Source organism: Nitrospirota bacterium (assembly GCA_035873375.1).
In the GTDB taxonomy this organism is placed as follows: Bacteria; Nitrospirota; Thermodesulfovibrionia; order Thermodesulfovibrionales; family JdFR-85; genus BMS3Bbin07.
Genome location: JAYWMQ010000006.1, coordinates 57,672 through 115,342, shown reverse-complemented (window position 1 = coordinate 115,342; position 57,671 = coordinate 57,672). Strand labels below are relative to the sequence as shown.

54 protein-coding genes (2 of these 54 cut by a window edge) are annotated in these 57,671 nt (G+C 45.8%); 27 read left to right on the top strand and 27 right to left on the bottom strand.

Annotated features, from left to right (window positions below; translation table 11 throughout):
* Both era and VST71_01780 read right to left on the bottom strand, forming a co-directional pair.
* Positions 1–60 carry the beginning of a GTPase Era gene (era, locus tag VST71_01785; GenBank protein ID MEC4684450.1) on the bottom strand. 840 nt of this gene lie to the left of the window's left edge, so 60 of the gene's 900 nt are visible here — the first part of the coding sequence; its start codon is at positions 58–60; its stop codon lies off the left edge, out of view.
* Positions 44–1,234, bottom strand: a complete 1,191-nt coding sequence (locus VST71_01780; GenBank protein MEC4684449.1) for a pyridoxal phosphate-dependent aminotransferase — start codon at positions 1,232–1,234, stop codon at positions 44–46. Before VST71_01780 ends, era begins: the two co-directional genes overlap by 17 nt.
* A gap of 276 nt (positions 1,235–1,510) precedes the next feature.
* Between VST71_01780 and VST71_01775 the strand changes: the two genes are divergently transcribed.
* The 3 genes from VST71_01775 to VST71_01765 are packed head-to-tail and all read left to right on the top strand — an operon-like array spanning position 1,511 to position 8,851.
* On the top strand, positions 1,511–5,590 hold the full coding sequence (locus VST71_01775; GenBank protein ID MEC4684448.1) for a translocation/assembly module TamB domain-containing protein: 4,080 nt from the start codon (positions 1,511–1,513) through the stop codon (positions 5,588–5,590).
* A complete protein-coding gene (gene bamA, locus VST71_01770) occupies positions 5,587–8,292 on the top strand; it encodes an outer membrane protein assembly factor BamA (GenBank protein ID MEC4684447.1) in 2,706 nt (901 codons plus the stop codon). The genes VST71_01775 and bamA overlap by 4 nt, the downstream gene beginning before the upstream one ends.
* The gene (locus VST71_01765; protein ID MEC4684446.1) at positions 8,276–8,851 is read left to right on the top strand and encodes a hypothetical protein; all 576 of its coding nucleotides are present in this window, start codon (positions 8,276–8,278) and stop codon (positions 8,849–8,851) included. Before bamA ends, VST71_01765 begins: the two co-directional genes overlap by 17 nt.
* Here VST71_01765 and VST71_01760 read toward each other — a convergent pair.
* From VST71_01760 to VST71_01725, 8 genes are all read right to left on the bottom strand, one after another.
* On the bottom strand, positions 8,838–9,326 hold the full coding sequence (locus tag VST71_01760) for an N-acetyltransferase (GenBank protein ID MEC4684445.1): 489 nt from the start codon (positions 9,324–9,326) through the stop codon (positions 8,838–8,840). The two genes, VST71_01765 and VST71_01760, sit on opposite strands and share 14 nt — an antisense overlap.
* Positions 9,316–9,870 (bottom strand): 2-oxoacid:acceptor oxidoreductase family protein, encoded by a 555-nt coding sequence (locus tag VST71_01755; protein ID MEC4684444.1) that lies wholly within the window; start codon positions 9,868–9,870, stop codon positions 9,316–9,318. The genes VST71_01760 and VST71_01755 overlap by 11 nt, the downstream gene beginning before the upstream one ends.
* On the bottom strand, positions 9,855–10,619 hold the full coding sequence (locus tag VST71_01750) for a thiamine pyrophosphate-dependent enzyme (GenBank protein MEC4684443.1): 765 nt from the start codon (positions 10,617–10,619) through the stop codon (positions 9,855–9,857). The genes VST71_01755 and VST71_01750 overlap by 16 nt, the downstream gene beginning before the upstream one ends.
* 41 nt (positions 10,620–10,660) lie before the next feature.
* Positions 10,661–12,028: a diguanylate cyclase gene (locus VST71_01745; protein MEC4684442.1), complete on the bottom strand. Its 1,368-nt coding sequence runs from the start codon at positions 12,026–12,028 to the stop codon at positions 10,661–10,663.
* 286 nt (positions 12,029–12,314) lie between these two features.
* On the bottom strand, positions 12,315–13,574 hold the full coding sequence (gene leuC / locus VST71_01740) for a 3-isopropylmalate dehydratase large subunit (protein ID MEC4684441.1): 1,260 nt from the start codon (positions 13,572–13,574) through the stop codon (positions 12,315–12,317).
* A gap of 166 nt (positions 13,575–13,740) precedes the next feature.
* Positions 13,741–15,315, bottom strand: a complete 1,575-nt coding sequence (locus VST71_01735; GenBank protein ID MEC4684440.1) for a 2-isopropylmalate synthase — start codon at positions 15,313–15,315, stop codon at positions 13,741–13,743.
* Positions 15,308–16,045, bottom strand: a complete 738-nt coding sequence (gene pssA / locus VST71_01730) for a CDP-diacylglycerol--serine O-phosphatidyltransferase (GenBank protein ID MEC4684439.1) — start codon at positions 16,043–16,045, stop codon at positions 15,308–15,310. The genes VST71_01735 and pssA overlap by 8 nt, the downstream gene beginning before the upstream one ends.
* 54 nt (positions 16,046–16,099) lie before the next feature.
* Positions 16,100–16,726 carry a phosphatidylserine decarboxylase family protein gene (locus VST71_01725; GenBank protein MEC4684438.1) on the bottom strand — a complete coding sequence of 209 codons (627 nt, stop codon included), beginning with the start codon at positions 16,724–16,726 and terminating at the stop codon, positions 16,100–16,102.
* Between the two features lie 136 nt (positions 16,727–16,862).
* Between VST71_01725 and VST71_01720 the strand changes: the two genes are divergently transcribed.
* Entirely contained in the window at positions 16,863–17,744 is an 882-nt protein-coding gene (locus VST71_01720; protein ID MEC4684437.1) for an aldo/keto reductase, read from the top strand.
* A gap of 119 nt (positions 17,745–17,863) precedes the next feature.
* Here VST71_01720 and VST71_01715 read toward each other — a convergent pair whose 3' ends face one another.
* The 3 genes from VST71_01715 to VST71_01705 all read right to left on the bottom strand — a co-directional run bounded on the left by VST71_01715 (position 17,864) and on the right by VST71_01705 (position 21,362).
* Positions 17,864–18,670, bottom strand: coding sequence for an ABC transporter permease (locus tag VST71_01715; protein MEC4684436.1), 807 nt, complete (start codon positions 18,668–18,670; stop codon positions 17,864–17,866).
* Complete coding sequence (locus VST71_01710) at positions 18,654–19,637, bottom strand: ABC transporter permease (protein ID MEC4684435.1); 984 nt, start codon at positions 19,635–19,637, stop codon at positions 18,654–18,656. Before VST71_01710 ends, VST71_01715 begins: the two co-directional genes overlap by 17 nt.
* A 141-nt stretch (positions 19,638–19,778) precedes the next feature.
* Positions 19,779–21,362 carry an ABC transporter substrate-binding protein gene (locus VST71_01705; GenBank protein ID MEC4684434.1) on the bottom strand — a complete coding sequence of 528 codons (1,584 nt, stop codon included), beginning with the start codon at positions 21,360–21,362 and terminating at the stop codon, positions 19,779–19,781.
* 523 nt (positions 21,363–21,885) lie between these two features.
* Here VST71_01705 and VST71_01700 point away from each other — a divergent pair.
* From VST71_01700 to VST71_01650, 11 genes are all read left to right on the top strand, one after another.
* Positions 21,886–23,793, top strand: a complete 1,908-nt coding sequence (locus VST71_01700) for an LTA synthase family protein (protein MEC4684433.1) — start codon at positions 21,886–21,888, stop codon at positions 23,791–23,793.
* A gap of 29 nt (positions 23,794–23,822) precedes the next feature.
* On the top strand, positions 23,823–23,999 hold the full coding sequence (locus tag VST71_01695) for a hypothetical protein (protein MEC4684432.1): 177 nt from the start codon (positions 23,823–23,825) through the stop codon (positions 23,997–23,999).
* 125 nt (positions 24,000–24,124) lie between these two features.
* Entirely contained in the window at positions 24,125–24,349 is a 225-nt protein-coding gene (locus tag VST71_01690) for a type II toxin-antitoxin system HicB family antitoxin (GenBank protein ID MEC4684431.1), read from the top strand.
* The gene (locus VST71_01685; protein ID MEC4684430.1) at positions 24,346–24,477 is read left to right on the top strand and encodes a hypothetical protein; all 132 of its coding nucleotides are present in this window, start codon (positions 24,346–24,348) and stop codon (positions 24,475–24,477) included. Before VST71_01690 ends, VST71_01685 begins: the two co-directional genes overlap by 4 nt.
* 31 nt (positions 24,478–24,508) lie before the next feature.
* Positions 24,509–25,498 carry a hypothetical protein gene (locus VST71_01680; GenBank protein MEC4684429.1) on the top strand — a complete coding sequence of 330 codons (990 nt, stop codon included), beginning with the start codon at positions 24,509–24,511 and terminating at the stop codon, positions 25,496–25,498.
* A 207-nt stretch (positions 25,499–25,705) separates the two neighbouring features.
* Entirely contained in the window at positions 25,706–25,972 is a 267-nt protein-coding gene (locus tag VST71_01675) for a BTAD domain-containing putative transcriptional regulator (GenBank protein MEC4684428.1), read from the top strand.
* A 465-nt stretch (positions 25,973–26,437) separates the two neighbouring features.
* A complete protein-coding gene (locus VST71_01670) occupies positions 26,438–26,959 on the top strand; it encodes an AfsA-related hotdog domain-containing protein (protein MEC4684427.1) in 522 nt (173 codons plus the stop codon).
* A 13-nt stretch (positions 26,960–26,972) separates the two neighbouring features.
* A complete protein-coding gene (locus VST71_01665) occupies positions 26,973–28,823 on the top strand; it encodes a hypothetical protein (GenBank protein MEC4684426.1) in 1,851 nt (616 codons plus the stop codon).
* A 1-nt stretch (position 28,824) separates the two neighbouring features.
* Positions 28,825–29,793 (top strand): NAD-dependent epimerase/dehydratase family protein, encoded by a 969-nt coding sequence (locus VST71_01660; GenBank protein MEC4684425.1) that lies wholly within the window; start codon positions 28,825–28,827, stop codon positions 29,791–29,793.
* Entirely contained in the window at positions 29,790–30,536 is a 747-nt protein-coding gene (locus VST71_01655) for an MBL fold metallo-hydrolase (GenBank protein MEC4684424.1), read from the top strand. Before VST71_01660 ends, VST71_01655 begins: the two co-directional genes overlap by 4 nt.
* 42 nt (positions 30,537–30,578) lie before the next feature.
* Positions 30,579–31,274, top strand: coding sequence for an HAD-IB family hydrolase (locus tag VST71_01650; protein ID MEC4684423.1), 696 nt, complete (start codon positions 30,579–30,581; stop codon positions 31,272–31,274).
* 32 nt (positions 31,275–31,306) lie between these two features.
* Here the strand turns inward: VST71_01650 and VST71_01645 are convergent, their stop codons facing one another.
* Both VST71_01645 and VST71_01640 read right to left on the bottom strand, forming a co-directional pair.
* Positions 31,307–33,298, bottom strand: a complete 1,992-nt coding sequence (locus tag VST71_01645) for a PAS domain S-box protein (protein MEC4684422.1) — start codon at positions 33,296–33,298, stop codon at positions 31,307–31,309.
* Between the two features lie 313 nt (positions 33,299–33,611).
* Entirely contained in the window at positions 33,612–36,047 is a 2,436-nt protein-coding gene (locus VST71_01640) for an RCC1 repeat-containing protein (GenBank protein MEC4684421.1), read from the bottom strand.
* Positions 36,048–36,276: 229 nt separating this feature from the next.
* Between VST71_01640 and VST71_01635 the strand changes: the two genes are divergently transcribed.
* Positions 36,277–36,411: a hypothetical protein gene (locus VST71_01635; protein ID MEC4684420.1), complete on the top strand. Its 135-nt coding sequence runs from the start codon at positions 36,277–36,279 to the stop codon at positions 36,409–36,411.
* Here the strand turns inward: VST71_01635 and VST71_01630 are convergent.
* The 8 genes from VST71_01630 to def form a co-directional block, all read right to left on the bottom strand.
* Positions 36,366–39,260 (bottom strand): RCC1 repeat-containing protein, encoded by a 2,895-nt coding sequence (locus VST71_01630; GenBank protein MEC4684419.1) that lies wholly within the window; start codon positions 39,258–39,260, stop codon positions 36,366–36,368. The genes VST71_01635 and VST71_01630 overlap by 46 nt on opposite strands.
* 223 nt (positions 39,261–39,483) lie before the next feature.
* Positions 39,484–40,164 carry an HAD family hydrolase gene (locus tag VST71_01625; protein ID MEC4684418.1) on the bottom strand — a complete coding sequence of 227 codons (681 nt, stop codon included), beginning with the start codon at positions 40,162–40,164 and terminating at the stop codon, positions 39,484–39,486.
* Positions 40,161–41,000 (bottom strand): ABC transporter permease, encoded by an 840-nt coding sequence (locus VST71_01620; protein MEC4684417.1) that lies wholly within the window; start codon positions 40,998–41,000, stop codon positions 40,161–40,163. The genes VST71_01625 and VST71_01620 overlap by 4 nt, the downstream gene beginning before the upstream one ends.
* A 3-nt stretch (positions 41,001–41,003) precedes the next feature.
* Positions 41,004–41,978, bottom strand: a complete 975-nt coding sequence (locus VST71_01615; protein MEC4684416.1) for an ABC transporter permease — start codon at positions 41,976–41,978, stop codon at positions 41,004–41,006.
* Positions 41,979–41,995: 17 nt separating this feature from the next.
* Entirely contained in the window at positions 41,996–42,412 is a 417-nt protein-coding gene (locus VST71_01610; GenBank protein ID MEC4684415.1) for an OsmC family protein, read from the bottom strand.
* 134 nt (positions 42,413–42,546) lie between these two features.
* Positions 42,547–43,071: a DUF116 domain-containing protein gene (locus VST71_01605; GenBank protein ID MEC4684414.1), complete on the bottom strand. Its 525-nt coding sequence runs from the start codon at positions 43,069–43,071 to the stop codon at positions 42,547–42,549.
* On the bottom strand, positions 43,049–43,990 hold the full coding sequence (gene fmt, locus VST71_01600; protein ID MEC4684413.1) for a methionyl-tRNA formyltransferase: 942 nt from the start codon (positions 43,988–43,990) through the stop codon (positions 43,049–43,051). The genes VST71_01605 and fmt overlap by 23 nt, the downstream gene beginning before the upstream one ends.
* Before the next feature lie 177 nt (positions 43,991–44,167).
* Entirely contained in the window at positions 44,168–44,677 is a 510-nt protein-coding gene (gene def, locus VST71_01595; GenBank protein ID MEC4684412.1) for a peptide deformylase, read from the bottom strand.
* Positions 44,678–44,759: 82 nt separating this feature from the next.
* Here def and trmFO point away from each other — a divergent pair, with 82 nt between their 5' ends.
* The 10 genes from trmFO (at position 44,760) to VST71_01545 (ending at position 53,632) form a co-directional block, all read left to right on the top strand.
* Positions 44,760–46,064: a methylenetetrahydrofolate--tRNA-(uracil(54)-C(5))-methyltransferase (FADH(2)-oxidizing) TrmFO gene (trmFO, locus tag VST71_01590; protein ID MEC4684411.1), complete on the top strand. Its 1,305-nt coding sequence runs from the start codon at positions 44,760–44,762 to the stop codon at positions 46,062–46,064.
* The gene (gene xerC / locus VST71_01585) at positions 46,061–46,948 is read left to right on the top strand and encodes a tyrosine recombinase XerC (GenBank protein ID MEC4684410.1); all 888 of its coding nucleotides are present in this window, start codon (positions 46,061–46,063) and stop codon (positions 46,946–46,948) included. The genes trmFO and xerC overlap by 4 nt, the downstream gene beginning before the upstream one ends.
* Positions 46,949–47,083: 135 nt before the next feature.
* Positions 47,084–47,611: an ATP-dependent protease subunit HslV gene (gene hslV / locus VST71_01580; protein ID MEC4684409.1), complete on the top strand. Its 528-nt coding sequence runs from the start codon at positions 47,084–47,086 to the stop codon at positions 47,609–47,611.
* A 28-nt stretch (positions 47,612–47,639) separates the two neighbouring features.
* A complete protein-coding gene (gene hslU / locus VST71_01575; GenBank protein MEC4684408.1) occupies positions 47,640–49,025 on the top strand; it encodes an ATP-dependent protease ATPase subunit HslU in 1,386 nt (461 codons plus the stop codon).
* An 11-nt stretch (positions 49,026–49,036) separates the two neighbouring features.
* A complete protein-coding gene (locus VST71_01570; protein MEC4684407.1) occupies positions 49,037–49,690 on the top strand; it encodes a septal ring lytic transglycosylase RlpA family protein in 654 nt (217 codons plus the stop codon).
* On the top strand, positions 49,690–50,265 hold the full coding sequence (locus VST71_01565) for an FmdE family protein (GenBank protein ID MEC4684406.1): 576 nt from the start codon (positions 49,690–49,692) through the stop codon (positions 50,263–50,265). The genes VST71_01570 and VST71_01565 overlap by 1 nt, the downstream gene beginning before the upstream one ends.
* 39 nt (positions 50,266–50,304) lie before the next feature.
* A complete protein-coding gene (locus VST71_01560) occupies positions 50,305–51,444 on the top strand; it encodes a THUMP domain-containing protein (GenBank protein MEC4684405.1) in 1,140 nt (379 codons plus the stop codon).
* A gap of 9 nt (positions 51,445–51,453) precedes the next feature.
* Positions 51,454–51,933 (top strand): ribosome biogenesis factor YjgA, encoded by a 480-nt coding sequence (yjgA, locus tag VST71_01555; protein MEC4684404.1) that lies wholly within the window; start codon positions 51,454–51,456, stop codon positions 51,931–51,933.
* A 176-nt stretch (positions 51,934–52,109) separates the two neighbouring features.
* Positions 52,110–52,991, top strand: coding sequence for an acetylglutamate kinase (gene argB / locus VST71_01550; GenBank protein MEC4684403.1), 882 nt, complete (start codon positions 52,110–52,112; stop codon positions 52,989–52,991).
* Positions 52,992–53,095: 104 nt separating this feature from the next.
* Positions 53,096–53,632 carry an isochorismatase family cysteine hydrolase gene (locus VST71_01545; protein MEC4684402.1) on the top strand — a complete coding sequence of 179 codons (537 nt, stop codon included), beginning with the start codon at positions 53,096–53,098 and terminating at the stop codon, positions 53,630–53,632.
* Here VST71_01545 and VST71_01540 read toward each other — a convergent pair.
* Positions 53,626–54,894, bottom strand: coding sequence for an HD domain-containing phosphohydrolase (locus tag VST71_01540; GenBank protein MEC4684401.1), 1,269 nt, complete (start codon positions 54,892–54,894; stop codon positions 53,626–53,628). The two genes, VST71_01545 and VST71_01540, sit on opposite strands and share 7 nt — an antisense overlap.
* A gap of 42 nt (positions 54,895–54,936) precedes the next feature.
* On the bottom strand, positions 54,937–56,058 hold the full coding sequence (cfa, locus tag VST71_01535; GenBank protein ID MEC4684400.1) for a cyclopropane fatty acyl phospholipid synthase: 1,122 nt from the start codon (positions 56,056–56,058) through the stop codon (positions 54,937–54,939).
* A 395-nt stretch (positions 56,059–56,453) separates the two neighbouring features.
* Between cfa and VST71_01530 the strand changes: the two genes are divergently transcribed.
* A complete protein-coding gene (locus VST71_01530) occupies positions 56,454–56,618 on the top strand; it encodes a macro domain-containing protein (GenBank protein MEC4684399.1) in 165 nt (54 codons plus the stop codon).
* Between the two features lie 105 nt (positions 56,619–56,723).
* Here the strand turns inward: VST71_01530 and VST71_01525 are convergent, their stop codons facing one another.
* Positions 56,724–57,215, bottom strand: a complete 492-nt coding sequence (locus VST71_01525) for an Hsp20/alpha crystallin family protein (GenBank protein MEC4684398.1) — start codon at positions 57,213–57,215, stop codon at positions 56,724–56,726.
* 128 nt (positions 57,216–57,343) lie between these two features.
* Positions 57,344–57,671 carry the 3' end of a nucleoside triphosphate pyrophosphohydrolase gene (gene mazG / locus VST71_01520; protein ID MEC4684397.1) on the bottom strand. Its footprint extends 452 nt past the window's final position, so 328 of the gene's 780 nt are visible here — the last part of the coding sequence; its start codon lies beyond the right edge, outside the window; it ends in the stop codon at positions 57,344–57,346.

Here is a 57,671-nt window from a genome sequence, read left to right as displayed (position 1 = left end):
GGGTCTTCCCAGTATGGAGACGTAGCCGGAGCGGAAAGCTTTCTCAGGAGAGTTTTTCAATGGCTTCTCCAATCCTTTCTACAGCCTTGCGGATATTCTCCATAGACGTTGCATACGATATCCTGATATACCCCTCGGCCCCGAATGCACTGCCGGGCACAAGGGCAACCCCGGCCTCTTCCAGGAAATAAAGTGCAAGGGCTGAAGAATCCTCTATTACCCTGCCTTCGTATCCCTTGCCAAGTACTCCGGAGACATTCGGGAAGACATAAAAGGCGCCTGTGGGAAGACCGCACTGTATCCCCTCTATATTATTCAGGGCCTCAACAAGAAACCTCCTTCTTATGTCAAACTCTTTCACCATTGTCCTGATAAAATCCTGAGGTCCATTCAATGCCTCAACTGCCGCCCATTGGGCAATAGATGCAGGGTTGGAGGTGGACTGGCTCTGAATCTTGGTCATGGCCTTAATGATATCTTCCGGCCCTGCCGTGTAGCCGATTCTCCATCCTGTCATGGCATGAGATTTCGAAAGACCGTTTACCAGGATTGTACATGCCTTCACCTCCTCTGACAGAGAGGCAATACTGATATGCTCGGCACCGTCATAAAGCAGTTTCTCATATATCTCATCAGAGATGATGCAGATATTGTTCTTCACAGCAATATCTGCAATTGCCTCAAGGGTTGAACGGTCATAACCAAGGCCGGTGGGATTAGACGGATAGTTCAGTATGATGGCCTTTGTCCTCTCGGTAATATACTCCTTCAGTTCATCGGGATTAACCATAAAACCATCTTCCTCCCGGGTCCTGACAAAAACAGGGGTTGCGTCATTCAGGAGTACCTGTGCCGGGTAAGAGACCCAGTATGGGGACGGTATGACAACCTCATCTCCCGGACTCAGTATGGCCTGGGCTATATTATAGAGGCTGTGTTTTGCTCCACATGAGACTATAATCTCCTCTTTTTTATAGGAAAGAGCGTTATCCTTGAGGAGCTTTTCTGCTATTGCATCCTTAAGCTGGGGGATTCCTCCAACAGGGGTGTACTTTGTATGACCATCCCTTATCGCCTTGATGGCAGCCTCTTTTATATTATCAGGTGTATCAAAGTCCGGCTCTCCGACGCCGAAACTTATCACATCGATACCCTGTGACTTCATCTCCTTTGCCTTTGTATCCATAGCAAGTGTTGGTGAGGGTTTGACCCTCTTTGCTCTCTCCGATACCATAGAACCCTCCGGTATGATTTTTATTTTATGGTCCTCCTGTTGCAACCACATCTATTATAGATAAGAAGCCTCCAAAATGAAAACACGGAGGATATTTTCCACATTTTCTCTCTGACTTCTTTCAGTCAAAAATGCCATAATATATCACTGCCACAAGATGCAGAGGTAAAACACGGGAGTGATAGAGGGTTGAATGAAACCATTATGTACCAAAGGCTCATAACGGTGGATAAAAATAGAGGTAGCCTCTGGGCTTAAAAGAGAGTGATATTTTCAGTGAAAAGGAAAAAGGTACTCTTATTTACATCCATATTTGTCCTGGTGATCCTCATAACCGGGGCATTTTTTTATATAAGATCCCCTTTTATGTCAAACCACCTGAAGAGAATAATACTGCCCGAACTCTCCCGTGTTTCCGGTCAGAGGGTTACAGCCAAGAGGATATACATAAACCTGTTTCCCCCTTTTGCAGGTGTTGACAATCTTTTGGTATCTGACAAAGAAGGGAAAGAGACCCTCTCAATAAAAAAAGCCAGGTTTTATATTGAGCTTCTGCCGCTTCTGCGCCGTGAACTTTACGTCTCCCTTGTTGCCATTGACAGCCTTCAATATGGAACTGCGCTTCAGGCTCTGAAGGGTGCAGCCGGATTAATGACTGCAAAAAAAACAGGGGTTGAAACATCGGGCTGGAAGATAAAGCTTGGAAGCATACTGCTGAAAAATGGAAGCATCAGTGTCTCCGATCCTGAAAAGGGAGTCGTTATTTCTCTTCATAACATAAGGGCTGAAGGAAATATGAAACGGAGATCTCTGAACCTCAGGGACGCAGAGCTCAAAATTACACAAAAAGACAGGGATGTCATCAATGGAAACCTGCATATGCTGTTATCACTTTCAGATAACAGCGTCCGGTTAAAAACCCTTGAGTTTAAAAGCGGAGACTCTTTCCTAAACCTGAAAGGACAACTGGAGAACAACGTCTTCGAAGGTACGATAAGAACAGATGTATCAATAGAGACATTATCAGATATATTTTTACTCAAAAAAGATAGCACGGGCAGCATAACTGCAAGTGGAGAGGTTCGGTGGAAGGCCGGAGCCGTCAATAAAACCAAGAAACCCGAAAATCCTGCCCCTGTCCTGTCTTTTCTGCAAGGGTTATCCTTTAACCTTGACGTAAAGGGCAGTATATATCTTGAAACCCTTATGGAGCTTCTTAAAGAAAATGTTCCTCTGCAGGGGCTTGCCGGCTTTTCGGGTACTGTAAAGGGTCCTGCAATAAATCCCGTAGCACTACTCAGGGCTGAGATGAAGGAGGGGCATATATACGGCATTGATGTTGACAGTGTGAGGTGCAGGCTTCTTTATAAGGAAAAGGTGCTGCAGTTTTACGATGGCAAAGTCAGTGCCTATAACGGGAGTGCTGCTGTAGGGGTTAATATCTACCTCTCAAGACCAACAAGATTTACACTGAAGGTTCAGGCGGAATCCCTTGACAGCCACAACATATTGAAACTGATCAAATGGGACCCCGGATTACCACCAGGCAGTGTTACAGGTTTGCTGCAATCAGAGGGACGGGCTTTTGAACCATGGGGCACTTTTCAATACAGGGCATTTCAAACAGACCGGAATAGAGGTGTCAACGGCAAGTCATCCGAGACGTCGTTTCTTAAAAAGATAAAAAAGGCAAGTGGTTCCTTCCGTATGAAAGGTCATGTGCTTACACTAACAGACATTAAGGCATCATCTTCCAGGACCAGGCTTGCCACTGAAGGATTCCTGGATTTCGGGAAAGGAATACTCAGACTGAAGGCCCTTGCTTCAACAGAAAACCTTAACGAAGTATATTATAAAGAGGGAATAATAAAGGGAACCGGACAGTTTGAGGGCAATGTTACAGGGTTGATCGAAGACCCGGTAATTTCAGGTAACGCAAGCCTGTGCAACTTCTTCTATCTGAACCGGCCTCTGGGATGTCTTGATGCCCTTATATCATACAGAAAGAGGGGGTTGACAATTAACAGCCTTGAGGGGAAGCTGAAGGATACAGCATATACTTTAATGGGCACGGTAAAGACCCTTGAATCTGAACTGTTTACCTTCGATAAGCCGGAGTTCTCTCTCTCCGGCACTTTTTCGCGACTACACCTTGACAACCTTAAGAAGTGGATTGCACTGAAGTCGGCACCCATGGAGGATCAAGGATTTCCTGAGATAACAGATGAGGCAGAAGGTATATTATCCGGTGATTTCAGGATTACCGGACCTTTAAATAACGTGATTCTGGATGGCCATGCAGAGACCGAAGAACTGAAAATAAAAAGTATTTATGCAGATATGAAAACAGACTTCAAATACAGCCGCAGCGGGTTTAACCTCTCAAACCTTGTATTTACAAAAGGCACCTCTTTTTTAAAAGGCTCATTCTTCATCTCAAGCACCGGCGTTATAAAGAGCGATGAATTTACGCTCTCCCTTGTTTCTAATGATATTGCCGGTAAACTACCTCGGGGATTACGTCTCAGGGGTGACCTGAAGGTGAGTGGTTCATTAAAGTCTCCTGAGGGAGAATTCAATGGAATGATAGAGGTGATCACTGACCGTGGTGCAACCGGAAAAGACACAGAGCCTTCCATTCAATCAGATTTAGGTGATATTCATCTGAGACTTAAGAACCGGGAGCTCACCCTCGAGGTCAGGTTATTCAGGAAACAGGTCTCAATTGCCGGGAGCATGGCTATGTCCGGTGAGCTGCCATGGAGGGCCAGGATAGATGTTAAGGAAGGGTTATATGATGATTTAATCCTTTTGTTTTCGAAGGATGTCTTCTCAAAGGATATTCCGGAGGATCTATTCCTCTCCCTGCGAGGGGAGATAAACCTTTCGGGAACTTCCCGCTCTGTGATGGGCAGAGTACTGTTAAAGAGTCTGAAACTTAATCTCTATGGGCAGAACTTCACAAATACGGAAGATATTATGCTGACAATTGATGGTTCAAAGATTGAATTCAACTCTTTCAGCCTGAGGACAGGACTTGCTGCACTCAGCATAAACGGCAACCTCGACCTTGAGAAGGGATATGACATGACAATAAATGGAAGGGCATATCTCAGTCCATTAGAGGGATTCATATCCGGGCTGGAATATATAAGGGGCTATTCCGACTTTGTCCTTGCCATAAGGGGCAAGTGGCTTGATCCCGTAATTAGCGGGGGGCTCTCAATTGAGGAGACTTCACTTGCTGTAACGGGAATCCCTAACAGGTTCTCTTCCATAAAGGGATATATTTATATTGATGAAAACAGGATCGTCCTTGATACCCTGTCAGGCAGGTTTGCATCCGGAAACATAAGGATAAGGGGCGTTGGTCAGCTAAAGGGTCTGAAACTCAGGAATTATCATCTTGAAGGTGTTGTAAAAAACATCAACTTATACCTCGAGGAAGGGGTCTCTTTCAAGCTCTCGGGAGACCTGGTACTGGCAAAAAAACAGGAGGGTATATACCTGATTGGAGATCTGAGGGTGCTGAAGGGCAGATATACAAGGAATATTGAATGGAGAAGCTGGATCCTCAGTGCAAAAAAACCTGCCCTGCAAAAAAAGCAGTACGGTCTTCTCGATACCATTGAACTTAATATCAACCTTTATGGTGATGAGGATATAATAATAGACAATAATCTTGCAACGGCCCCTGCAAGGATCGACCTTGTGATATTGGGCACATTGAAGAACCCCTCCCTGATAGGACGGGTAGAGCTGAAAGGGGGAAAGATATTCTTCAGGAATAATGAATTCACCATAATAAATGCCAGTGCCGACTTTACCGACCCGGCGAGGATAAACCCGTTTTTTGATATCGTTGCCAGTACAAGGGTAAAGGACTATCAGATACATCTCTCCCTGGAGGGATATGCGGAACAGTTTAACCTCTCCCTCTCTTCTGAACCTATGCTTGATGAGATAGACATCCTGAGCCTCCTGACCGTGGGAGAGCTTGGCACCAAGCTGAAGGGATTTGAAGGCGGAATCGGCGCTTCCGAGGCTGCATCTTTTCTGACGGGAAAACTTCAGGAAACACTTGAAGAGAGACTGAGAAACATTACAGGCTTTGACAGGATACAGGTAGAACCTTACGTCTCTGAAATCACGGGCACAATAGGACCAAAGATTACGGTCTCAAAGAGGCTTCTTACGGACAGGCTATATGTGACATATACAACATCGTTAGGCAATGCCCCTGAACAATCCCTGAGAGTGGAGTTTTTTCTGAGTGACAATATATCACTTGTTGGGGAACGGGATGAGCTCGGAACCATCGGCGCTGATATAAAGTTCAGGGTGGAGTTCAGATGACGGCAGAAACCCGGGTAAGAAAATTGGTGCGTAGTGCCTGCTGTCTGCTGTTTGTCCTTGTGATGGTTCCGTCTTTTCTGACTCTTCCTTTGAAGGTTCAGGCCGCAGAGGGTTTCCTTGCAGAGAAGATCATCATAAAGGGACTTGCCTCATGCACAAAAGATGAACTCCTCTATTTGATGAATATCCGTCGGGGATTGATAGCCAGGGGGACAATAAGTGAGGGGATAAAGAGGGCATTCAGAAAGGGTATATTTGAGGATATTGCAGTCAGTTATGCACCGGGAAAGACCCTTCTCATTCAGGTCAGGGAACGCGAATACATTTATAAAATAAAGGTCTCCGGCAACCGATACCTTTCAGGCAGGGAGATAAAAAAGATGTTTATCCTGAAAGAGGACGGTATAATGCGCTATGACCTTATTGAGAAAGCCAGGAAAGAACTCAAGAACTCCCTCGGACTGATTGGGTTTCCGGAGGCATCACTATCGTTGACTGTGGAAAAAGCTCCAAAACCTTACAGGACGATTATAAAAATAAAAGTCAATGAGGGTGAGCCCCTCGTTATCCAGAGGATTGAGATCAAGGGTGCTGATCAATGGCTGCGGCAGAAGATGTACATTGAATCAGGTGATATATATAACGTTGAAAAGATAAAAAAAGACCTGGAGAGAATCAGGGAATACCTGAAGTCAAAGGGCTATCTTAATCCAATAGTCGGCCCCTTTACGTTTTCCGAGGGTCTTCTTACAGTTCTTGTTTCTCCTGGCAAGAGATTGAAGATTGAGATAAACGGAAATACGGAGATAAGCACATCAAAACTTCTGAAGATAATGCCCTTCAGTGAAGCAGAGGAGATTGAGGATGAGTTAATTGAAGAAGTCTCGGCAAAAATACTCTCTCTTTACCATCAGAAGGGATTTATTTATGCCCAGGTTGCACCTTTAAGGACTGAGGATGAGAAGACCATTTCCCTTACCTTTTTTATTTACGAAGGGAAAGCATATAAGATACAGAAGATAGAATTCAAGAACAACTCCATCAGTGAAAAGATGCTTAAAAATGTTATAAGCCTGAAAGAGGGGTCCCCCTATAATCCTGACCTTTTAGAGCCGGACGCTGAAACCATAACAGGACTTTACAGGGCGCTGGGTTATCTGAATGCAAAGATTGAGGATACTGCTGTCAATATATCCGAGGAAACAGGAACAGTGGATATAAACTTTACCCTGAACGAGGGGCCGCGGTTCCGGATTGGTGAGGTCATAGCCAAAGGCAACGCCTTTTTTACTGATAAAGAGATCTACAGGATTTTAAACATTAAAAGGAATGCCCCCTACAATGAACTGGACATAATAAATGCAAAAAAGCGTTTGACCGACAGTTATAAGGAACAGGGTTTTACAGATATAAATGTCTCTGTTGATGCCATGACATCAGGACAGTCAGTGAAAGTCATATTCAGGATTACGGAAGGTGAAAAGGAATATTTCGGTAAAACAATAGTCAGGGGTAACATGTTCACAAGGACCGAGGTCATTGAAAGGGAGTTCATTCATAAAGAAGGCGAACCCTTTAACTACAAATTGCTTTTGGAAGGGACAAAACGTCTTTATCGTCTCGGGCTCTTTAAAGATATTGATATCAAGCTACTTGATAAAAAGGACAACAAACGTGATATCGTTATAACCGTTAGTGAACGCAATCCGGGTGTGGTTGAATTCAGTCTTGGTTACGAGGACTATGAAGGTTTGAGAGGCTCCATAGACATAAGTTACAGGAATCTATGGGGGATGAACAGGAGGATACATCTGAGAGGGGAATTGAGTACGCTGAAGGAAAGATTTGTTCTTGGCTATCATGAACCCTATCTGCTTGGAAGACCTTTCGTCTTTAACGCCTTCCTCCTCAGAGAGACCCGTACGGAAAAGAGTATCGACACCGGAGAGGTCAGGTACAGGATGAAGAAAAACTCCTCCGGGGTATCACTTGAAAAAAACCTGACCAATAACCTGAAGGCACAGATTGCTTATGACTTTTCCCTTGTCGAAACCTTTGATTTAAAGCCGGATGTTGTCTTGTCAAGGGAGGACGAAGGCACACTCGCTATCAGCAGCATACGTCCCGGTGCACTCTATGACACCAGGGATAATCCTTTTGACCCTACCAGGGGGGTATTGGTTGGCGCCTCCCTGAAATTTGCGAGTACTTATCTCCTTGGAGAAACGGATTTTGTGAAATTGACTATTCATGCAAGTACTTACAGGAAACTCGGAAGACGATTTACTCTTGCCCTTGCCGTTAAAGGAGGAGCGGCACAGGGATTTGTTGACACAAGAGAACTTCCCATTGTTGAGAGATTCTTCCTCGGAGGGAGAAATACTGTGAGGGGTTTTGAACAGGACACCCTCGGACCAAAGGGTAAGGATGGTACACCAACCGGCGGAAACGCCTTTCTGATGTCCAATATTGAACTGAGAACTTATATTGGAAGGGGTTTTAGTATTGTCGGATTTCTTGACGGAGGAAATGTATGGACAAAAACGGTCGATATGAATCTGACCTTTCGATATACAGCCGGGCTGGGTATAAGATACAGGACACCAGTTGGGCCCATACGGATCGACTATGGGCATAAACTTGACAGAAAGGAGGGTGAAAGTGCGGGAGAGGTACATTTCAGTATTGGACATGCATTCTGATGACAGCATTGCGGGTTGCGGGTTGCGGGTTGCGGGTTCCAGATACAGCAACTACATTATTACTATACTACTAACACTGACATTGACACTTACACTGATACTGACGGCATTCCTGCAACCTTCATCTGCTGAGCTCATTGACCGGGTTGTTGCCTTTATTGATGATGAGGCGATTACCCTGACGGATTTTATGCAATACACCGAAAAGGCCAAAAAGTTAGCACCCGGGCTTTCTGAAGAAGAGGCTATAAATGCCCTGATTAACCGAAGGCTCCTGCTCAGGGAGGCAAAGAGGATACGGTTACGCGGCAAATCAGACGATGAACTTATTAAAGAGTATGTTGATATAAAAGTCAGGGTCTTTATAAAGATTCCACCGGAGGAGATCGAAAGGTTCTATAATGAAAACAGGCAAAGGTTCGGAAAGACCCTGATAGACGATGTCCGGGATGATATTGAGAGACTTCTGAGGGAAAGAGAGGTAAATAAACATCTCAGGAAACTCATTGAAAAACTGAGAGAGAAATCCTACATAAAAATAAACCTCACACCTTCTTAATCAAGGCAAACTCATCACACTCCGGAAACTTATGACATCTGAGACAGTCTCCCCATATTTTTTGCGGTAACTCCGACTTGTCTATATCGACAAACCCGAGGGACCGGAAAAAATCAGGATTGTAGGTAAGAACAAAGATGCGTTCTATGCCGAGCCGTTTTGCCTCAGAAATACAGCTTTTTACCAGTCTTTTTCCTGTGCCCTGCCTCTGGACATCCGCCTTTACAGCCAGGGACCTTATTTCTGCAAGGTCCTCCCAGAGTATATGTAATGCACAAACACCTGTTACGTCACCACCATCATCTTCACATACAATATGATCTCTGAGGGTTTCATATATCTCGTTGAGTGAGCGCGGCAACATCTGTTCCCTCTTTGCAAAAGAATTAACGAGACGATGTATCTCCCTTACGTCCCGTGTGGCGGCCTTTCTGATTCGTAAGGATTTACGGTTTGCAGGCTTTTTATAACTCATAACCAACTTTTATCGCCTCAAGATTTCCCGGAATAAGTGCAAGGTGTCTTTCAGATACCAGTGCCCTGAGGCCCTTTTCAGCCCTGGAAAGGTCTGAGATAACGGTTTTTCTGAGGAGTGCACCAAACATCACCATATTTGCATACCTTATTGAGCCAAGCCCTGCAGCCTTCCCTGATGCCTCCACTCCAACAGAATGAAAGTCAGACGTTTCATCGACCACAGACAGCCTGTCGCATCCATCACTTGTGATTAAAGAGGAATCATAGAACAGAACCCCTTCCCTTTTCAGCCTGGGCAGAAATCTCTCAAGGGACGGACAATTAAAAACAATCAAAATATCAGGATTCATGACCAACGGAGAACCAATTAAATCATCGGATACTATTACACTACAATTAGCAGTTCCTCCTCTGATCTCGGCCCCATAGGATGGGAAATAGGTGACATTTTTACCCTCGATCATTAGTGTGTGTGCAATCAGCCGGCCGAACAAGAGTATACCCTGTCCACCGGAGCCTGAAATGATTATACTTTTTTCCAATCCTGTAACTCCCGGCACCTGTCTATTAATATCCCTGTCCTGTAAACTAATTCCATCTGGCTGGCTAACCACCGCAGTGATTCCACGGGGGTTTTTTTCCAGACAGTCGGACATGGAGATAAAATCTCGATCATGCTGAACCCCTTGCCTTCCAACTGATATTGAAAGGATCTTTTTATTAATTTCCTGGTCTCTTTTATGCCCTTTATTCCGTCAATGGCTGTCCTGGCTATAAAAACAGAACCCTCAATGGTCGCAAGTATCTCGGCCATGGGAAGGGGATACCCCTCGCTCTTCGGGTCACGCCCGGCAGGAGTGGTTGTAGTCTTTTGTCCCAGCAGTGTAGTGGGGGCCATCTGCCCGCCGGTCATACCATATGTGGCATTATTTATAAAAAAGACGGAGAGGTTTTCACCCCTGTTGGCAGCATGGACAATCTCTCCCAATCCTATAGAGGCAAGATCTCCGTCTCCCTGGTAGGAAAAGACAACCTTGTCGGGCATCACCCTTTTTAAGGCTGTAGCGACTGCAGGAGGTCTTCCATGTGCGCATTCTATTACGTCAAAATTAAAATAATCATAGGCAAAAACGGCACAACCAACAGGTGCTGTGCCTATGGTCCTTTCCCTTATCCCGAGTTCGTCAATGCACTCGGCAACAAGACGGTGCACTATACTATGCCCACATCCTGGACAGAACCTGAAAGGCACATCCTTGAGGCTTTCCGGTCTTTTAAACACCTGAATCATGTGATATTATAACAGATGAACGAAGATACCTGGATGAAAATTCATGAGGTTTCAGATGAGTGGCAGACGACCTGTTTTTTTCCTGATCCCTTGGCACGATAAAGCGCCATATCAGCGGTATACAAGAGGTCTTTAGCAGATTTACCATCTTCCGGAAAACCTGATATACCGCCACTTACGGTTATATGTATCTTTACAGTATTATTTTTATTGAAGACATTTTCCTCCACCCGCTCCCTGATCCTGTCAGCAAGAAGAAGGGCCTCTGTCTTGGATGTTCTTGGAAGGATGATAACAAACTCTTCTCCGCCGTATCTTGCAACAATATCGGTTTTCCTCGCTGAGTTCAGGATAATCTCAGCCACCTCTCTCAGGACATCATCTCCAACCTGGTGACCATAAGTATCATTTATTAGCTTGAAGTCATCAATGTCAAAGATAACAAGGCAAAAGGCATCCTGATACCGCCTTGCCCTTGCAAGTTCCGACTCAAGGGAACGGTAAAAGAATCTCACATTATAAAGACCGGTCAGGTCATCAGTTATAGAGAGCCTTCTTGTCTCCTCAAAAAGTCTGATCTTCTCCACTATCAGGGATATCTGGTTACCCACAAGGGCCATCATGGATGCAAGGTCAAAGTCAAAAACCCTTTCAGACCTGCTGGCAAGAAAGAGCATGCCGGATATCGAATTTGATACCTTCAGAGGTATTGCTCCCATGAAGACAACCCCCTCTTTTTTCAGATGATGAAAGTTCTTGACCTGATCCTTTTCAAGTATATATAACGGCTCTGCAGCATCCAGTATTGACCAGACAAACTCATCAAGCTTGCCTTCATTTAACTGCTTCAGGAAATTCAGGGAAACCCCTGCATGACTCTTGAGTATGAGACCACTGTTGTCGGTCAACATTATCCATCCTACACTGAAGTCGGTTATCATCAATACCTTCTCAAGAAGGTCATTAAAGACCCTGTCAATATCATATGAGGATATAAATGCACCTGAAAGTGTATTAATAACCATTAGCTCGCGATTACGTTTTACAAGCTCCTTTTCTACTGTCAGATAATGTGATACGTCATAGAAGAGCAGACTCAGAATCTCCTTGCCATCAATTGAAGTGGCAGGATGTATTGTGACTTCATACTCAATCTCACCGATGCGCAACCTGTCCTTAATGTCTTCACACGTATTCAGACAATGTTGCACAGAGGGCCAGAAACTTGCTAATTCCTCTATCTCCCTGAAATCCTTGCCTTTTATGGATGCTTCCTTTCCTCCAAGGATCTCCGTAAAGGCCTTGTTGAAAGCGATAACCCTTCCAGCCCTGTTTATCACTAAAAGGGGTTCCATTACAAAATTGCAGAGAAAGGCATCGCTCTTTTTCAGGGGTATGTTTTCTGTCAAAAGTTATTCTCCTTCCCGGTTTATGTTCGGTGTGACATCCTCGAACAAACTGGAATCACTGTAATCAGAGTCCTTGTATGAAAACGAACAAGTGACTGCAATTTAGGCACAGACTCTATATAGTTTATTGTAAGGGTTACGTCGGAGATAATCAAGTCCACCCACCCTCTGTAATCGCCAGATGCATAGCTCTTTCTTTAAGATGGGGAGCAATAAATGAAGAAATTACGACTTATTGCTGGATTTGGGCATTAGATTGGAACTATTGCGTGGATAAAGTGCTATTTTAAAGACCTACCTCCTCAGGTAATCCGATCCTGCCAAGTACGGCCGTTGCAGCAGCCACTGCAGGGTTCGAGAGATAGACCTCACTTTCAGGGTCTCCCATCCTTCCCACAAAGTTTCTGTTTGTTGTGGCAACAGCCCTCTCCCCCTTTGCAAGTATACCCATATGACCCCCGAGACATGGACCGCACGTCGGGGTTGATACTACGGCTTCAGCATCAATAAAGACCTCTATCAACCCCTCCTTCAGGGCCTGCTTGTAGATGGCCTGCGTTGCCGGGATAACGATCATACGAACATTGGGATTAACCTTCCTGCCCCATATTACCTCTGCGGCCTCCCTGAGGTCCTCAATGCGTCCGTTAGTACATGAACCTATAACAACCTGATCAATGGCAATATCGGTCAGCTCCCTGGCAGGTTTTACATTAGAGGGCAGATGGGGACAGGCGACCAGGGGTTCAATCGTTGAGCAGTCATATTCCCTGGTCTCCACATATACTGCATCAGGGTCGGACTGATAGAACTTATACTCCCTTCTGGCCCGCTCCTTCACATATGCCTCTGTTATATCGTCAGGGACGATTATTCCGCTCTTTCCTCCGGCCTCTATAGCCATATTACACATGGTGAGCCTGCCGTACATCGGCAGTGCCCTTATCGTCTCTCCCTCAAACTCCATGGCCCTGTAAAGGGCGCCATCCACACCAATATCTCCGATTGTATGGAGTATGAGGTCCTTACCGCTGACCCATTTCCCGAGGCTTCCGTAATAGATAAACTTCATGCTTTCCGGTACCTTGAACCAGCACTCACCGGTTGCCATGGAAGCTGCAACGTCGGTAGAGCCAACGCCGGTAGAGAAGGCACCAAGGGCGCCGTATGTGCACGTATGGCTGTCGGCTCCTATTACAAGATCACCGGGAACCACATGACCCTGCTCCGGAAGCAGGGCATGTTCAACCCCCATCCTGCCAACCTCAAAATAGAGCTTAAGCCCCTGCTCTCTTGAAAAAAGCTTCAACATCCTGCATTGCTCAGCAGCCTTTATATCCTTTTGAGGGGCAAAGTGGTCAGGAATAAAGGCCACCCGCTCAGAATTAAAGACCTTTTCAGCTCCGATCTTCCTAAACTCCTTTATGGCAATAGGCGCAGTTATATCGTTTGCAAGTATAAGGTCCACCCTTGCATTTATCAACTCTCCAGGCGAGACCTCTTTTTTCCCGGCATGTGCAGCAAGTATCTTTTCAGTAATAGTCATCCATTCCTCCATCAAAATAAAAACTCTAATACTTATAAACATATCTAATCCGCAGATTACACAAATTTCGCAGATTTTTATAATTTTAGTCCCTCTATAAACCCTTTTTAATCTTTCTAATCTGCGTTAATCTGTGTAATCTGCGGATTATTCTTTATTTTTTCAATTAGATTCCCTTTTGAGGCTCCCTCTTTCTGCCTTCAAGCTTGTTCAGGGCATTAATATATGCCTTTGCAGCAGCAACAATGATGTCCGTATCAGACCCGTACCCCCTGACCGTATGGCCATCCTCCTCAAGGGTCACCATGACCTCACCAAGCGCATCAGTGCCCCCTGTTATGCCCTTTATCTCGAACTTATCGAGATGGCTCTTTGTCTCTGTAATCCTTGCAATGGCACAGTAGGTGGCATCAACAGGTCCGTCACCTTCCTCGGTACGCTCAACAACCTCGTCCCTGACCTTCAGACGGACTGTGGCAGTCGGCTTGACCGACGTGCCGCTTGAGACCCTCAGGTCCATAAGGCTGAAGACCTCGGGAACCTTTTTTACCTCTTCAGATACAAGGGTCTCGATATCCTCGTCAAATATATATTTCTTCTGGTCACACAGACGCTTGAATCTCTCAAAAGCCTTGTTGAGCTCTTCATCACCCAGTTCATAACCAAGCTCCCTGAGCCTCTCCTTAAAGGCATGCCTGCCCGAGTGCTTGCCAAGGACTAACTTGCTCTGCGGTATCCCGACCGTTTCGGGCTTCATAATCTCATAGGTTGAACGCTCCTTGAGGACTCCGTCCTGGTGAATTCCGGCTTCATGGGCAAAGGCATTGGCACCGACTATGGCTTTGTTCGGCTGTACGACCACACCTGTAATCTTTGAGACAAGACGGCTCGTCTTGTATATCTCCTCAGTAACTATTCCGGTCTCTGCATTAAAGAACTTCGGCCTTGTCTTGATGGCCATTACCACCTCTTCCAGCGCCGCATTTCCAGCCCGCTCGCCAATTCCGTTCAATGTGCACTCAACCTGGCCGGCCCCTTTAAGGACGGCAGTCAGTGAGTTGGCTACTGCAAGGCCAAGGTCATTATGACAATGCACAGAGATTACCGCCTTATCAATATTCGGCACCCTGTTCATCAGATACTCTATCAGCTCGCCAAATTCCTGGGGTATGGTATAACCTACGGTGTCAGGGATATTCACGGTTGTCGCCCCTGCCTTTATAACCTCTTCTATAACCCTGCAGAGGAAATCCCTGTCACTCCTTGTGGCATCCTCAGCAGAGAACTCCACATCATCCGTAACCCCCCTTGCCTTCTTCACTGCACCTACGGCTGCATTCAAAACCTCTTCCCTGCTCATGCGGAGTTTATACTTCAGGTGAATGTCAGAGGTGGCAAGAAATGTATGTATCCTGCCGGACTCCGCAGGTTTTATCGCCTCTGCCGCCCGCTCGATATCTATGTCCTTTGTCCTGGCAAGCCCTGCAACAGTGACTCCCTTTATCTCTTCTGCAATTCGTCTTACGGCCTCAAAGTCTCCTGGTGAGGCAACAGGAAAACCGGCCTCTATCACATCAACATTTAATCTTGCCAGCTGACGGGCAACATGGAGCTTTTCCTCTACATTCATCGAGGCACCCGGTGATTGCTCGCCGTCTCTGAGGGTTGTATCAAAAATCTTTATGTATCTCATAATCCTTAAATTCCTTTTAGTGCTGGTGACAAAACAGGTGTCAGGCAGCAGCTCTTTTATCCGGATTCCTGACCCTTTTCTTCTTTTTGTATAACAGGTACGCGTTCTCTATTATACCCCAAAAGAGATAGACCATTGCAAAGGAAAAGAGCGCAACCGGCGGGTGGACAACAGTAACAACAATAAGGATCACAAATATGACAAGGACCCAGAAGGGCTTCCTCTTTTTAAAGTCAATCTCCTTTGCGCCGTGAAATCTCATCGTACTGATCATCAGAATTGCGAGGACAACCGTGAGCAGGAGTATCAGGATGCTCTTCTCAGGTCTGTCTTCGGTAATACTTTCGTAAAAGATGACAAGCGTTGCGATTATGACTCCTGCAGCAGGGATGGGCATGCCTGTAAATGAGCGTTTTTCTGCCGAGCCCATCTGGATATTATAACGTGCAAGCCTCAGTGCACCGCATGCAACAAAGAGAAAGGCTGCTGCTGCTCCAACACGGCCAAAGGGGTTTAGTGACCATGTATAGAGCAAAATGGCAGGGGCAACACCAAATGCAACAAGGTCACTCAGGGAATCAAGCTCCACCCCAAACCTGGTGGTACTGTTTGTGAGCCTTGCCACCCAGCCGTCAAGACCGTCAAAGACAGTGGCAATCAGTATTGCCCAGGCTGCCCTGACATAATCACCGTTAAGTGCAGAGAGCACTGCATAAAACCCAAAGAACATACCACTCAGGGTAAGCCCGTTGGGGAGTAGGTAAACACCTTTTTTCATCTGAAAACATCCTTTCGCCGGACGCAGAATAGCGTCCGGTTTAATTTTATTTTTTTATTTCCTGGCCACTATTGTTTCACCGGCCCGGACTTTCTGGCCTACGCTTACCTCTACCTGCACAGCTACCGGCAGATAGAGATCAACTCTTGAGCTGAATTTAATCATACCGTATCGCTGTCCCCTCTTCAGGGTATCGCCCGGGCTGACCCTGCAGATGGCCCGTCTGGCGATAAGACCTGCAACCTGCCTGACCAGCACCCTGCCATACTTTGTGTTGAGAAGCATGGCTATGTTTTCATTGCTGAGGGATGCCTCATCAGTGTATGCCGCACTGAATCCGCCAGGGGTATGTTTTACCTTCTCAACCGTGCCATCACAGGGCGCCCTGTTGACATGGACATTAAATGGAGACATAAATATGCTGATCTGTTTGACCTTGTCCTTAATATACTCTTCTTCCAGTGTGTCCTTTACAAGTATTACCTTACCGTCTGCAGGAGAGACAAATATATCTTTTTCCTCAGGAATCGTCCTCTCAGGGTCCCTGAAGAAGTAGAGCATGAAGAGGAAGAGTATCAGCGGCAACACAGCTGTCCAGGGCTGCCATATCAGGTAGATGATTACTGTGAGAAGAGCCGTGACAGCCACAAAGGGCCAGCCTTCAGGTGCTATTTTTAACATATATGGATTATATTACAGTAGGCGGGTTAAAAGCCATATAATGGGGTGCCGGGATTAAGGATTCAGAGTCCGGCAGGTCTGGAGGGAATTATGAAAAGAACCTTTTTCATGACTCTATGGCTGCTCTGGAGGGAATATGGAAAGAGTCAGGCTTGGAAAAACAGGCATTGAGGTCTCAAGGCTCGGCATAGGAACCGGGACAGCACATCCGTCAGGACATTGTGCACAGGCATTAATGACGACCGGGGAGTTGGCCGGACTCCTCCTCTTTGCCTTTGAGCAGGGCATTAATTTCTGGGACACGGCATTTCAGTACAGGACTCATCCCCATGTCAGAGAGGCATTAAGACAGGTCAAACGCTCCGATGTTGTGATATCGACGAAATTGACGGGCTGCAGCGCAAAAGATACACTCAGGGATTTTAACACCTCCCTCAGAGACCTCGGCGTTGACTATATTGATGTCTGCCTGCTCCACGCAGTAAGGACAGAGAATGAATTAAAGGCACGGGCAGGCGCACTTGATGCACTGCTTGAACTTAAAGAGCAAGGCAGGGTTCGGGCAGTAGGCATGTCCTCTCATGGATTGGGTGCATTAAAGGCTGTTGCGGGAATTCCCGAAATCGATGCAGTATGGGTAAGGATAAACCTTGCCGGACTCAATATGGATGCCGGCAAACTCGGACTTTATGATCAAGTCGCCTCAATAGCGTGGGTTAAAAAGACAGCAGGGCTTCTGCCCAAAAGGATACAGGCAGTCTTCCGGCCCAAACCCGAATCATTACTGATACCTCCTGATGACCGTAAAGAGGTTGAGGAGACGGCTAAAAAGATTCATTCCCTGTCAAAAGGGGTTGTTGGCATGAAAGTGATAGCCGAGGGTCAACTCAGAGGGCAGGCAAGAGAGGCAGTGGAGTATGTAAGGGACCTGCCCTTTGTCGACTCACTAATAATCGGCATGATGAATAAAAAAGAGATTGAGGAAAACTGTAAAATAATAGACGGTGAAATGGATTGACGATTTTCGATTGACTATTGACGATTCGGGGAAAGTAAAATAAGAATAGCGGTGAAGCCTGAATTTCGGTCCGAGGTAGTGGTTACCCTTGTATGGCAGGACTATGGTAAACCGGAAAGTTAATGAATATCGGTCTTGAACTCGTATTTTTCCCTCAAGGACTCCCCAAGCATATTAAAGCAGAAGGCTGTTATTGATATGGCCAGCCCGGGATAGAGTACCATCCACGGTGCCGAAAGGATATATGCCCTGTTTGCACTGACCATGTATCCCCATGTGGGGGTTGGAGGCTGTGCACCAAGGCCCAGAAAGCTCAGGGTTGCCTCGGTAAGGATATATCCGCCAAGCTTTATGCCCATCAGCACCAGGGCCAGAGGTATACAGAGGGGAGCAATATGCAGCAGCAGTATCCTTAAATCACTGCACCCGATCGCCCTTGCAGCATCAACAAAGGGCATATCCTTAATCGTCAACACATGCCCCCTTATCAACCTTGCAAATGACGTCCATCCGACTACTGACAGGGCTATCATTACTGTATAGATACCCGGCGGCAGGATTATGGAGATGGCTATGGCGAGCAGCAGGGAGGGGAAAGAGAGAAAAAAGTCCACCACAGTCATTACAACACTGTCAATGACACCCCCGTAATATCCTGACGTCAGGCCGAGAGTAAAACCGATTAGTGCGGATATGAACGCTGCAATCATGGCAACACCAATCGATATTTTTCCTCCGTAAACCACCCTTGCAAATATGTCCCTGCCCTTATTATCCGTTCCAAAGGGATGATCAATGCCCGGAGGCCTCTTTATTGAATCAAGGTCAATCCTGTATGGGTCATTAATCGGCAGAAAGGGTGCAAGGAGCGAGACAATAAAAAAGCCGGCAACGATAATTATGGACAGCTTACCCCTTTTTGACATTGAGCCTTATCCTCGGGTCAAGGTATTGATAGATTACATCGGTAATCAGATTTACAATAACGAAAACCACGGTACCGACAATTATGCATCCCATTATCACCGGATAATCCCTCTTTATTATCCCTTCCATGGTAAACCTGCCCAGGCCGTCCCAGCCGAATATGGTCTCGGTAACAACTGCACCGTTTAGATAGCTGCCGAAATCAAGGCCGATAATGGTGACTATGGGGATAATGGCATTTCTCAGTACATGAATCAGGTTTATTCTCGTTAAAGACAGCCCCTTTGACCTCGCTGTGGTTATATAGGGCATCTTCAGTATATCTATTACGGTCGTCTTTGTGACCCTTGCCAGCGTTGCCGTAGCAGGTATGGCAAGGACAACCGCAGGAAGGACCAGAAACCTTATATCCCCCGTACCTGAGGGAGGAAAGAGTTTTAATTTAAGGCTGAAGATCATCATGATGATTATTGCACTCCAGAACACGGGAATACTCAATCCGGAGATTGAGATGGTATCAATAAGTTTTTCAAGGAATCGTGACCTCCTGTTGGCTGACAGGGCAGACAGGAATCCGAGGGCTATACCTAAGGGAACGGATACAAGCATGGCGGCAAAGGCAAGCATCATGGTATTGGGGAATTTCAGAGATATATCCGTCAGTACATCCCTGTTGGTGTAATAAGACCTGCCAAGGTCTCCCTTAAGCAGCAGCTTCAGATAACCTATATACTGGCTAACAAAACCCTTGTCAGTGCCCATCTCTTTCCTTATGCTTTCAATTATCTCCGGGCTGGCCCGCTCTCCCACAAGCCCCAGCACCGGGTCTCCCGGAAGCGCCTTGAGCAGGAAAAAGGCAAACAGTGTGATTGCAAACATCAGGGGAACCAGGAGTATAAGCCTCTTTAAAATGTAACCCTTGATAGCAAAGCCTCCTTTAAAAAATTTTCCGCCGCAGATTTTCACAGATAGGCGCAGATATTTGTTAGGAACTTAATATTTTAAAAATCCTGAAAAATCTGTGTTTATCTGCGTAAATCTGCGGCCAAAAGTCTTCTGTCTTGTCTTTCCCATGAATCCTAATCCTTTAATTCGTGCCCATTTGTGTTAATTCACAGCTAAATCAGTCTTTATTTCCATCCCCTTATCCATGCTGTAAACAGGATACACCCTGCAGCCCCTTATCCACGGCTGCGTTATTACATAATCGGTCTTATGCCAGAAAAATACCCAGGGGGAGTCTTTTATTATAATCTCTTCAGCCTTTTGATAAAAGTAATCCCTCTTCTTTTCATTAACTGAATACTGCCCCTTTTCAATCAGTGAGTCAACCTCTTTGTTGATATACCTTACCCTGTTACCTCCCGCCCCGATATTCCTGGAGTGAAACAGGGGAAAGAGAAAGTTTTCAGGGTCAGGATAGTCTGCCCACCAGCTCAGCCAGAACATATCAGGTTCCCCTTTATTCACCGCCTCTTTGTACGCGCTCCACTCCAACTGCTTTATATTAACATTGATCCCAACCCTGGCAAGATATGCCTGGATTATCTCTGCCAGGTCCACCACCTCCTTGTCCGCACTCACATACATATCCACCTTCATCCCCTTCAAACCCTTGTCCCGGATTATCTTCCCTGCCAGTTTGGGATCATACCGAACCGGAGTCTTTATATCCCATTTCCTGAGCAGGTCAGGGACAGGCCCCACAGCCAGCTTGCCCCGGCCTTCATAGAAGGTATTTAAAATCTTCTCCCTGTCTATTGCATATGAAACCGCCCTTCTGAGTTCAGGGTCATTAAATGGTGGCCTTGATGAGTTCAGTCCAAGGTAGTAGGTATTCAGTCCTTCACGGGATATGATATATCTGCTCCATTTTCTGTCATTCTTAAACCTCGAATATGCCGATGCAGGCAATGCAATGACATCTATATTGCCCAGTTCAAATTCAGTAACAGCAGTCAGGTCCTCGGCGATTATCCTGTAAGCAATCCCCCTGACCCTGCTGTTGCCGTCAAAGTAATCGGTCCTTCTTGCCAGCAGCAGCTCCCTGTCAGGCAGCCATTCCTTTAAGGTAAAGGGGCCGGTGCCTGAAGGATGGCTTGAAAAATCAACGCCCCACTTTTCCACCTCTTCCCGGGGAACAACATAGGCAGGGGTCATGGTAAGCATACTCAGAAACGGGGAGAAGGGTTTTTTTAGGATAATCTCAAATACGTAATCACTCTTTACCTTAAAACCCTTAACCTCCCCTGCCCTGCCCTCTAAAAATTCCCTTACCCCTTCAACCTTGTCAAATACCCATGTGTTTGGTGATTTTGTTGCAGGATTAAGCACACGTTCAAAGGAATACTTGAAATCCCGGGCCCTCACCTCACGACCGTTAGGGAATTGTACTCCCTTTTTCAGGAAAAAAGTATATCTCAGACCATTCTTTGAAATACTCCATTTCTGTGCAATGTCAGGGGCGATCTCGAGATTACCCTTTAACCTGACAAGCCCGTTAAAGAGTTTGGCAGCAATTGTGGCACTGGCAACATCTGAAATCAGTGCCGGATCAAGGGTGGAGGGGGAGGCTTTCAATCTGTAATAGACATATCCCTGAAGACGGTTTGAAGATGTACAGGAGAGGAGCAGCAACGTAAATGCGAGAGTAATCAGGACACTGATTGCCGGCCTGGAGTTATAATTCATCAAATGATGTTGCACAAATCATAGAGAGTCTCTACAGTCTTTTCGGCAATTGCCTCCATAACCGAATACTAACATATGACCAAAATACATTTCAACTGCCGGAAATCATTACAAATATCATGATATCCGTGTTGTCAATTAAGATTTTAATGGTGTATACTTTGAAAACATACAAAAACTGTACAATTACCGGTATCGGTTATATGTAACAATCATCAGAAAATCGAGGTTATCGAGATGGAATGTGTCTCCTCTTTTGCTTGAAAAGACAAAAGAATCAATGCAAAAAAACAGGAATTCAGGCAACGTAATTGAAATCCACCCAAAGAAGTAAGTTGTTACCAAATAATTATATTTAAAATTATAACGTCTGCTCTAACGGCAGGAGACTTCCTGCCTGTGCGTTGCACGCATACAGGTCACCCCATTAGCTCATGTCCGTGCCGGGCGTATACCAATCGTTGGAGCTGACAACACTTACGGTATTGCAGCTCAATTCCGCATTATACACAAAAGGGAATACATGTCAAAATATATAAAAAATCGCTTTGCTTTAGTAACTTTGCTAATAGTGATATTTATCGCTATTAGCTTTACCTCAAGAATAATATTACTGTTTGCCGATTTTGATCAGGTTGATTTTGGAATATTTGTACTAATAAAACTGTTTTTAGTGGGATTAATTTATGATTTTGTTGCGGCTATGTATTTTGTAGCACCTTTTGCGCTATATATTGCTTTGATGCCCAATAAGTTATTTAACAACAAATTTCATAAATACATAATCTGGCTGTTTTTGTTTATTCAGATTAATCTACTCGTTTTTAATGGTTTTTCAGAATGGTTCTTTTGGGATGAGTTTGGAAAAAGGTTTAATTTTATTGCTGTTGATTATCTTGTATATACGCATGAGGTCATAAATAATATCCTTGAATCATATCCAATCCCATTGCTTCTTACCATCGTTTTTATAATTAGTTCTATTACTTTTTATTTTATTTATAAAAAAACATCTATTCTTGATTTTGCATTTGATTCTACTCAAGGTTATCTGCAACGATTGAAAGTTGTAGCAGTTTTGATTGTTTTACCTGTCTTGTTTTTTAATATACTTGATAAGCAATCTTTAGCAAATATCTCTAATAATCAATATGACAATGAATTATCCAAAAATGGACTTTATTCTCTATTCTCTGCCTTTAGAAATAATACATTAGACTATGATGAGTTCTATAAGACTGAGAATATAAAAACTGTAATGTCTAATTTAAAGATCTTGTCTGGATTCGATGATAACTCCTCGCAGTTTATAAATAAAGATGGCAAAGAATTAAAATATAATATTATGTTGATTATGGTTGAGAGTCTTAGTGCAGAATATATGGGGATTTTTGGCGACAATAGGGACTTAACCCCGTATTTAGATAAACTGGCTAAGAAATCTCTATTTTTCGATAATTTTTATGCAACAGGAACAAGAACGGTTAGAGGGATGGAAGCTGTTACTTTATCTGTTCCTCCAACACCTGGAAGAAGTATTGTTAAAAGACCGGATAACTATAATATGTTTTCTTCGGGGTTTGTATTTAAAGAAAAAGGATATGAAAATAAATTTATTTATGCAGGATATGGTTATTTTGATAATATGAATGATTTTTTTTCACATAACGGCTTTTATATTGTTGATAGAACGAATATGACCAAAGATGAAATAACATTTTCTAATGCTTGGGGAGTATGTGATGAAGATTTGTTTAACAAGGCACTAAAAGAATCAGATAAATCATATAAAAAAGGGAAGCCATTCTTTAACTACATAATGACAACCTCCAATCATAGACCATATACCTACCCTGATGGAAAAATAGATATACCCTCACACACGGGAAGAGCGGGAGGAGTAAAATATACAGATTATGCTATTGATAAATTCTTAAAAAATGCAGCATCCAGGCCTTGGTTTAAAAATACTATTTTTGTTATTGTAGCTGACCATAACGGAGGAAGTGCCGGGAAAACATCATTACCTGCCTGGCGATATAAGATTCCTTTTTTAATTTATGCACCAGATATTATAGAACCAAATACTATAAGTAAACTATCTTCCCAAATTGATCTTATGCCTACTCTTTTTTCAATTATGAACTGGAGTTATGAAAGTAAATTTTATGGCAAGAATATACTTAATGAAAAGTTTTATGAAAGAGCATTTATTGGAACTTACCAGAAATTGGGGTTTTTAAGAAACAGGAGGCTTCTTGTATTGGAACCAGACAGGAGTGTTCACGAGTATAGTATAGTTAATCAGAGTCTTCGCGGCATCAAATATAAAGAAATTGCTCCTTTAGACAAGGATGCATCAGATGCAATAACATATTATCAAAGTGCAAGTTATTTATATAAACATCATCTTAATCGATGGAAACAGTGAAAATAGTATAGCAAATCGAGATTATCGAGGTGGAAAGGTTAAAGTTTATAGAGTCAATGCGGGTCCACTCTGAAATGCTCGAGTTCAGTGTTGGAGAAAAAGTATACTTTCATCCTCCTGGTCGTGGTGAGGTAGTCGGGATACTGGTCAAGTACAATAAAAAAACAGTATTTATTACCAAACAATTAAGATGGGCTGCCCTTTAATTGTGAAGAAATATCTTCACAATCCTTACTCCATGCCTTAACAATTCCGTATCTTCCCGGACACCCGTCAGTCAAGTTTATGTTATAATTTATCGAAGGTTAACCCCATCAGGAGGAGGTCAGAAATGCATACATGCAGGTTTTCCGTTATAGTTGAACGAGATAGTGATGGCTATTTTGCATTTTGTCCTGAACTTCAGGGTTGCTACACACAGGGTAATTCTTATGAAGAAGTTCTGGAAAACATCAAAGACGCTATTCGGCTCCACGTGGAAGACAGAATTGAGAACAATGAAGATATACCACAATCTGAATCTGTGAGTCTAACCCTGAGGGAAGTAGCAGTATGACAGAGAAGTTGCCAAGAGTAACTGTTCCTTATCATTATCATTCAGGTAAAATCATTCATCCCAAAACCTTTAAAAGTATCTTGCAAGATGCAGATATTACAATTGAAAAACTTAAAGAATTGATGTAACCCCGTATAACAACGCAACATCACTATATTTATGGAAGAGTCATCCTTTATTCAACTAAAAAGCCCTTACAATTCACATGTGGAGGAGGGAAAATGGGACGAATATATTTACGCCCTGTGTGACGACGGGCTTACCTGGTGGTTTAACATGGACACCCCTGCCATCATCTCCCATCTCATGCCCCTTCAGAAATTTACCACTGATATACAGCAATTTCCGCCCAGAATCCTCTTTCTTTCAGAGGCGGTAAAACAGTCAATCCCTCTGGATTCAATGGATAAGTTCTACCGGTTATTCATGAGTGCCGGTGATTATGAGGCAGCATGTGCCAGCCTTGGTGCCAGGGTCGCCTCCATCTGGGACAGTGGACATAACTACCACCGTTATGACTCATGGTACGGCAGGATTGAAGAACTTCTTGATATAAAGGAACATATCCCACCCCTTGCAATGGCATCACTTTACGGATTCAGGGCCATGGCAGAACTTACAGGTTACGGAAAGGTGCAACAGGCCCTGGATAGTTACAGGTTACTGCGTTTATGGGCGGAAAAGGCTGGCTCCATATCTCTCAGGCTCTTTTACTCTGCAGCAGCCAGTTACAGCCTCCTCTGGATGGGCAGACTTTCAGAGGCGGATATGCTCCTTTCAGATGCCGGAATACTGTGTGAACAACCTGATACATCCATGGTCTGCAGGATATATTTTCAAACCACCCTGGGATTATTCCATACAGTCAGTGGAAACCCTGACGCCGGGGGACGGGTGCTGATGGAGATCATAAACCTGCCATTCTTTGAAACGCTCCCGCCCCCTGTATATTTTCTTGCTTATGGACATCTACTGCATGTCCTTTCGCACAGTGGAAATTCAGAGGCAGTGGAACGGATTGCCGAAAAGGTGCGCGCCCGTGCCATACCTGAGCAGAACTACTTTCATTACTCCTATCTGCACTTTAATCTTGGCATAGCATACACTCGGGATAAACCTGCCTCACAGGGCTCTCCTTCACAGCAATGAGGCAATTGACAGGGGAAGATCGAGTGAAAGTCCCATTGCAGTACAGATGCCCTCCCTCCTTCACGGCCAGGCGCTTTCCGACCTCGGCAGGGATAGTGAGGCCCTAAAACACTTTCTTGTGTGGATACAGAGATGGAAAGAGGCAGGTTTTCTGCTCCTTGCATCGGCAGGTACGCTCGAGGTTGCAAATCTGTATGAAAGACGGCTATGCCTGATCAGGCAAGACAGTATTCAGACATGGCATCATCCCTCATGCCTGAAGGTGAGAAAATCCCTCAACTCCACAGGGCGGCTGATAAGGACCCACTATATGAAGAGGTGTATGTTTACCTCATGCGCTCCTATATGGAGACATACCCTTCAAAGGCCGTTCAGATATTCAACGGGGCAAAAGAGACCCTGAAACGGGAGCTTGGTATCGAGCCCTGCCCTGCGCTGCTGTCCGTTGCCCGCAAAGCCGGGATTTTAGGGTAAAAAAACCGTTTGTGCCAATTTATATTTTCTTTTTAGTCCACAACTCTTTCTCTTGACGATAGAAATATCTGCTTTGTTGAGATTCTGTAAAATCTGCTTGATTTGATATCCTTGACAGCCTTGACTCGCGAGGACAAACCAGCTTTAACGGACCTTCTGACAGACAGGTCACTTCATTAGATCATGTCCATACCGGGCGTAAACAAGAGGAATGATAGAGTATTGACTGTATTTCTTTTTGCCAACAGCCCGCTGAGATATGGCCTTCTTCTCTCTCTCCCTCCATTCTTTAAGATAAATCTGTAATTGTAAAGGTATATTTACCATATTTTTTTGTTCAGCCTTAAGTACAATATTACCATTACAGAAGATTTGACATGCGCTTGTCACAATACTTCAGCAACCTGAATCTAAGAATAAAGTATAACGGTACGGTATGATTATTAAAATAAGGAGGGGGGGAGAATGAAGGATAGGTATGCATCAGCAAAATCAAAAAAAATCGGGAAAAAATATGTCCACAAACATGAGGAATCAAATGTATTAATAAGCGATATCATTCACAGAAATGATCTTGGAAGCAATATCTATGAATGTTTCATTGCATTCGATGAAAATCTGCCTTTCTTTTTTGAGCACCCTGTCGACCATTTACCTGGACTGCTTCTTATTGAAGCAGCACGGCAGATGGGAATTGCGGTTGTCCATCAGTTCTATGGTATTGGGCAGGACACTTACTTCATCCTTGACAGATTTTTTTCAAGGTTCTACAACTTTGTAGAGTTCGAGTTGGAAACAATTTTGCGCATTACTGTAAATGAATTTAAAGAGAAGAGCAGAAAAGGAAATGGGGAATTTACAGGAGTAATTTGTGTTATCCAGAACAACAAGATACTTGCAGAGTTTGAAATAATAGGAAACTGTATAAGTAAAAAAATTGTAAATCGATTTCGTAAAAGGAATCTTTTGCAGGTTTCAACAATATGAACAGGGGGAATTTATGGAAATAAGAAGTTTACTTAAGATACTAACACTGCTCTTTTTTTTCATGAGTGCATCTGTTGGATGGGCAGAAGATTGGAGCCATTCAAATCTCTACAATATGTTTCTGTCTGTTGATTCAATGGACGGTGAGTCGGACGGATATGCTGAACTTCTTACATCTCAGCTATGCGCACGTTGTCATGAGGAAAAGATCACTGAAGTAATGAATACGGTTCATTATACCTTCAGGTCCGAAAATCAGTATATCGATTATCCCGGTGGAGGCATGCATGGTCACTATGACCGGAGCAGTGGTATGACGGGAGGAAATACCCTTGTTAACTATAGTTTCAATGACAGCAGGGGATGTGGAAAATGTCATGTGGGGAGATATCTGCCTGGAACAATGAATGATATTGACCAATCAACAGGTATGCCGATAGAAAATATTGAAAAGTCACGAGACGGAGTTGATTGTCTCATTTGTCATGCGTCACAATACAACGGCCGGGACCGATTGGTAGATGAAACGTTAGATAATGGATGGGTTATAAAAACCTGGTACCAGGACAGGACATGGGATGCTGTCAAGAGCATCGGCAAAACAAAAACGGAACTTTGTCTCAGATGTCATTATGAGGCAGCATCTTCGGATGAACGGGGTACACCATTCGAAGCCTGGAATGATGTCCATATTGCTTCTCCTGCGTTCAATGGCAATGCATGCACTCGTTGCCATGAGGTGAAACAGCATAAAATTCCGAGAGGGAATTTTGTTTCTGAACTATTTGCTTCTGATTACCGTGTCGGTTCGTCGGAAAATGCCATGAAATGCGAAAAATGCCATTCCGAGACACCTCACCTCAAAAAAAATCGTAAAATACTCAATAGACACTTAACCTTTATTGCTTGCCAGACCTGTCATATTCCCTGGACGTCAGGGGCGACATTTTACTCGTGGACTTCTGATGGAATAAGCATCAGGTATGCACGAGAGAACGCGTATAGTGCATATGATACCCGTGACTATATTACAGAGGGAAAAAATGAGTACGATATATATGAAGAATATAAGCTGAGACCAAAGTACCTTTGGTTCAACGGAACCGCAAGTTTTCTGGCTCAACCTATTGGCAGCAGATATGATTCCGGAAGCAAAATATGGCCTTTCAAGCCTCTTACTTCAGGCCTGCCTGTAGATGCATCAGGTCTTGTAATGGCAGATGTTCTGGATGACTCGACCATTCAGAGGGCTTTAGTCGGACTCGGCATGATGCGTCCCGGGGATCATCCTTATGCAACAGCGTCTGATGGAACTGGAACTCTGGGAAACAGAACACTGGATTCCAGCCTCTCTACAAAAATGCAGGAAAAGATGGCTTCAATGCCGCTCATTTTCAATCTTGACAGGGAGGTTCTTGCTCTAACCTCTAACTTAGGTGATGCCGTTAACAGCGCAATGACAAAGACATTTTTTAACTTGAATGCCATTGGAAGGTTTTTAGGAGCTGATTCAGATAGTCCTCTCGTAGGAATATTTAACGGGCTGTATCCTGGTGATTACTATTCCATGTCATTGATGCCAACAGGTGAATACATGCAGGATGCACACGGCCCGAATTATCCTGCAGGTGCATATCTTACGATTACTCATGGAGTCAGGAATGCAAAAGAAGCACTTCGTTGCAGTGATTGCCATTCATCAGGGAGTGTCCTCAGTAGAAACAGGTTCAGGATATTTGATGGAAATAATCCGGATGGCACCCCCAGTTTCAGGGAAGCAACAAACTGGGAAGTGTTAGAATACAAAAGTCCCCTGGAAAAACGGATGCATCGAAAGATCAGGTATAAGAAGGAGGGTAAATAGCATGAAAGTATTTATAACCGGAGGAACAGGGTTCCTTGGAAGACATCTTGCAAAAAGGCTGCTTGAAGACGGATGCCATGTATCTATATTAGTGAGGAATCCGCAGAAAGTACCGGAATTCCTATCCGGCGTGGAAGTAGTGCATGGTGACCTGATGAACAACTCCTCTTACACCGGAACCGTTCAGAATGCTGATGTCATATACCATTGTGCTGCGCTTACGGGCTTTTGGGGCCTGAAATGGAATGATTACTATAATGCAAATGTTCTTGGAACAACAAAACTGCTGGAACAATGTGAGCGCTGGGAATGTCCCAATATTGTTCATGTGAGTACAACACTACTCTATGGGCCTTCGAAAAAAGCTGTACTGAAAGATGAACAGTCCCAATTGCCTGAGGATATATTTGATTATGAACGTTCCAAGATTCAGTCCGAAGAAATTGCCATCGAGTTTGCGCGGAATGGCCTTCCCTTAAAAATAGCACGTCCCACATCTTTATATGGAGCGACCGGTCGATTGATTCCGGCTCTGGTTGAGGGGATATTGAACAAAAGTTTCAGGATCATAGGAAGTGGTAAAAATAAAAAGCATATAACTCATGTCTCGGATTGTGTAAACGGGCTGATAATGTGTGCTGAAAAAGGAAAAAATGGAGAAACTTACAATATTGGTGCATCTTATATTCCAACAATGATGGAAATTGTAAAGACTATATCCGAGGAGTTGTCAGTTGGAATCCCCCCGAAAGTCCCCAGGGTTACGGCCAGGGGGTTAGCCCTATTAATGGAGCACGTATCACGATATAAAAAGACAACTCCAAAGTTGACGAGATACGTGGTTGACTACATGTCTCTCAATCATGCCTGCAGCGTCGATTTAGCCAAGCACGAGTTAGGGTTTGTTTCAGCAGTGAATTTTCAGGAAGGGGTAACTTCTGCAGTGCAGGAATATATGAGAATAAAATGAATGCAATACTTGTTGGACACTCGACTGTTCTGTTTGATGCAGGATCATTTCATATCCTTACAGACCCAAATTTTGATAGCTCCATGGGGTTCATTATGCGCCGGATGGTAAAGCCAGCGCTAAATATTGATGGATTGCCGAACAAGACCATAATAGTCATTACACATTCACATATTGACCATCTGTCCTTGTCGTCGATTCGTCAAATAAAAGACGTTCAAGCTATATTGTGCCCGAAAAAGACGGGCAGATATTTTAAGGATATTCACGAAGACAAGGTGTTCGAATTGAATCATGGAGAGTCAAGAAATATAGCTGCTGCCAGGATTACAGCTTTGCCGGCAGTGCATGCATCCGCTCGTTACATGTGGGGAAGAAAGACTCAGACAAACAGTTATATAATCAGAATAAACGGCAAAACAATTTTCTTTGTGGGTGACAGCGGCTACTCACAGGTTTTCAAAAATATAGGCCGGAAATATTCCATTGATGTGGCGTTTCTTCCTATCGGACTTGCTACTCCTTCTTTTTTGTTTGGTAAGGAGCACCTCAGTCCCGCAGATTCGGTAAAGGTTTTTGTGGATTTGAAAGCAGGACTCATGGTCCCTGTACATTATGGAACATTCAGAACCATTCTTGAAAAACATTCCTGGCCGCTCAAAGAGTTTTGCAGATTAATAAGATTATATGATTTGGAGAAAAAAGTACTTATCCCTCAATTCGGAGAGATATTTGAATTTTAGAGAATTACTGATGATACTTAAAATCCATTTATTTTGGAGTCGATGATGAAGATTGCAGCCTTTTTTGATGTAGACGGGACCTTGTTAAATCTAAATACAATGAGTTCCTTTTATTGGTATTATTGCCGGCATTGCAGGACTAATAGTGCGTTTCCATTTAAGAGGCTCTTCCTTTTTGCTAATGCGTACCTTCATTACTTAAGGTTAATGGCAAAGGCTGTGAAGAAAGATGAGAGGATGAGCGTAAACAAAACATATTATGCCAGGCTCAATGGAGTGAATGAAAGAGAATATAAACTTCTCGTTGATAAATGGTTTTCAGGCATTGATCAGAGAGTATCTTTTAATGAGGGAGTTATGAAATGTCTGTACAAGCATTTAGAATCGGAACATATTGTTGTTCTGGTGTCAGGCTCTCATATGCCGTTAATTCTGCCTTATGCAAAAAAGTTATCAATCAAACATGTAATCGGCACCCGGGTTGAAGTTGTTGGGGGATGCTATACTGGCAGGATTCTAAACTCCCTGCCGGTTGTAGGTATGGGAAAAGCAGTGGCAATGAAAGAATTTTCCAAAAAAAACAAGATAGACCTTTCATATAGCTATGCCTATTCTGATCACATATCAGATAGCAAGATGCTTGAGACGGTAGGGAATCCGTATGCAGTGATTGGAGATAAAAGATTAATGACATATGCAAGGTTGAAAGAATGGAATATTATCAGACTTTCTAAGTAATTCAAATTAAGAAAAGAGAGGCGGATAGCCACTCATTTGCTGCTTTGTAATTCCTTACACACAATGGCCGAAAGGCCCTTAATTGAGAACGGTTTCTGAATAAAAGGAATGCCCGGATCGAGAATGCCTTGGTGGACGATGACATTGTCGGTGTAACCTGACATGAAGAGCACCCTGAGCTCCGGAAGGGTCTTGCGGAGCCGTTTGAGCAACACTACACCACTCATCCCGGGCATGACTACGTCCGTTATGAGCAGATCAGGTCTAATCCCCTTTTCTTCGATAGCCAGAAGGGCTTCTCCGCCATTTGCGGCCAGGGTAACCTGATAACCCAGGTTTTCAAGCTGTATCTCTATAAGTTCCCGGATTGCTGACTCATCTTCCACAACGAGTATATGCCCGCAGCCACTCTGTACTTCCACCTCCTCATGTTCAACCTTGGCAGTAGGAGCATCCTCTGTGCAAGGCAGATATATCTTGAAAGTCGTGCCCTTATCCGGTTCGCTGTAGACCCAGATGTGGCCGCCGGACTGTTTGACGATTCCGTAGACAGTCGACAGACCCAGGCCCGTTCCTCTACCCAGTTCCTTGGTGGTGAAAAAAGGCTCAAATATCTTCCCCCGGGTCTCCTTATCCATGCCGACCCCCGTATCTGTAATGGCGAGCATTACATACTTTCCCGGCACAACACTTATGTGACCCTTACTGTACTCCTTGTCAAGCTCAACATTAGAGGTCTCAATAATCAGTTTGCCGCCACGGGGCATGGCATCCCTGGCATTAACGGCAAGGTTCATAATGACCTGTTCAATCTGGCCGGGGTCTGCCTTTACACGGCCAAGGTTGTCAGCAAACGTTGTTATGAACTCGATGTTCTCGCCAATCAGTCTCCTGAGCAGTTTCTGCTGATCGTCAAGAAGCCTGTTAAGTTCGATAACCTCGGGTTGAAGAGTCTGCCTGCGGCTGAAGGCCAGAAGTTGATGCGTCAGACTAGCACCCTGGTGGCATGCATTTAGAATCTTATTGATATCCTGTCGCAACGGGTCATCCCGGTGGAGTCTTCGTAGAATGACCTCGCCATAGCCAAGAATCACCGTCAGGAGGTTATTGAAGTCATGGGCCACGCCTCCTGAAAGAAGACCAATGGCCTCCAGCTTTTGCGCCTGACGGTATTGATCCTCCAGTCGTAAGTGTTCTGTGACATCCTCAATAGAGAGCAGGATCAGCCTGGTCTTGTTCGCTTCGTGGTATATACGCCGGGCGTTTAACAGCATAATGCGTTTTCCGATATGTTCGAACTCGTGTTCCACCTTAAAATCGCTGAAACTGGTGTTCTGTGGCAAAATATCTTCCAGCAGCTCCCTCAGTCCGGGAATATCCCATTGCCGGTTACCCAGATCATAAATGTGTCTGCCGGCTGTTTCCTTCTCTTCCACCTGGAATGATTGGCAGAAGCGATGATTGGCGGAAATTACCTTCAATTGTGCATCAAGGACAATTAGTGGTTCACGGATGGTGGCAACGATGCTTTCAGCAAATTCCTTGGCCTCCTGCAAGGCATACTGCGCCTTGCGTTCCTCGGTCTGGTCACTGAAAACCAGTACCACACCGACGATTTCATCTTTACAGTCTCTGATGGGTGAACCGCTGTCAGCAATGGGGATTTCTGTTCCGTCTTTTGAAATTAGCAGGGTAGGGTTTGCCAATCCTACAGCCCGGCCTTCGCGCAAGACCTTCTTGACCGGGTCCTCCACCTCTTTACGGGTTTCCTCATTTATGATCCGGAAAACGCTCTCCAGCGGTCTTCCCACAGCATCCTTTTCCAGCCAACCGGTCAGTCTTTCGGAGACCGGATTCAAATACTGCACAATGCCGGCTTTATCGGTTGCCATAACAGCATCCCCGATGCTTTTACAGACAGCGTGGAACCATTTCTCGTCTATGCAAGAGACATTGCTTGACTTATCATTTTGGCTTTCCAAGTTCCCCTCCTCACAAGGTGGGCAATAAACAGACAGGTTCATAAGTGTAACGTGGTCATTATGCCTGCAGCCCCCCCTGAGGCAAAAAATTAATATGCGAAATTGGGTTTATAAAGATAGTATCACAGTTCAGAAACAAAAGCAATATAATGTTTATTACAAGAAATTTGTAGAAACGTTTGATTTGCCGGAAGGATTATTACTGAACGGGGCAGTACCCGTCAATATTCCCCAAGATGGCCTCTTTGCCGAAAGGCGGACAGGTCTGAATGGTGAATCTCGGTATAGGCGAAGACGGCTACCCCTTTGCTCCCTCTGTGGTGAAAAACCATAGAGGGAGCAAAGGCGGGGCGCTTTATGGTCTCAGTACTACCTGTACAGGTGTGGTACTGTTTGTTGTCGTTCCATCTCCCAACTGCCCGGAGGCGTTACTTCCCCATGCCCACACCGTGCCATCGCTTTTAAGAGCCATTGTATGACCACTTCCGGCCGCTACTGCGACAATGTCCGTAAGGCCGCTCACCTGTATAGGGATACGGCTGTCTATCGTCGTTCCATCTCCCAGCTGGCCGTCAGAGTTTCCACCCCATGCCCACACCGCACCATCGCTTTTAAGAACCACTGTGTGACCGCTTCCGGCCGCTACTGCGACAATGTCCGTAAGGCCGCTCACCTGTATAGGGATATGGCTGTCTATCGTCGTTCCGTCTCCCAACTGTCCGTATTCGTTCCATCCCCACGTCCACACCGTACCGTCGCTTTTAAGTGCTACGGTATGGTAGAGTCCCCCGGCAACGGCGTTTACGTCTGTAAGACCGGATACCTTTACAGGCGTGTAGCTGTCCGTCGTTGTTCCGTCTCCCAGCTGGCCAGAGAAATTCTTTCCCCACGCCCACAGCGTGTCAACGGCTTTGATAGCAAGAGAGTGGTTGCCTCCCCCAGCGATGGCGCTTATATCCGTAAGTCCATTTAACTGTACGGGTATAAAGTAACCATCTCTCGCCCACGTCCATACTGTGCCGTCGCTTTTAAGCGCTATGCTACCAGTATTTCGCGCAGCAATTGCGGTAACATCCGACAATCCGACCTGTACAGGTACAGGGCTGTTATCTCTTGTCCCATCACCCAACTGACCGTTAAAGTTTTGTCCCCACGTCCAGACCGTACCGTCGGTTCTGAGAGCAATGGAATGAAAAGTTCCGGCAGCAATAGCAACGACTTCCGTAAAGGGATAGGGGCATACAATCTCTATGTCCGTTACGTCCGTTGCATTGACCCTTCCAGTATTGGCACTTGTGATTTCGCATGTCTGACCATCAGGTTGGGTTAAAATCCCTATATCATAAACATCCAGGTCCTCAAGTTCTGTTGCAAAGGTAAAAGAGCCATTCTCCGTGATTACCAGATCATCTCCTCCATTGTTTTGAATGACCAACGTTCCAGCAAGACCGCTTACCGTACCACCTATGCTGAATGTGCCTGGTACTTTGCTCCTTACAGGTACGGGTGTGGGACTGCAATCAAAATCCCCATAACCGCAAACTTCAGTTGTTGCCGCCCCCACCTGGCCGTATTTGTTATCTCCCCATGCCCATGCTGTGCCATCCTCTTTTACCGCAATACTATGGTAATATCCAGCTGTAATGGCAGTTATGTCAGGAAAATCGCTTACCTGCACCGGCGTGGTGGAACAAAGATTAGAATAAGTAGTCCCGGTTCGACCAGCAGTCAGGGATATTTCACAAACTTCCGTTGTTATTACACCCAGCTGGCCGTGTTCATTGCTTCCCCATGCCCATACGGTACCGTCAGCTTTAAGCGCCATGGTATGCCCCGAATTTGTTTTGCCTCCGGCGGTGATGGCGATTACATCCGTAAGTCCGCTTGCTTGTACCGGTGTGATGGAGTTCCATGTCGCCGTACCGTCTCCCAGCTGACCGTGTTCATTGCTCCCCCATCCCCATACAGCTCCATCGGCTTTAAGCGCTACGGTATGATAAGCTCCGGCTGCAATAGCGGTTATATCCGTAAGGGAGGCCACTGGTGTAGGTGTGTTTCCGTCTTCTGTTCTCCCCAACTGACCTGCATAGTTATTTCCCCAGGTCCAGACCGTACCGTCATCTTCGAGTGCTATGGAATAGTAACTTCCGGCTGCAATAGCGGTTATATTCGTAAGTTCACTTACCTGCACCGGCGTGGTGGAACAAGACAGGGCTGGAGAGCCAAACTCGCATTTTTCGGTTGTTTCCACTCCCAGCAGGCCTCCTCCATTCCAGCCCCATACCCACACCGTGCCATCGGCTTTGAGTGCTATGCTATGATTCCATCCGGCAGCAACGGCGGTCACGTCCGCAAGCCCGATCACCTGCACCGGCGTAGTCCTGTCTGTCGTCGTTCCATCGCCCAACTGACCTGCATTGTTACTTCCCCATGCCCACACCGTGCCGTCATCTTTAATCGCCATTGCATGGTAACCCCCGCCTGCAACGGCGGTTACATCCGTGAGTCCGCTTATCTGTATCGGCGCCGGACTGTCTATCGTTGTCCCGTCTCCCAGCTGGCCGGATTCGTTCCTTCCCCATGTCCAGACCGTACCGTCTGATTTAAGCTCAACGGAGTAAAAGTTTCCACCCGCTACGGCAATGACCTTTGTCTCATCCGCACTGTCATGATCGTACTTATGCTTCATCCCCATTGAACCTATCTCTTCAGTACAGCCGGTAATCCACAATCCGGCAAAAAGAAGAATAAGCACCCCTATGAAAGTCCTGAACCTCGCTCCTTTCAGCATATCTTCTCCTCCTTATTAAAAAATATATGGTAACTGCAAGACACAAATTGAGTTTAAATTTTAAATATGGAAGCATCAATTCAGATATTCTTCTATAGTGAGGACTATAAAAATAGGGAAACGATTTCCCTTAGGTATAAGCATAACACTTCTTTCGGATAAATGCTACTAATAGTTACGAAAAGGGAGTTTTTAAGACATGAAAAGAGATAAACTCAGGGAGGGATGAATGAAGGATGGGTATGCATCAGCAAAACGGCTGCTCTTTGCACCCACTGTGAAAAAGAAAACCACAGAGGGTGCAAAGAGCGATAAGCGTTACGGCGTTACCAGGACCGGTACGGGCGTAGTGGAGCACGGATAGTAAAACACACCCATATCTATGTCGGGGCAGCTTGTAGTCACTGCCAACCCCAACTGACTCCAGGAATTATTTCCCCAGGCCCATACCGTACCGTCGGTTTTAAGCGCAATTGCATGACCATTTCCGGCCGTGATGTCGATTACATCCGTGAGTTCGTTTACCTGCACAGGCGTGGAGCTATCTGTTGTCGTCCCATCTCCCAGCGTGCCAGACCCATTATCTCCCCAAGCCCAGACTGTGCCGTCGCTCTTAAGTACAATTGTATTATCACTAAAACCGCGGCCAGCAGCGATATCAGTTACGTCCGTGAGGTCGTTTGCCTGCACAGGCGTTGTTGAGCAAGGCTTGTTATTACAGGTTTCAGTTGTCGTTATATCCAGACGTCCTATTGCTCCCCACGTCCACACTGTACCTTCGCTCTTCAGAGCGAGAGCAGAATAGGGCTTTGCCGCAATGACGGTTACGTTTGAGAGGTCGCTTACCTGAACAGGCGTTAAGCGATCTATTGTCGTTCCGTCTCCCAGCTGGCCCAGACCATTATACCCCCAGGCCCAGACCGTGCCGTCGCTTTTAAGCGCAACGTTATGATAAACTCCAGCCGCAATGGCGATTACGTCTGTAAGTCCGCTTACCTGCACAGGCGTGGTGCGATCTATTGTCGTTCCGTCTCCCAGCTGGCCATAGTAGTTCCATCCCCAGGCCCAGACCGTACCGTCGGTTTTAAGAATAATTGTATGAGCAGCTCCGCTGGCAATGGCGGTTATGTCGACCTGAATGGGCACCCTGCTGCTCGTCGTTGTACCGTCACCCAGCTGTCCATCACTGTTATTTCCCCAGGCCCAGACCGTACCGTCGGTTTTAAGCGCGACAGCATTGGAATCCCCGGCACCGATAGCAGCGACATCCGTGAGAAAACTGGAGCAGGGAGCGGTTTCTCCGGCATCACAAACCTGCACAGGTGTGGCACTACTTGTCTCTGTTCCGTCTCCCAGAGCGCCTCCAGCTCCCCAAGCCCATACCGTACCATCAGCCTTAAGCGCAATGGTAAAACGACTTCCTGACGCAACAGCAGTTACATCCGCAAAAAAGTCGAAGCATGTAACCGAGATGTCGGTTACATCCTCGCCGTTTATTGTTCCGCTGTCGTTATCGACCCTGCAAAACCGGCTATCCGGCTGGGTTGAAATCGCAACGTTATAGGCGGCCAAGTCAGAGACCGGTGTGGAGAAGCTAAAAACACCGTCTGCCGTTATTGTCAGGTCGTTCACGCCGTTGTTTTGAAGAACAATAGTTTCTCCATCAACAAGACCGTTTACCGTACCGCCCAAACTGTAGTTGTCCACAATGTAGGGAGCTGTTTCACCCAACACTTGTACCGGCGTAAGGCTGTTTGTCCTTGTGCCATCGCCCAACTGGCCGTATTGATTATCTCCCCATGCCCAGACCGTGCCGTCAGATTTAAGCGATAGACTGTACCCTTGAGAGAACGCTGTGTTCTCTATAGCTAAAGAGCCTCCGGCCGCAATACCGATTACGTCCATGAGGGAGTCTACCGGTGCAGGCGTGTAATAATCCCAGTAATAAGTTGCAGTTCTTCCCAACTGGCCATATTTGTTATCTCCCCACGTCCAGGTTGTACCATCGGATTTAAGTGCGATGCTGTGCCCCCATCCGGCGGCTATTGCGTCAACGTCAGTAAGGCCGCTTACCTGAATCGGCGTGATTTTATATGTACTCGTTCCGTCTCCCAGCTGACCATGGATGTTCCCTCCCCAGGCCCATACCGTGCCGTCGATTTTAAGCGCGAGGGTATGATCGTTTCCGGCCGCAATTGCATTAATATCCGTTAGGCCGCTTACCTCCACCGGCGTGGTGCTCTCATCTGTCGTCCCATCTCCCAGCGTACCGGGCCAGTTCCTTCCCCAAGCCCTTACCGTACCGTCGGCTTTAAGCGCAATGGTATAATTTTTTCCTGCAGCAATTGCGACAACAGTTGTAAGACCGCTTACCTGAACCGGCGTGGTACTTCTTGTCGTCGTTCCATTTCCCAGCTGGCCGTACTGGTTACTTCCCCATGCCCACACCGTGCCGTCCGACTTAAGAGCAACTGTATGCGCCATACCCACTATATTGTCACCTCCAGCGGTGATGTCGATTACATCCGTTAGGAAGTTGGTGCACGGAGCGGTCTCACCGGTATCGCATACCTGCACAGGAGTATAACTGCGTGTTCTTGTTCCATTACCCAGTTGTCCATATTTGTTATCACCCCAGGTCCATACTGTACCGTCGCTTTTAAGCGCGACTGTATGACCATCTCCGGCCGCAATGGCGATAACGTCTGTAAGTCCGATTACCTGAAACGGCATTAGGTTGTTATTTCCCCATGTCCATACTGTGCCGTCGTTTTTAAGCACTACTGCATGGTTGTTCCCAGCTGCAATGGCAACGGAAAAGATAGAACACCTAATGGTTATATCGGTTATGTCCTCACCGTTTATTGTTCCGCTGCCGTTATTGATGCGGCAATATTGGTTGCTCGGCTGAGTTTCAACCGTAACATCGTAGGTGGCCAAGTCGGAAACCGGTGTGGAGAAGGCAAAAACACCGTTTGCCGTAATTTCAAGTTTATCCCTGCCGTTGTTTAGAAGAACGACCGTTTCACCATCGCCAAGTTCGTTTACTATGCCGCCTACGTTGTAAGAAGCGCCGGGAGAGTGGTGTCTATGATGCTCTCTTTGCTTCATACCTCCGGAACTCGCATCTGCAACATCACCGGTAATCCACAATCCGGCAAAAAGGACAATAAGCACCCCCATGAAAGTCTTGAAACACATTTTTTTCAGCATACCTTCTCCTCCTCATTTAAAAAGATTGTAACCGTAAGACACAAATTGAGTTTAAATATGGAAGTACAGATATTTATCCCCCCTGCTTTGAGAAGAAAAGAGATGATGTAAGACTCCCCTTAGCTATAAGTTTAACTCTCTTCTCGGATAAATACAAGTAATAGTTACAAAAAGGAAGTTTTTAAGACATGAGAAAAGCCAACTGAAGCATTTCATCTTATACTTAGGCTGTTGACATAAAGCTCAGGCAGGCTTCCCTGTTCTCCAGACTCTCCAGCACAAGGTCTGCACCTGCTTCCATAAGTGCCTCTTTGTTGTATGATCCCGTACTGACGGCAATACACGAAGCCCCGTGGACTCTTGCACATCTTACATCCCTGGGGGTATCACCTATAACAATACACCTTTCTGGAGGAACGTTTATACCAAGCGCGGAGAATCTTGCAACCGCAATCGGCAACAACATATCCCTGTCTTCATGGTCACTGCCGAATGCACCGGCAGTAAAATATTGATTGAGACCAAAGGAGTCAAGCTTTATCCTTGCACCCGTCTCTATGTTTCCGGTTAACAGTCCCATGGGTATTCCGTCTGCCTTGAGGGTTTCAAGAAGATCAACAACCCCGGCCATTACACTTCGCCACGGGTTCTCTATCTCTTCAGTTAATAAATCTATATACATTCCGACTACCCCCTCTATTTCACCAACACTGTCAGGTATCCCGTGGACCCTCAGGCACTCCCTGATTATCTGGATATCGGTTTTGCCGGCCATCCTGATCCCCTTAAATGCATCCCTGATGCCAAAGAGATTGAGAAAGACCTTGTCCAGAGCCCTCGTACCAGCCCGTCCCGAATCAATCAGGGTGCCGTCAATATCAAAAAGAAGAAGTTTATTCCTCATCGCCTTTCCCACAATCTCGGGTCAAGGGCGTCTCTCAGTCCCTCGCCAAGGAGGTTATAGGAAAGCACTGTAATCAGTATAGCCACTCCGGGGAAGACGGAAAGCCACCATGCAATCTCGATATTGGCCTTGCCCGCAGTAAGAATGTTTCCCCAGCTCGGCATAGGCGGCTGAACTCCAAGTCCGAGAAAACTGAGTGACGACTCAAGGAGCACTGCTGATGCAATACCAAGCACGGCCGATATTATTACGGGGGCAAGGCTGTTCGGCAGCATATGACGGAGTATTATTCTCATGTCAGACGCACCTATCGCCCTTGCAGCGAGTATGTACTCCCTTGACTTGAGGGTAAGAAACTCCGCTCTGACAAGCCTGGCCACCCCCATCCATGAGGTTACCCCTATGATGATCATGATATTCCATATGCTGGGCCCCACAAAGGCTATAACTGCAAGGATAAAGAAGAATGACGGTATTGACAGCATCACATCCACAAATCTCATGATTAACCTGTCCGCTATGCCCCCGTAGTAGCCGGCAACTGCACCCATTACCATTCCAATAAACGTTGCAATGCCAACAGCCACAAAGCCGACAGACAATGAAACCCTTGCCCCATAAAGCATCCTGCTCAGCACATCCCTTCCAATATCGTCAGTGCCAAGTGGATGAAGCCTGCCCGGTGGTTCAAGGACGTGGTATCTGTCAATATAATCCGGTTCATAGGGGGAAATTACAGGTGCAAGTAGCGCTGTAAGAAATAGGAGGGCCACAAGCACACTCCCTGCCACAGCCAGTTTATTATGACCGAATCTCTCATAGAAGATAGCGCTCAATTCCTATTTTCTCCTTATCCTCGGGTCTACTACTGCGTAACAGAGGTCGGCAAGCATGTTGCCGATCAGTGTGAGTATGGCGCCAATGGTGAGAAGTCCCATTATCAGCGGATAATCCCTCTGCATTACCGACATCCAGAATAGCTGGCCCATACCGGGGATACTGAATATCTGCTCGAATATCACGCTCCCTCCTATCAATCCCGGAACAGATAAACCGAGCAGGGTTATGATGGGAAGAAGTGCGTTTCTTAAGGCATGTTTGTAAATAACCTTGCTTTCAGGCAACCCCTTTGCCCTTGCCGTAATAATGTAGTCCTGCCTGATAACCTCAAGCATACTGCTGCGCATGTATCTGGATATGCCGGCAATACCGCCAAAGGCAGATACAAAGACCGGCAGGGCAAGGTGTTTTGCAAGATCAAGGACCTTGCCTCCGGCAGACAGGGTTTCGTAGTTCATGGACTTAAGGCCGGATATGGGCAGCCATTGCAGATATACCCCAAAGAGCATCATCAGCAGTATGCCAAGCCAGAAAGCCGGCATTGCAAATCCAAGAAAAACCCCCACCGTGGTTATCTTGTCATACAGGGAGTACTGGCGCGTTGCCGAAGAGATACCAACGGGTATGGCTATCACAAATATCAGCAGCATGCTGAGAAGGTTTATTGATACGGTAACAGGGACCCGCTCCTTTATCTTTTCCCATACCGGACGTCTGTCAGTGGAGAAGGAGTCTCCAAAGTCCAGCTTTACAATCCTCTTTGCCCATAAAAGGTACTGTACGATTATCGGCTTGTCAAGGCCATAGTACTTCTCAAGCCGCTCCCTTGCCTCAGGCGTTATCTTTGGATTCAGATCGGTCAACACATCTGTAGGCTTACCCGGTGCAAGGTGGATTATAAAGAATGACAGGAGGGTAATCCCTATCAGCGTGATAAATATCTCTGTTATACGTTTACCGAGGTAGAAAAGCATAACCTGATTCGGAATCTCTACTCCTGTATCACCTTGTAGGAATATGTAATCTTTGCCACACCTTCAAGTGTTGCCTTTACCGAACAGTACCTCTCCATGGATAAATTTATGGCCTTTTTAACTGCATCCTCAGAGATATTTTTACCCCGTACAGTGTAATGCAGATTTATATCCGTAAACTTTTTGGGATGTGCCTCCGCCCTTTTGCTCTGGACCTCTATCTCAAATCCTGTAACTTCCTGCCTCTTTTTCCTGAGAACAGAGATAACATCCATGCCCGTGCAACCACCAAGTCCCATGAGGACAAACTCTGTTGGTCTCGGCGCGGAATCCTCACCGCCAAACAGGGGATCTCCATCCATAACAACAGAGTGCCCGGTAGCGCCCTCTGCAACAAACCTGAGTCCATCAACATATTTTATTGTTGCCTCCATCTCCACCTCCTCAAGAATCTAATGCGGAGTGATGGAGTGGTGGAGTGATGAAAAAATCCAACCCTCCAATACTCCAGCTCTTCAATCCTCCAACACTCCATATCTTCAATGCATGAATTATATCACAACCATGCCTATGAGCAGAAAGTCTTTATGGCATCCCTAACCTTTTCAAGACTCACCCGAGTATTATAACAGGGACCAAAAGGTCTCTCGTTTGAGATTGCAAGCACAGGCATTGGATAGGTATCAACAATGCCGCTCGAAAGGTCCCTCTCACAGGCAACAGCAACTATTGCCTCCGGCTTTGCGTCCATGACGATCCTCCTCGCAAGTGTGCCCCCAGTGGCTACAAAGAGGGTCAGTCCGTAATCTTCAGCCAGGTCTATAAGGTCTTTAATCTCGCACTTTCCGCATCTCTTGCAATTATGTATGTTATGGGTCAGCCTGATCTCGCATTTATCTACCTGGATGCAATGCGGAAGGAGCAAAAGTATCTTCTTTGTCTTGTGACGTTCCCTGATTACAAGGCTGTTGTTCATATTGATAATCAGCCGCTGCAGGGCTTCCTTTTTGTCCTTCCTGAACGCAGACAGGAGCATAAAAATGGGATAAAGCACCTTGAGCACAAAACCCCTAATTATCCTGTAGCCCGCCAAACCTGTCTCCCTTTCTGATGTCTCTCCCGATGCCCTGCAAAAAGGCCTTGATATCCATCGGTTTTCTGCCTTCCATCTGAACCTCGAGTATCTTTACGAGGCCCTCAGGGGTACCAATAACCAATTCCCCCTTGCCCTTATGCACTACCTCTCCGGGCTGTCCGTGTCCCTCTATTGCCTCCACCCTAAGCAGTTTAAGCATCTTTTTTCTGTAATACGTATATGCACACGGCCATGGATAGAGCCCCCTTACCCTGTTATAAATCATCCTGGCCGACAGGGACCAGTCAATCAGTCCGTCATTTTTCTTCAGAATCGGTGCATAACTCGGCTCGCCTTGCTGTGGACGGGGTTTTAGCTTGCCGGCCCGCAATCCACTCAGTGTTTCAACAAGGAGTTCTGCTCCCACTACAGAGAGTTTTTCCGAGAGTGTCCGGGCATTGTCCTCATCCCTTATGTCCACTTCTCTCTGGAGGAGAATATCCCCGGTGTCAAGCCCTTCATCCATCAGCATTGTGGTAATGCCGGTCTTTTTGTCTCCGCTGATAATAGCCCACTGGATCGGCGCTGCCCCCCTGTATCCGGGCAATAACGAGGCATGGACATTGATGCAGCCCCTCAGGGGAATCTGAAGCACACTCTCTGGAAGTATCCTGCCAAAAGCCACAACTACTATAAACTCGGGGTTCAGAGCAGTTAACCTGTTTATGAAATCCTCAGATCTTATACTGCCGGGCTGAGCAACTGTAAGCCCTTCCCTCTCAGCCACGCTCTTTACCGGAGGAGGGATAATCCTGTGCCCTCTCCCGCCAACCCTGTCAGGCTGTGTCACAACGAGCACAATATCTTCCCCTGAAGATATCAGCTTTTCCAGAGCAGGAACTGCAAATAATGGAGTGCCAAAGAAGATTATCGCCATATCGGGTTCAATTTAGTTAACTTACTTTTTAGTCCGCAGATTACACGGATTTCACAGATATTAAAACTCAGAAATAGCCTCTGAGGTTTGTCATTAGAATCCTGTTTGTTATCTTTTAAGAAAAAAAACTGCGTAATCTGTGAAATCTGCGGATAGATTTTCCTGTACAAGAATAATTCAGGCTGTTTCCCTCATCCTTCTAAGATAGCGTTTCCTGAAAAATTCCCTCTTTATCGGACTCATCCTGTCAACGAAAAGAATCCCGTCAAGATGGTCTATCTCGTGCTGAAGCGCCCTTGACAGCAGACCTTCCGCCTCAACCTCCACGGGTCTGCCTTCCCTGTCAAAACCCTTTACAAGCACCATCCCGGCCCTCTCAATATTCGACACGTAACCCGGAACACTCAGACAGCCTTCCTCTGAGACGACCTTGCCGTCAACCTGAACTATTTCAGGATTTACAAGGACAATCAACGGGTGCGCTTCCTCCTTCAGATTTATATGCACCACTATAATCCTTCTGGACTCACCAACCTGGGGTGCAGCCAGACCAATGCCTGGGGCATCATACATGGTATCTATCATATCGTCAATAAGTTCCTGTAATGCCCCGTCTATATTCTCTACAAAAAGGGCCTTCTTTTTTAATACAGGGTCGGGATATTTCTTTATTTCAAGCACTGACATGTTTTATTATAACAACACAAGAAATCTTTTGTCCCGGACAATCTATATCCAGGTGTCTGTTATTAAAGTTTTTTTTGATATCATGAAAACACTTACAATCATAGGTGGAGGACTTTCCGGCAGTGAGGCAGCCTGGCAGGCAGCTCAGAGAGGGATTAGTATAAGACTATACGAAATGCGGCCGGACAAGACAACCGGGGCGCACAAGACGGACCTCCTGGGAGAGCTCGTATGTTCAAACTCCCTCAGGTCAAAGGAGCCCGTTACCTCGGCAGGACTCCTCAAGGATGAGCTCAGGATGGCCGGCTCCCTGCTGATGAAGGCTGCTGCTGAATGCAGCGTACCTGCCGGCTCTGCCCTTGCTGTTGACAGAAAGCTATTTGCCGAATACATAACACAGAGGTTATTGACCCACCCACTGATAGAAGTGATAAGGGAAGAGATTGCAGAGATTCCCGGGGGGCCATGTATTATTGCAACCGGGCCTCTGACTTCAGATGCGCTGTCCGACTCACTCAGGAGACTGCTCGGAGGTGATTACCTCTATTTCTATGATGCCATAGCCCCGATTATAGAGGCAGACAGCATTGATTACTCCAGGGTTTTCCGGGCCTCACGCTACGGAAAGGGAGAACCTGACTACCTGAACTGTCCGATGGACAGGGATGAGTATGAGAGGTTCTATAATGCCCTTTCAGAGGCTGACATGGTAACCCCGAGGGCCTTTGAGGATGAAAGGGTTTTTGAAGGATGCATGCCTGTTGAGGTGATGGCAGGGAGGGGAAAGGACACCCTGCGTTTCGGCCCCATGAAACCCGTCGGGCTGACTGATCCCCGCACAGGGAACGTGCCGTACGCAGTCGTCCAGTTGAGGATTGAGAACAGGGATGCAACGGCATATAATATGGTAGGGTTTCAGACACGCCTTAAATGGCCGGAGCAGAAGAGGGTTTTTAGGCTCATCCCCGGGCTTGAAAATGCAGTCTTTATGCGCTATGGAAGCATCCACAGGAACACCTTTATTAATGGTCCCATGTTTCTGAACCCCGACCTTGCTCTCAAGGTAAGCCCTGAAACCTATATTGCTGGTCAGCTTTCAGGGGTTGAAGGTTATATTGAATCCACGGCCATGGGGGTTCTTGCCGGTATAAACGCTGCAAGGAGGCTGAAGGGCATGAGCTTTACTGCACCGCCCGGGGAATCAGCACATGGATCGCTGATCCGTTATATTACAACATCTCCGCCCGAGGGCTTTCAGCCAAGCAACATTAACTTCGGGCTTCTCCCCGCACCTGACATCAGGATTAAAGACAAGAGAAAGCGGCGTGCATATATCGTAGAAAAGGCCCTCGCAGCATGGAATGAATATATAAGGGCGGTTGAATGAATGAATACATGAAGGAGTTTCTGAGGTTTATGGAGCTTGAAAAGGGTGCGTCCACTCACACCCTGAGGGCCTACAGGAAGGACCTCCAGGAATTCTTTACCCTTGTAAGGAAATCTCCGGCAGATATAGAGTTGAGTGATATAAGGGGGTTTATTGCCCACCGCCTGAAGGACGGCATGGAAAGGTCTACAGTAAGCAGGCAGCTTGCCACATTACGATCATTCTTCAGATTTCTCCACAGAGAGAGTCACATAAGCTCAAACCCGGCCCGCCTGGTGCCGAACCCGAAACAACAGAAGAGGTTACCACGATTTCTTTCGGTTGATGAAACATTCGCGATAATTGAAAAACCCGAAGGCATAGGGTTTCAGAAGGCGCGGGACAGGGCAATCCTTGAACTCCTTTATTCAAGCGGGTTAAGGGTCAGTGAATTGGCCGGCATGGATATGGAAGACCTCAACATGCGGGATGGCCTGATAAAGGTGAGGGGCAAGAGGAAAAAGGAGAGGATAGTCCCTGTGGGAAACAAGGCAATCGAGTCATTAAAGGTATATCTGATAGAGAGGTCTCTGATGAAAAAGGAGACCCAGGCTATCTTTCTGAACAGGAAGGGGTCCCGCCTGACGGACAGGAGCATCAGAAGGATAGTGGTAAAATATTCAAGAGAGACAGGGCTTGGCGGAAAGATTGGGCCACATACTCTCAGGCACACCTTTGCCACTCATCTCCTGCAGAGCGGCGCTGACCTGAGGGTTATTCAGGAGCTCCTCGGACACAGCTCTCTCTCCTCCACGCAGGTATACACACATCTGGACATCACGCATCTCATGGATGTCTATGATAATGCCCATCCCCTGGCAAAAAAGAGAAAGGGAGAAAAATAAAGTATCTTTGCTATAATATGTAATTATGTTTCATCTGAATATAAAAGGTTCAATGAAACAAATTGCCTGAGGACGAGAGAAAGGCCAATTGAGTTTATGGACAGAGACTAACTGGACAGGACAAGGAGACTTTCAATGATAAGAGGCACAACTATATTATGCGTCAGGAAAAACGGAAAAGTTGCCATTGGCGGTGATGGCCAGGTGACAATGGGAAATACAGTCCTGAAGCACAATGCACGAAAGACGAGAAAGATGTATCAGGACAGGGTGCTCACAGGTTTTGCAGGTGCTACTGCCGATGCCTTTACACTCTTTGAAAAGTTTGAAGGAAAACTTGAATCCTACAGGGGCAACATCACCAGGGCAGCGGTAGAGCTTGCCAAGGACTGGAGGACTGACAAGATACTCAGGAGGCTTGAAGCCCTACTTATAGTTGCGGATTCAGAGCATACATTCATCATATCCGGCACAGGTGACGTAATAGAGCCGGAGGAAGGTATTGCTGCTATAGGCTCAGGCGGACCCTTTGCCCAGGCTGCAGCAAAGGCCCTTTATGAAAATACAGCGCTTGAAGCCGGAGATATAGTTGAGAAGGCCATGAAGATTGCAGCCGACATATGCATTTACACAAATGAACGAATAATAACCGAGGAGTTATAAAATGAAAATTCTGGAGAAGACCGAAGATATGACAGACCAAAAAAGCCCTCGCACAGAGGAAAAAACCTCTCTCGAAGGGTTGACACCAAGACGTATTGTTGAAGAGCTTGACAAGTTTATCATAGGGCAGCATAATGCCAAAAAAGCCGTTGCCATTGCGCTGAGGAATAGATGGAGGAGACAGAGGTTAAGCCCTGAACTGCGCGATGAAGTCCTGCCCAAGAATATAATAATGATCGGATCCACCGGTGTAGGAAAGACAGAGATTGCAAGGAGGCTTTCAAAACTTGCAAATGCACCGTTTATGAAGGTGGAGGCATCAAAGTTTACGGAAGTCGGTTATGTTGGAAGGGACGTGGAATCCATAATAAGGGACATTACCGAGATTGCCGTCAACATGGTCAAGACCGAGCACTTTGCAAAGGTTCAGGAAAAGGCAAAGACCCTTGCTGAGGAAAGGCTTCTTGACCTCCTGCTGCCGCTTCCGAGAAAGGGGTTTAAGGAAACAGACCAGGGAGAGGAAGAGAAACAGAAACATTCAGATACAAGGGAAAAACTGAGGGCTCAACTCAGGGAGGGAAAGTTCGATTCCCGTTACGTGGAGATTGAGGTCAAGGAAAAAGTGATGCCCCTTGGAGTCATCTCCAATGTTGGACTCGAGGACCTTGAGATCAACCTGAAAGAGATGCTGGGCAGTTTCCTGCCTGAAAAGCCGAAGAGAAAAAAGGTAAAAGTCGCAGAGGCCGTTCAGCTGCTCACACGTGAAGAGGCGGATAAATTGATTGATATGGATATGGTCACAAAAGAGGCCATCAGGCGCACTGAGCAGACCGGCATAGTATTTCTTGACGAGATAGACAAGGTCGCATCAAGAGGGTCAGCCCAGGGACCGGATGTATCAAGAGAGGGAGTCCAGAGAGACCTCCTGCCCATAGTTGAAGGAACAACCGTAACCACCAAACACGGCCCTGTCCGCACGGAACACATACTCTTTATTGCAGCCGGCGCCTTTCATATGTCCAAGCCTTCCGACCTTATCCCTGAGCTCCAGGGAAGGTTTCCTATAAGGGTCGAGCTTGATTCACTTGGGAAGGAAGACTTTATCCGTATCCTTACAGAGCCTGACAACGCTCTTGTAAAGCAGTACATCGCCCTTCTTGCCACCGAAGAGGTGCATATACACTTTACCGATGACTCCATTGACGAGATAGCGTCCATTGCAGCCACAGTCAACGAGAAGACCGAAAACATCGGGGCAAGGAGGCTTCATACCGTACTAGAAAAACTCCTTGAAGAGATATCCTTTGACGCCCCTGAAAAAAGAAACACTTCACTGAAGATAGACAGTGACTATGTCAGAGAAAAACTAAGTGAAATCGTGAAGGACGAGGACCTAAGCAGGTATATTCTGTAGGAGTCCCTGATATGAAAAGGCCTCTGCTGCTTTTAATTATTGTATTGCTGTTACCGGCATGCGCTGCCTCAAGACATGAAACAAGGTCTGAAGACCGTTACATGGTAGCCTCCTGGTATGGCAAGAAATTCCACGGAAGGCTGACCGCCTCGGGCGAGACTTATAATATGTATGCCCGGACAGCAGCACACAAGACCCTGCCCTTTGGTACAAAACTCAAGATTACCAATCCGGAAAACGGACGCTCGGTTGTGGTAAAGGTTAATGACCGGGGACCCTTTATACGTGGCAGGGATATAGACCTTTCATATGGTGCCGCAAAAAAGATAGGGTTGATACATAAAGGCACTGCAAGGGTGCGGGTGAATTATATGGGAAGGGACATGTCCTTTGTCCGGCCGGTAAAGTACGTCTCCTCTTCCGCCGGTCCATTTACCATACAGATCGCATCATTCCGTGATTATAAAAACGCCGGTGATCTGAAATCAGCGCTGTCACGCACTTACCGCAAGGTCTATATCAGAAAAATCTCGATAAGGGGTAACCGTTACTACAGGGTCATGATAGGAAAGTTCACAGACCGCAAATATGCCGACAGACTGGCTGAAAACCTCTCCAGAGAGGGTTACAGGATACTTGTAACGAAATACAGGGAGGTGCTTTAATGACATTTGAAGATGTGGTAAGGTTTCACGGACATGTATGTCCCGGCCTTGCCCTTGGCTACAGGGTATCTGAATTAGTGCTCAGAGAGTTTGGTCCAAGGTCTGAAGATGAGGAATTGGTTGCAATTGTAGAGAATAATTCCTGTGCCGTGGACGCCATTCAGGTGATGACAGGGTGTACTTTCGGAAAAGGCAATCTCATATTCAGGGATTACGGCAAACAGGTTTATACATTCGTAATGAGACCTTCAGGAAAGACATTAAGGATTGCCGTTAAGTGGACACCCCCTGCCGAGACTGAAGAAGAGAAGGAGATGTGGAAGCGTTATGCTGAAGGAGACAGGTCAGAAGAGGTTTTGAAAGCTGTGCACAACAGAAAGGCAAGAAAGACAGAGGCCATAATGAATGCAGCGGACAGTGAGCTGTTTGAGGTAAAAACAGCAGAGACAGAACTGCCGAGGGAAGCAAGAATATATCCATCGGTTAGTTGCGCCATCTGCGGAGAGAAGGTAATGGAGCCAAGAACCCGGCTGAAGAACGGTGAAACTGTCTGTATTCCCTGTGCAGAAGGATGAGGTTAAAGAATTTGAACCGTCTTTTCCCCGAAATTATTTATGTATGAATATCAGAAAACCAATAGTTTTTTTGCACAGATTGCCGATGGCATAAAAGAACTGGGAGCCCGGGAGCTGTCCGAACTCGGGGCAGGGGCAATCAGCCCCGAATACAGTGGAATTCATTTTAGTGCTGATAAAGAAACGCTTTATCGAATCAATTATGCCGCAAGACTCGCTTCAAAAATACTTGCGCCTCTGATATCTTTTAATTGCAGGACTACCGACCAACTATACAAAAGGGCAAAACAGATAAAGTGGACGGATTTTATGTCTGTGGAAGAGACCTTTGCTGTCTTTGGCAATGTATCAAACAGTCAGATAAACAATTCACATTATGCATCCCTGTGTCTGAAAGATGCAATTGTCGACTCGTTTCGTGAGATAACCGGAAAGAGGCCTGACGTTGATCCAAAAACACCGAATGTATGGCTGAACCTCTACATAAGAAAGGACAAGGCCACCATAAGCCTGGACACTTCCGGGGGATCCCTTCACCGGCGGGGATACAGAAAGGATGCCCTCGCTGCACCAATGCAGGAGACAGTTGCCGCAGCGATTATCAGATACGCGGAGTGGAACGGCGCTGTTCCGCTTTATGATCCGATGTGCGGCTCCGGCACCCTGCTCTGTGAGGCACTGATGCATTACTGCAGGATTCCTTCCGGTATTTATCGCAAACACTTTGGATTTGAATGTCTGCCGGACTATGACAGATCAGTATGGACAATGGTAAAAAAAGAACTTGACAGGCAAATCCGAGAATTGCCGGATGGGATTATCTCCGGAAGTGATTTATCCACAAGGGCTGTTGAAATATCAAGGATAAACACCCGGAGTTTGCAGTACGGGGATAGAGTAAGGCTCCAGGTGCTTGATTTCAGGGAGAGCCAGGGTATAAAGAACGGGGTTATCATCACAAACCCTCCCTATGGTATCCGCATGGGAAAGAAAGAGGAGATTGATTTCCTGTACAAATCGCTTGGTGATTTTCTGAAGAAGAAATGCACGGGCTCTACCGCATATATTTATTTTGGCGAACGGGAACTCATTAAAAAACTGGGGCTGAGGGCCACATGGAAAAAACCGTTAAAAACAGGTGGCCTTGACGGCAGACTGGTAAAATATGAGTTATTTTAATAAATAAAAATGGACCAGATAAGTAAAACACAGAAGAAAAAAGAAGCACTCTCCCTGCAGGCCCTTGGAGAGCAACTCGTGAAACTCCCGAAAGAACAGATCGAGGATATTGACTTGCCTGCTGAAATCCACGAAGCCGTCATGTTTGCAAAGACACTCAAAAAACACGGGGCACTCCGAAGGCAGCTTCAGTATATCGGCACCCTGATGCGAAGATGTGATACCGAGCCTATCCGGGAGGCCCTTAGTCAACTGGAACAGGGAAACTACAAAAAAGCCCTGGAATTCAGGGAGATAGAGAGATGGCGGGATGAGCTGATAGCCGGAAATAAAGCCCTTATCGAGGATATATTAACAGGATACCCTGCTGCAGACCGTCAGAAACTGACTCAACTCATACGGAATGCGGAAAAGGAACAACTAAACAATAAACCACCCAGGGCATCACGGCTACTCTTCCGCTACCTGAAGGAAATACGTAGCGGGTAACCGTCACCCCCCTCCTTGCCCCCTGCCCTGCCTGAAGTTTCGAAACTGATTCAAGTGCAGGCAGGACAATCAATGTGTTAAAATAAACACCGGTTTTCAGAATAAAAACCTGCTTGATTTTGTCTGAGTCGTTAGCGCAAAGTCACAGGATCCAATAAATTGTCAGGTGAAAAGGCATGAAGAAACTGATTGAAAAAGCAGAGATACTGATTGAGTCCCTCCCGTATATCAAGAAGTTCTACGGAAAGACTTTTGTAATAAAATACGGGGGCGCAGCTCAGATTAAACCGGCACTGATGGATGCCTTTGCCCAGGACGTGGTTTTGCTCAACTATATTGGTATCAATACAGTGATTGTTCACGGTGGTGGGCCAAAAATCTCCGAGATCATGAAGAAGATGGGCAAGACGCCCACATTTATCCATGGACAGAGGGTGACTGACAAGGAGACCATTGATATCGTCGAGATGGTATTGGGGGGGCTTGTCAACAAGGAGATCGTTACTCTCATTAACCGACATGGCGGAAAGGCCGTGGGTCTGACAGGAAAGGATGCAGGACTGATTCGTGCATCCAAAAAGGTCATAAAGAGGGCTTCACCTGAGACAGGAGCTGATGAGATTATAGACCTGGGCCTTGTTGGAGAAGTAAAGGAAGTAACCCCGGATGTGCTGGTTGGCCTTGAACGTAATGGGTTTATACCAGTTGTTGCCCCTATTGGCGAAGGTACAGAGAGAGAGACGCTGAATATAAATGCAGATTATGTGGCGGCTTCACTTGCCGCGGCCCTGAAGGCTGAAAAACTGATTTTAATGACGGATGTGCCCGGAATCCTTGACAGGAAGGGAGAAATCCTCTCCACTGTTAAAAAGAAAAATCTGAAAAAACTCTTTGATGACGGGACCATCTCCGGAGGAATGATACCAAAGGTGCAGGCCTGTGTTGAGGCACTGAAGAGCGGCGTCAACAAGACCCATATAGTGGACGGAAGGGGCCCCCATTGCTTGCTGCTCGAGATATTCACGGAAGAGGGAATAGGGACAGAGATTATCAGGTAAACACTCAGTTTTCAGCCAAAACCTGATATTGTATTTAGCAGCATGTCCCTGAAACAAGCTACTGATTACCAGTTGCTGAAAGTTTACAGTATGAGGAGGTTGATATGTCAAAAAACGCCTTGCTTGTTATTGATATGCTGAATGATTTTGTAAGAGAAGGGGCACCTCTTGAGGTTCCGGATACAAGAAAAGTCATCCCCGCCATAAAGAGGGAGATAGAGCATGCCAGCAGGGAGGGGAGACAGATTATTTACATCTGTGACGCTCATGAGCCTGACGATATAGAGTTCAAGCGTTTCAAGTGGCCTGCACATGCTGTCAAGGGTACCATCGGAGCCCAGATTATTGATGACCTGAAACCCTCCAACAGTGATATTATTATTGAGAAAACCACATACTCAGGCTTTTACAGGACAAAACTCGACAGCACCCTTAAAACACTTGGAATAAGCACCCTCCGCCTTACAGGATGTGTTACTCATATCTGCATACTCTTTACTGCATCCGATGCAGTGCTAAGAGGATATGATGTTGAAGTGGTAAGGGACGGTGTGGCAGGCATCGCCCCGGAAGACCATGACGCTGCCCTAAGGATTATGAAAAATGTGTTGGGTGTAAAGATTTTGTCTGACAGCTATTGATTCGCCTGTTGCAGAAATCTATGATATTCCTTGACCGACGCCTTCTGGGCAGTCACACGGAAAGTATTAATTTTATCAAAATTACGGAACAGCAATGATACGATCCCGGAATCCAGCGCCAGATCATCAACCATCTTTCTGAGGACCCCTATGGTCTTATCCTTGCTCATCCCTTTCCTGTAGGGACGGTCCTCTGTAATAGCGGTAAAGACATCTGCAACTGCCATGATCCTGGACCCCAGAGACAGGTCCCGGCCTTTGTGATGAAAGGGATAACCGGCGCCATCAATACGTTCGTGGTGAAAGGAGCCCCATGCATTAATGATATCAAGGGCGCTTATATGCTCAAGGATACGGTAAGTGTAAAAGGTATGGCTTTTGATAACCCTGATCTCTTCTGCTGTCAACCTTGCCTCCTTCTCCAGAATCTCTATTGGCACGGCAAGTTTCCCCAGGTCGTGCAGATGTCCGGCAATCCTCATCATCCGGCATTCACGTTCAGAAAAGCCGGCAAAATCGGCCAGGGCCACAGCACATGCTGCCACCCCTGCAGAGTGATTAGCAGTGAAGCGGCTCCTGAAGTCGATAATCTGACGAAACAGGTCCGACAAAGCGAGAAGGCCTTCCATATCCAGTTTAACGGTTTTCAACCTCGCCATTCCCTGAAGAACAGAACTTATTGAGTGGGAGGCGACATCAAGCCAGAAATATTCTCTCCTGGCCAAACCATTGAAGACATCAACCAGTTGAGGCATGAACATCCTTCCTGACTGTTCCTTAATCCTCTCACATATAATATCTCCCTGTCCAAGCACTTCCTGCTGATTGTTTATAAGCACAGCTATCCTGTCAGCCAAATGCAGGATATGGCTGCCTGTCAATACCTCACTCCCTCTGAACTCCATCCCCTTCCCGTCATTCCAGGGAACATGGTGATACCGTACAAGAAGGGCTGCTGTAGAGAGTGGTTCAAACCCCCTCAGAAGCATGTAGCCTAAATCAGCATGCTTGTGAGGGTTTTTGGTTTCAAACTCCAGAGCATCTAACCTCTCCTCAAGGGAAAGGGCGCCACTGTCGTGCAGTGCCCCTGCCAATATCAGGTCATTCTGTTCATCCATTGACAACCCCAGCTCTGCTCCAATGCTGAATGCAATGTAGGCTACCCGTTCATGATGATTAACAACAGCCGGGCTAATCAGGTCCATAGCCCTGGAGAGGCACTTTATCAGGTCAAACAGGTGAACCTGGGGCTCTATTATCATTTGGCTTTCACTTTACGGTTATCACTGCATCTGAAAGTATTTTTAACGTATGGACCGATACCCTTCAGGAACACCTTTTTTGGAAAAGACAATCTGCCATACCTGATTCTTTCTTGCACGGAATGAACCTGCACAGGTCAGCAGATAATACTTCCACATCCTGTAAAATCTTTCATCATAGTTTGACTTTATCTTATTCCAATTCATGTCAAAATTTCCATACCACGCCATAAGTGTTTTATCATAATCAGCACTGAAATTATGCCAGTCTTCCATGACAAACAATCCCTCAATTGCATCTCCAATCTGTTTAACCGAGGGTATTACGGAATTGGGAAAGATATACTTATCGAGCCAGGGTTCCGTGTTAACTGCCGACTCGTTTCCACCAATAGTCTGCAACAAAAACAAACCGTCATCCTTCAGGCAACGGTCCACGACCTCCATGTATGTCCTGTAATTTTTATAACCCACGTGTTCAAACATGCCCAGGGAGATTATGTGGTCAAATTTACCGGTAACATCCCTGTAATCCTGCAATCTGATATCAATAGGTTCCCCCTTGCATAATGTCCTTGCAAGTTCCACCTGTTCTCTGGAGACGGTAACCCCTGTTACCTCAGCTTTATATTTCTCTGCAGCGTATTTCGCAAAGCTTCCCCATCCGCAGCCGATATCCAGAATTTTCATACCGGGTTGCAATCCTATTTTCCGGCAAACCATATCCAGTTTATGCTCCTGGGCATCATCCAGCGTTTTTGCATCCTTCCAATAAGCACAAGTATAAACCATGCGCCTGTCAAGCATATTTTCATATAAGTCATTCCCAAGGTCATAATGCATCTCGCCAATTCTAAAAGCCCGTCTCTTTGATTGCATATTAATGCTTTTTGACAATAGAACCCTGGAAAGAAGTATCCAGTCCTCTTTGACCTTGTTATGTATTTCGGATCTGAGCATACGGCAAAAAAAATCGTCAAGTCTGTCGCAATCCCACCATCCATCCATATAGGACTCTCCAAGCCCAAGGGAGCCGTGATTTAAAACCCTCTGGTAAAAACTCTCATTATGAACCTTCAGGTCCCAGGGATTCTTGCCGTTAATTCCTATTCCGGCTAAAGAAAGGAGCTTTTCTGCTGTGCCTCTAAATTTGTCCTTTTTCATTTTTCAATGACTCCCAAATTAAAAAAGTTCTTAAAAGCTCTTGTGGCCTCAACGTTTTTTTCACTTAAGGGAAAGAAGCGCGTCATAAGTAACAGTAACCGCATTCATAGTGACTTATTTTTCGCCTTAAATTTATCTCCCCTTACAGCTCCCTCTCTCTAAGATATAGCAGATAATCTGATCGTTGTCAAGAGAGAACTTCCCGTCAAATAAAACGTGATGAGCTCATGATTTGATCACACGTTTATTTGTTGACTTCTTTGTGCACTCTTAAATAATATTCTATATTTATGAATTATTTATGAATAGCACTCTACTCAGAACCTATGTATTTAATTTCTACAAATACATAAAATTCAGCAGAACCTGCAAATTCAGATAAGGAGGTGATGCTTATGATGGAGGTAAAGAAGGAGAGGAGAATAAAGAGCAAAACCCTCAGGCTTGTTAAGGGTGATATTACTGAAAGGGATGTGGATGTCATCGTAAACGCTGCAAACTCCCATCTCAAACACGGCGGTGGTGTAGCAGGCGCAATAGCAAGAAAGGTTGAGAGATAATACAGAAAGAGAGTGACAGGATTGGCTTCGTACCTGTTGGCTCAGGTGACAGGTGTCAAGCGGTAAGCATATTACCTGACACCTGTCACCCATTACCATAAAAATCTATTCAACCTTAACCTTCTTCTCCCTCTTCTTGGCTTCCTCAGTCTTTGGAACCTTTATCTCAAGAATACCGTCCTTGAACTTGGCCTTGGCCTTATCTGACTGAACCTCGGCAGGCAGGCGGAAGGTACGTGTGAAGGAACCATAGGAGCGCTCCAGTCTGTAGTAATTCTTTTTCTCTACCTTCTCTTCCTTCTTCTTTTCTCCGGAGATAGTTATGGAATTGTCTGTCAGGCTTACATCAACGTCCTCTTTCTTGATCCCGGGCAACTCTGCCTTTACCACCACATTATCGCCTTCTTCAAAAATATCCACAACTGGAGCTATCTCTTCCAATTCAGGAAATCTCAACCTCGGCAACCATGAAGGACCCAGCAAAGAAAAGGGTCTTCTGAAAACATCTTCAAACCAGCGTTCCACTTCCTCAAAGGGTGCAAGTACTCTTGATGGTTCCGACTTTACCAGCTCTTTTGACTCCTGTTTCTTTGCCATAAGCCACCTCCTTTAAGTTTAGATTAACCCCGAATATAATTTTAATATATTCCTAAATGTCGAAGGTGTCAAGCCTAAAAACAGGTGAATTTCTTCTGTTATTAATCTTTAAAGCAAAATAATATCGGTTAGCTGTATTTTTCTGCTCTTTTTGCCTTTTCCCAGAGCTGATCCATCTCCTCAAGGGTATAATCGGAAAGGTCCCTTCCCTCCTGCTTTGCCCTTGTCTCGATGTAACTGAAACGGCGGATAAATTTGGCTATTGTCTTTCGGAGGGCCTCATCAGGATTAACATCAACAAATCGGGCTAAGTTCACAAGTGTAAAAAGAATGTCTCCCAGTTCCTCCTCGATCTTCTCCCTGTCCCTTCCCTCAAGTGCGGATTTAAACTCTTCAAACTCACTTTCAACCTTTTTAATGACATCTTCTGCCTTCTCCCAATCAAAACCCACCCTT

Bases quoted from the DNA above. Each gene is read 5' to 3' on its own strand.
- VST71_01780 (MEC4684449.1), bottom strand. From the start codon at position 1,234: ATGGTATCGGAGAGAGCAAAGAGGGTCAAACCCTCACCAACACTTGCT.
- bamA (MEC4684447.1), top strand. From the start codon at position 5,587: ATGACGGCAGAAACCCGGGTAAGAAAATTGGTGCGTAGTGCCTGCTGT.
- VST71_01760 (MEC4684445.1), bottom strand. From the start codon at position 9,326: ATGAGTTATAAAAAGCCTGCAAACCGTAAATCCTTACGAATCAGAAAG.
- VST71_01750 (MEC4684443.1), bottom strand. From the start codon at position 10,619: ATGATTCAGGTGTTTAAAAGACCGGAAAGCCTCAAGGATGTGCCTTTC.
- leuC (MEC4684441.1), bottom strand. From the start codon at position 13,574: ATGACTATTACTGAAAAGATACTTGCTGCACATGCCGGGAAAAAAGAG.
- pssA (MEC4684439.1), bottom strand. From the start codon at position 16,045: ATGAAAAAAGGTGTTTACCTACTCCCCAACGGGCTTACCCTGAGTGGT.
- VST71_01725 (MEC4684438.1), bottom strand. From the start codon at position 16,726: ATGTTAAAAATAGCACCTGAAGGCTGGCCCTTTGTGGCTGTCACGGCT.
- VST71_01720 (MEC4684437.1), top strand. From the start codon at position 16,863: ATGGAAAGAGTCAGGCTTGGAAAAACAGGCATTGAGGTCTCAAGGCTC.
- VST71_01715 (MEC4684436.1), bottom strand. From the start codon at position 18,670: ATGTCAAAAAGGGGTAAGCTGTCCATAATTATCGTTGCCGGCTTTTTT.
- VST71_01705 (MEC4684434.1), bottom strand. From the start codon at position 21,362: ATGAATTATAACTCCAGGCCGGCAATCAGTGTCCTGATTACTCTCGCA.
- VST71_01700 (MEC4684433.1), top strand. From the start codon at position 21,886: ATGTCAAAATATATAAAAAATCGCTTTGCTTTAGTAACTTTGCTAATA.
- VST71_01690 (MEC4684431.1), top strand. From the start codon at position 24,125: ATGCATACATGCAGGTTTTCCGTTATAGTTGAACGAGATAGTGATGGC.
- VST71_01685 (MEC4684430.1), top strand. From the start codon at position 24,346: ATGACAGAGAAGTTGCCAAGAGTAACTGTTCCTTATCATTATCATTCA.
- VST71_01680 (MEC4684429.1), top strand. From the start codon at position 24,509: ATGGAAGAGTCATCCTTTATTCAACTAAAAAGCCCTTACAATTCACAT.
- VST71_01675 (MEC4684428.1), top strand. From the start codon at position 25,706: ATGCCTGATCAGGCAAGACAGTATTCAGACATGGCATCATCCCTCATG.
- VST71_01670 (MEC4684427.1), top strand. From the start codon at position 26,438: ATGAAGGATAGGTATGCATCAGCAAAATCAAAAAAAATCGGGAAAAAA.
- VST71_01665 (MEC4684426.1), top strand. From the start codon at position 26,973: ATGGAAATAAGAAGTTTACTTAAGATACTAACACTGCTCTTTTTTTTC.
- VST71_01660 (MEC4684425.1), top strand. From the start codon at position 28,825: ATGAAAGTATTTATAACCGGAGGAACAGGGTTCCTTGGAAGACATCTT.
- VST71_01655 (MEC4684424.1), top strand. From the start codon at position 29,790: ATGAATGCAATACTTGTTGGACACTCGACTGTTCTGTTTGATGCAGGA.
- VST71_01650 (MEC4684423.1), top strand. From the start codon at position 30,579: ATGATGAAGATTGCAGCCTTTTTTGATGTAGACGGGACCTTGTTAAAT.
- VST71_01645 (MEC4684422.1), bottom strand. From the start codon at position 33,298: ATGAACCTGTCTGTTTATTGCCCACCTTGTGAGGAGGGGAACTTGGAA.
- VST71_01640 (MEC4684421.1), bottom strand. From the start codon at position 36,047: ATGCTGAAAGGAGCGAGGTTCAGGACTTTCATAGGGGTGCTTATTCTT.
- VST71_01635 (MEC4684420.1), top strand. From the start codon at position 36,277: ATGAAGGATGGGTATGCATCAGCAAAACGGCTGCTCTTTGCACCCACT.
- VST71_01630 (MEC4684419.1), bottom strand. From the start codon at position 39,260: ATGCTGAAAAAAATGTGTTTCAAGACTTTCATGGGGGTGCTTATTGTC.
- VST71_01625 (MEC4684418.1), bottom strand. From the start codon at position 40,164: ATGAGGAATAAACTTCTTCTTTTTGATATTGACGGCACCCTGATTGAT.
- VST71_01615 (MEC4684416.1), bottom strand. From the start codon at position 41,978: ATGCTTTTCTACCTCGGTAAACGTATAACAGAGATATTTATCACGCTG.
- VST71_01610 (MEC4684415.1), bottom strand. From the start codon at position 42,412: ATGGAGGCAACAATAAAATATGTTGATGGACTCAGGTTTGTTGCAGAG.
- fmt (MEC4684413.1), bottom strand. From the start codon at position 43,990: ATGGCGATAATCTTCTTTGGCACTCCATTATTTGCAGTTCCTGCTCTG.
- def (MEC4684412.1), bottom strand. From the start codon at position 44,677: ATGTCAGTGCTTGAAATAAAGAAATATCCCGACCCTGTATTAAAAAAG.
- trmFO (MEC4684411.1), top strand. From the start codon at position 44,760: ATGAAAACACTTACAATCATAGGTGGAGGACTTTCCGGCAGTGAGGCA.
- xerC (MEC4684410.1), top strand. From the start codon at position 46,061: ATGAATGAATACATGAAGGAGTTTCTGAGGTTTATGGAGCTTGAAAAG.
- hslV (MEC4684409.1), top strand. From the start codon at position 47,084: ATGATAAGAGGCACAACTATATTATGCGTCAGGAAAAACGGAAAAGTT.
- hslU (MEC4684408.1), top strand. From the start codon at position 47,640: ATGACAGACCAAAAAAGCCCTCGCACAGAGGAAAAAACCTCTCTCGAA.
- VST71_01570 (MEC4684407.1), top strand. From the start codon at position 49,037: ATGAAAAGGCCTCTGCTGCTTTTAATTATTGTATTGCTGTTACCGGCA.
- VST71_01565 (MEC4684406.1), top strand. From the start codon at position 49,690: ATGACATTTGAAGATGTGGTAAGGTTTCACGGACATGTATGTCCCGGC.
- VST71_01560 (MEC4684405.1), top strand. From the start codon at position 50,305: ATGTATGAATATCAGAAAACCAATAGTTTTTTTGCACAGATTGCCGAT.
- yjgA (MEC4684404.1), top strand. From the start codon at position 51,454: ATGGACCAGATAAGTAAAACACAGAAGAAAAAAGAAGCACTCTCCCTG.
- argB (MEC4684403.1), top strand. From the start codon at position 52,110: ATGAAGAAACTGATTGAAAAAGCAGAGATACTGATTGAGTCCCTCCCG.
- VST71_01545 (MEC4684402.1), top strand. From the start codon at position 53,096: ATGTCAAAAAACGCCTTGCTTGTTATTGATATGCTGAATGATTTTGTA.
- VST71_01540 (MEC4684401.1), bottom strand. From the start codon at position 54,894: ATGATAATAGAGCCCCAGGTTCACCTGTTTGACCTGATAAAGTGCCTC.
- cfa (MEC4684400.1), bottom strand. From the start codon at position 56,058: ATGAAAAAGGACAAATTTAGAGGCACAGCAGAAAAGCTCCTTTCTTTA.
- VST71_01530 (MEC4684399.1), top strand. From the start codon at position 56,454: ATGATGGAGGTAAAGAAGGAGAGGAGAATAAAGAGCAAAACCCTCAGG.
- VST71_01525 (MEC4684398.1), bottom strand. From the start codon at position 57,215: ATGGCAAAGAAACAGGAGTCAAAAGAGCTGGTAAAGTCGGAACCATCA.